Origin of the sequence: Nocardia sp. NPDC051321 (assembly GCF_044455225.1) — a bacterium.
Taxonomy (GTDB): Bacteria; Actinomycetota; Actinomycetes; order Mycobacteriales; family Mycobacteriaceae; genus Nocardia.
Map to the genome: position 1 here is coordinate 111,010 of NZ_JBITEM010000018.1, position 53,979 is coordinate 164,988.

The window sequence follows — 53,979 nt, forward strand, 5'->3', positions numbered from 1 at the left end:
GAGGACTTCCGCGTGCTGTTCGCTCCTAGAACCAAGCAAGTAACTTTGCCTATCCGGATGACCTGTAATATTTTTGGCCATTTCTTTACATGTCAATACATCTGTGGGATGGTTTGTATCATGTCGAACTGGAGCCCCGAGGTCCCGTACAACGAACTTCCGCTCCCGCCCACGGTGGACGAACTCGAGACGAAAGTTGTGCTCAAGGCTGCGATCGGTGCGAACGCGGCACTGGCCCAACTTGACCAAGCTGTTGTGTCGATCCCGAACCCCGCAGTGCTGATCAACACGATCCCCTTGCTGGAAGCACAGGCTAGTTCCGAGATCGAGAATATTGTGACGACTACTGACGCACTGTTCCGGCACCTGGAGGATGACGCGGGTGCGGACCCGGCGACGCGGGAGACATTGCGTTACAGAACTGCCTTGCGGGTCGGATTCCAGACGACTCTCGATCGTGGCCTAACCGCCGCAACAGCCGCAGCGGTGTGCAGCACCATCAAAAATCGGGAGATGAAGGTCCGCGCGATGCCGGGAACGCGGATCGGCAACACGGCTACGGGAAATATCGCATACAGCCCGCCTGAAGGCCAGGATCTGATCATTGAGAAGCTTAGCGAGTGGGAGCGGTTCATCCACGCTGACGACGGGATGGATGCTCTTGTTCGTATGGCGGTGGCGCATTACCAGTTCGAGGCGATCCACCCGTTCAGCGATGGCAATGGACGGACGGGCCGAATCCTCAACGTGCTCATGCTGGTAGAGGCGGGATTGCTGCGTCTGCCTGTGCTGTACCTGTCCCGATACATCATCGACACCAAGCAGGACTACTACCGGCTCCTGCGTAGCGTGACTGCCGAGGGCTCCTGGGAAGAGTGGATTCTGTACGTCCTGACCGGAATCGAGCGGACGTCACGCGCGACTCTGCGGAAGATCGATGCGATGCGCTCGCTGCAGGATGAGTTCAACCAGCGGGCCCGTGAAGCCTCGAAAGGTGGTTCCAACTCAGAGTTGCAGTCGATCCTGTTCGAGCAGCCCTACTGTCGGATCAAAACCGTGGTTGAGCGCTGCAAGGTTTCACGACCGACCGCGACCGCTTGGCTGCAAGACCTTGTCACAGCAGGTCTGCTTCAAGACATGAAGGTCGGCCGCGACCGGCTGTTCATCAACCGCGATTTCCTGGAACTGCTGGTCAGGTCAGAGCCTGCCGACTAGAAAGCATATGTAAAGAATCTTCGCATTTGGGCCAGACGTGTGAAGTTTCGGCCCAATACTTTGTATGACACCTGACTACGCGCGGTGGCCGTTCTGGTGCGGCACAGACCGCGTAGTGGCGAGCTGAACATGGCTGGCGTCGTACTTGAACACGACGGTCCTCGATCGTGCGCTGGCCCATATCCCACCGATCTCCGCACCGACTTCCCGTATGAAGCCGGAGACGTGTTTTGTCCGCGCGACCGACTTCATCAACGACCCGTTCATCGATCCTGGTGCCGCAAAAACGATCCTCGAGTCCAATGCCGCCGCATTGTTCAACCATCTGATCGCTGGCGGTCCGCCGCTGCGGCTCCCTTCCCGGTGTGCGGGATCCAACGATCGATGTGTTGTGATTCGACGTGCGACAAAAGGTGGGCAACGACTGGAGGTAGGGGATGGCGGGCGCGGGCTTCGAGACCACACTGAATCGGCGCGCTGTCCTTGCCTCGGCCTTGGCCGCGACCTTAGTCCTCGCGAATTGTTCCTCGGACAACAAGCGCAGGGGCGGGGCGGGGGATCCTGCTCATGCGGACGTGTTGTTCGTCGGCGCGCATCCGGACGATGAGGCAAGCAACCTGTCCACCTTCGGCCAGTGGCACGAAGATCTGGGTTGGACAACGGGCGTCGTCACCGTCACGCGTGGCGAGGGCGGCGGCAATGCGGTGGGTTTGGCGGAAGGGCCTGAATTGGGTCTGATCCGGGAGACCGAGGAACGCAAAGCAACCGCACTCGCGGGGATCGAGAACATCTACTATCTCGACAAGCCGGACTTCTGGTACACGCTCTCCGCGCCGCTGACCGCGCGGATCTGGGGCGAGGACACCATGGCCAGGCTGGTGCGGCTGGTCCGCATGACCACTCCGCACACGATCGTGGTGATGGATCCTCGGCCGTTCAATCAGCATGGTGGACATCAGCTTTCGGCACGTCTCGGGATCGAGGCGTTTCGGTTGGCGGGCGATCCGAACGCATACCCCGAGCAGATCACCGATGAGGGGCTGGCGCCGTGGCATCCCACCAGGCTCCTTGCGCAGAACTATGGCTTCGACTCGTTGCTCGGACCGGACGCACCCGGGCAACGGCGCACCGATCCGGCCTCCGGGTTGCCGGTCATGGGCGTGTGGTCCGGAGTGCGCTCGCGCCGGCACGATGCGACCTGGGCGCAGGTGGAGCGTGACGCGGCTCGGCTATATCTGACACAGGGTTTCGCCGCGAAACCCGCTGAGGTACCGACGGATACGCAGCAGCTCGACTCCGACTGGTTCACCGTGCTGGCCGAGGACGGCCGGTACGTCGAGGTGCCAGTGCACCGGCAAGCTGGACTGAAACCGTTGTACGCCGAGTTCGCTGACTGGGCCGACCGAATCGGGTTGCCGTGGTTGGCCAACCGTGTCCAGCCGGACTATCCGCCGAACCTGACCACTACGATCCCGGCCATTGCGACCGCGCCGGTCTTGAACGGTTCAGAGGGGCCAGGGGAGTACCCGGGACCTGAACTGCCGCTTGCAGTTTGGCAAGGCGGCGGTAGTTGCGCGGGGACCGCGAAGCTGGCCAGGCACGATGACGACCTGTACGTGTTGGTCAACGTGACCGACGACCGAAAGGGCGCTGAGCTGTCGGCCGATGACATCAAAAGGCATTGGCGCACAGACTCGGTCGAGATCGCGATCGATCCTCGCGGCGACTCCGACGACACCTCAACCACTTTCAAGACCGGCATCCTGCCGTACACCCGAAACGGCCCGGCGGCCGAGCGCGACGCCGACAATCATCAGGGCGCGACGCCACCGGGGATGCAGGTGGCCGCGCTCGTCACCGAGCCGTACCGCGGTTACTCGGTCGAGGTGAAGATCCCGCTCACCGCGCTGCCCGCACCGGTCGATCCCGCCAGGTTCGCGATGAACGTCCTCGTCTATGACTCCGACACCGACGACAAGACCGGCCAGACCCGCCTGGCTTGGTCGCCATTCGGCAGCGCCCAGGCAGACCCCTACGTGTGGGGTACCGCAATCCTCGCCGACTACCAACCCCCGCCGACGGCCGAAATGCCGCCCGCTATACCGCAAACCGCCGCGCACAGCACCGACTCGCCTGCGTCGCTTGCCCAGGCCGAACGTACCGGAGTTCCGATCGCGGGCAACGCTCGTTAGCTCGGCCAGGATACCTGTAGCCGGTACCGTGAAAACACCGGCGAGTGAGGGATTTTGGTACGTCATGAGTGAGCAGCAATCATATGTCGTCGACATCGAGACGATGCCGCGCGGCGGCCCGAATGCCTCATGGCTCGATCGGCGGATGCAGACTGATGTGCTGGAGTACATCGATCGCTACGATGTGTCGGATCGCATCAAACAGGTGGTCATCGGCGAGCTCGACCGGCAGGACTGGCACGAGGACAATGCCCGCACGGCACTGGCATCGGTCGTCGGCATCGACAGCCCGCGAATTCTGGAACTCGGTGCGGGACATGGGAAACTGTCGGCGAAGATCCTCGAATTGCACCCCACCGCTACGGTGACCGTTACCGACCTGGACCCCACCTCGGTCGCCAACATCGAGAAGTCCCTCGGCGGGCAGCAACGCGCGACCACGAAGGTAGTCGACGCCACCGCCATAGACGCACCCGACAACAGCTATGACCTAGTCGTTTTCGCCATGTCGTTTCACCATCTACGCCCTGCACTCGCGGCGCGCGCCATCGCCGAAGCCACCCGTATCAGCACGAAATTCCTGGTGATCGACCTGGCCCGCCTACCAACGCCGGTACTCCCGCTGATCCCCGCGCTTGGCGTCCTCATCGCGGCGCCGGGTGCACTGCGCAAGGGTCCGTTGACCATCCTGCCATTCCTGCACGACGCCATCATCAGCATGCTCCGCGCCTACCGCCCGCAAGCGATCACCGCCCTCGCGGCCGCCGCCGACCCCGCAATAAAGGTCGAATTCCTACCGGGAAGCCCCCCACTTTTGCGCGCCGTCTTTTCCCGTCTGTGAGCGAGCGCGGACAAGGCCCCTGGCCCGAAATATCCCAGTCGCTCAACGGCCGAGGTGGTCGGTCGTGTACTTGACACCGCCGAGCCCGCCGATGATGGCGCATACGACGATCATCGGGACGAGGCTGTCGGGCCCGAAGATGGCGGCGAGGATGCCTCCGATGGGCAGGCCGGCCAGGATGCCGAGCACGACGCCGAGGGGTACCCAGAAGGCGAGTTTGCCGATCGTCCGGGCACTTTGGTTGGGATCGCGGGATTGACTGGACATGGCAGGGTGCTCCTTCATACGTGCTGGTGGCGATAGCTTTTGCCACGCAATATGACCGTACGCAGCGCACCGTTCCAGGTCTGTACGCCGATCGACCGATACTTCGGAACTCTCGGTGAGTCGTAGTGGGATTCTTTGTCGGCCCACGATGTCAGTCGAACAGCGGATTGTCGGCCGGATAGCTGCCGGATACCGTCCTTTTTGACATTTATAAGTCAATCGAAAGGCGGCTCGTGGGTAGGGCAAAATATGCGGTGTCCGCAACAGTAGCGATGGGAATAGGGCTCGCGCTGGCGATACCTGGTCAAGCAAACGCGGCGAACTCTGGTAGTGCGACGTGCGTTGATGGCAGCAATGTCGTCGGCGTATGGGTGGAGGTCCAGGGCGGTAACAGCGGCTGGGCAAACCGGTCGGGGCGAGGTAGTCGGCAGGGTTGGAATTTCAACACTCAGGGCAAAAAATACAAGTTGACGGTCGGGTGTGGAGGCTCACCTCAACGCTGGGCGGAATCGACGTCAACGCCCAGCTTCCAGAACAATTGGCAGTCCGTTAATTGTTGGCCTGGTCCCGCCGAAAAATACGGCGACGGCGGAAAATATGCCCCGATCGGCTTATGTGTGCGGTAAATGGAGCGCGCTCCGGGCACGACCGATGACTCCGAAATTCGCGGTGATTCAGCTGATCGGGGCGTCGGGTTCCGAGACCCAGTCGGTGGGTTGGAGGAAACGGGCGGTATCAGCTTCGGGGGTGTTCGGGGCGGGGGTGGTGTCGAACTGCCAGGTGGCGATAGGTGGTAGGGACATCAGGATCGCTTCGGTATTGCCCTGAGTTTGTAGGCCGAAGCGGGTTCCTCGGTCGTGGACGAGGTTGAATTCGACGTAGCGACCTCTGCGGAGCAACTGCCAATTTCGCTCTCGATCGCCGTAGGGCATGGGGCAGCGGCGCCGCAGGATGGGTAGGTAGGCGGGCAGGATGGTGGAGATGCCGTCGGTCAGCAACGCGAGTAATGGCTCGAATTCGCCGGTGAGGCGGTCCAGGAAGATTCCACCGATGCCGCGCATTTCGCTGCGGTGGGGGATGCGGAAGTATTCGTCGCAGGCGATCTTGCCGGTCGGGTACCAGTGTGGGCCGTGCCGAGCGCACCAGTTCTGCAGGGTTCGGTGGAAGTGGACGGCGTCTTCATCGAATCCGTAGGACGGCGTTAGGTCGCAGACCGCACCGAACCACCATGTGGTGGAGTCGATTTCGAAGTAACGGAAGTTCGCGTGAAAGGACGGCGCGAACGGGTTGGCCGGGTGCAGGACGAGGGATATTCCGGTGGCGGTGAACGGTTTGCCAGCGATATCTGATCCGGTAGCGGCGGTTTCCGGAAGGCCCGTCCCGTTGATCAACGAGACGTTCACTCCGGCCCGTTCGAAGACCTGCCCACCCTCCAAGACGCAGGCCAATCCGCCGCCGAGCGTCGACCGCGCCCAGGGCGCGGCGCGGAATCGTCCTGTCTCGTCGAACTTTTCGAACGCCGACACCAACCGTTGCTGCTCGACCACGAGTCGATCGGCGATGCGTTGCGCACGTGAATTCCCCACCCGGCCTCCTCGGTCTCCCATCCGCTTCGGCTGGTATCCAGCATCGCACGCGATGACCAGGTAGGTGGAAACCCGAATTCTCTTGGCACCGAGAATATCGCCGCCGGGCGGGTCCGGCAGCGGGTGTTAGGTCGGGAAAGTTAAGGTCGGGTGGACTGCACACTCCGAGCCTTGAAGGGGCGGCGCCGATGCTGGCCGATCAGCTTGTCGATAAGTTTCGCTCTGTCGACACGACCGCGCTGTGCGATGCCGACAAGTCGATTCGGGTGATGGACAGCGGGATTCGGGCGCGGTCGGCTGAGGTGCGGGTGGCGGGGCCCGCGTTCACGGTGCGGTGTCGGGGGGACTTCTTCGGTGTGTTGCGGGCGATCGAGTCCGCGGCACCCGGCGAGGTGATCGTCGTAGACGGCGGGGGGAGCGAAATCGCCTTTGCCGGAGAGATGTTCGCCCGCGGCGCGGTTGTCCGGCGGCTCGGCGGGATCATCGTCGACGGTGGGTATCGTGACATCGGGTACGTCCGTGGTTGTGGACTGCCGATCTACAGTCGATTCGTCACTCCCATGGCGGGGACCACATCCCAGCTCGGTGCACTCCAGGTCCCGGTGAGCTGCGGTGGCGTGTCGGTGGCTCCGGGTGACCTGATCCTTGCCGACGAGGAAGGCATGATCGTTGTCGAGCCCGATCGAATCGAAGCGCTGCTCGATGCCGCTGCGGCCGTCAAGGAGGCCGAGGCCGGGGTCGTCGCGAAATTGAATGCCGGCTCTACCCTGAGCGACGCCATCAACGTCGACGCGCACACCGAGGCCCTCCGAAGCGGCGCGCACTCGACTCTGCGGTTCCTGTCCTGATAGTCATAGTCCAGGTCCGATCTCTCGAATCACCTGGATCAGCAGGTCCGCTTCGGGTTCGGTGATGCGCCAGTTCACGAAGGTCGGTCGCAAAGCTGTCATGCCTCGGTAGGTGGTGGTGCCGACGTAGACGCGGCCGTCGTCGAGAATGGCCGCGCCGAGGCGGGCGTTGAGGGCGTCCAGTTCGGATTCGGGCACCCCCGGCGGGCGGTAGCGGAAGCAGGCGACGCACAGCTGCACCGGGGCCAGGAGTTCGAAATCCGCTGCGTCGTCGACGGTTCGGCCGAGGTGGGCGGCCACCTCGAGATGGCGTTCCACCATTTCTCGGTAACCGTCGCGGCCGTAGGCTCGCAGCGTGGCCCAGATCGGGAATGCCCTTGCACGGCGGGAGGATTCGGGGCCGTGCATGTTGTAACTGATCTGGTCGTCGTCGAGTGTCGGCAGGTAGGCCGCGCCCCAGCCGCCGAATGTCTTGCCTAGCAGTGAGTTGTCTTTGATGAACGAAAACCCGCTCTCCTGAGGCACATTCAGCCACTTGTGGCCGTCGGCCGTGATCGAGTCGGCTCGCTCGACGCCGCGGGCAAGATGCGCCGTGCGCGGCGAGAGCGCCGCGAACAGTCCGAACGCGCCGTCGACGTGCAGCCACGCCCGGTAGTGCTCGGCCAGATCGGCGAGATCGTTGATGGGATCGGAGTCGCCGGTATTCACCTCCCCGAGGTTGCCGACGAGCACCGCGGGCGCGCCGTCGAGCTCGACGAGCGCTCGCTCCAGCGCCGCCAGATCGATCCGCCCGGCATCGTCGCGGACGAAGGTGCGCAAGGTATCTCGGCCACAGCCGAGAATCTGCAGCGCCTTGCGCGTGCTGGCGTGCACATATCCACTGGTCAGCACCGGCATCCGCGGCAGCCCCGCCAAGCCGTCGGCGACCACATCCACCCCGTGTTTTTCGGCCCACCAGTAGCGGGCCGCCGCCAGCCCGGTCAGGTTCGCGAAGGTAGCACTCGGGGTGAGCACACCGCCGTATTCCTGCGGCAGGCCGAACAGGTCCTTGAGCCAGCCGAGCACGACCGTCTCGGTGCGCGACGCCAGCGGCGAAGTGACCCACAGCCCCGAGTTCTGGTCCAGCAGTGCGGTTACCCAGTCACCGGCCAGCGCCGCCGGGGTCGCGCCACCGACAACGAGATGGAAGAAACGCGGCCCCGCGGTGTGCACCGCCGCCCGGGTACCGACCGCGAGCAACTCCTCGATCGCCGCCAGCGCGCCGCTGCCGTGCTCGGGCAGTGGGCCGCCGAGGTCGTCGATGAGTGGGTCGTGGGTGGCATCGTGCACGAGTCGCTCCGGCAGGCTATCCAGATACGGTCCCGCCGCCTGGTGTACCAATGCCAGCGCCTGCGCCGCGACGTCCTGTTCGTTCAGCGGATCAGCCATGCCTCACCGAACCGCGCAATGGCCCCTTTTGTAAATAGCCAGTCGGCCAAGGTGATTGACGGCCCGCAGCCGCGGCACGCCGAGACTACACGCGAAATTCAGCCGCCGAACGCGCGACGAAACAGCCGAAATCACCGCGTCAAGATTTGAGTGTCAAAGTAACTTCATAGGAGACTGCAAGTAGCTGGCTACACTGTCGTCCGTGACAGCGGACCTGCCTGAAGCGGACCTGGGTTATCGCCTGCTCGCCGAGCTTCGCACGGTATCCGACCAGCTCGACGCCGCGCTCGTGAGCGTGCTGCGTGAATTGGATCTCACCGTGCCGTCTGCGAACGTGCTCTGGCACCTCACCCCGGCGGCCGCGCTGCCATCGATGTCCGAGCTCGCCCGCCGCACCTGCAGCGACCCGTCGACGGTCACCTTCATCATCGACAAGCTGGAGAAACGCGGCACCGTCGAGCGACTGCCCGGACCGGACGACAAGCGGGTGAAAGTGGTTGCCCTCACCGCTGCGGGCTTTGCCCAGCGCGAGAAGTTGGTCGCCGCGATGACCAAGCATCTGCCGCTGCGCCGACTGTCCGCCAGGGAGCAGCGGCAACTGCACCGGCTGTTGTCGAAGGCCAATTCCAGCGCTTGACCAGTATAGAGAGCTATTAGCTATCAATAGGTTTCGCGCATCGGGGGTGCTGCTCGTCGATCGTTCGCATGAGAATCTTTCTGGCGCTTGGAGTTACGAAACGCCCGCTAATCTGAACCCATGATCACGCTCAAGAAAGAAGACGGCGCCGCGGATCTCGCCGGCGTCACCAAACTGAGTGTCGGTGTGAGCTGGGATCCTTCGGCGGGGACCAGCGGCGGGGCACTCGGCTGGGCACGTCGCAAGAAGGGCGTCGACCTGGACCTGATCGCCATCCTCATGCAGGGCGCCGAGCCGGTCCGCTTCGCCGGACTCGACTCGCTCGACCCGCTGGGCAACGGCTCGGTGCTGCACAGCGGCGACGAGCAGACCGGCGCCGCCGCGGGCGACGACGAGACCGTCTCGGTGACGTTCTCGGACATCCCGGGCGGCATCGACGCCATCGTTTTCGTCGCCGCCGCCTTCAAGAAGGGCAGCTCGTTCGAGAAAGCCAACAACATCAGTTTCAAGGTCTACGACGCGAGCGGCGGCAGCAGCCAGCAGGTCGCCGACATCTGGCCGTCGCTGCTCGGCGCGGACAACGCCAATGCCGTCGCCCGCGCCTTCCGCTCCGGCTCCGCATGGCAGCTGGAAGTGCTGAACCGCAAGGGCAAGATCAAGCAGGGCGACAAGCAGGCGCTGCTCCGCTTCGCGATGGCCTAGCTCAGGTCAGATGGTCGAATTCGCCGTCGACCCAGCTCACTCGATGTGCTCGGTCTTCGCGACGGAGATCGGGTCGCCCGAGGTGAAGACGTCGAGCAGCATGTCTTCGTCGTGATAGCCGGCCAGCGACGTCAAGCCCTGGGTGGTTCGGGCGATGGCGTGGACGTGGTCGCCGGACAGCGGGTATTCGGGGACTTTCCGGCGCCAGTGCACGCAGACCAGGGTACCGTTGGGTTCGAGGTGTTCGACGGCGTGGCCGAATGCGGTGCGCAGGCTGACGGAGTCGAGATAGTAGGCGACTTCGCTGAGCATGATCAGGTCGAAATGTTCGTCGGGCCATCGTTCGCCGAGCGCCCAGCGGCGGAATTCGACTGCGCCGCGTGCTGATTCGGGTAGTCGGTCGATGCGCCGGCCCGCCGAATCAAGGGCCTGCGCCGCGATGTCGGTGCAGACCAGGCGATCGCATCGGTCAGTGAGTTCCGCGGAGAGGGTGCCGATCGAGCAGCCGGGCTCGAAGGCGCTGCGGTAGCGCGGCTTCGGCAGCGCGGCCATCGTCAGTGCGCGCTTGCGTTGCTCGTACCAGCGGGTGGTGAAGCCCCACGGGTCCGGATCGCTGGCGTACATGTTCTCGAAATAGTTTGCGGCCAACCCGGTCTCGCTCATACGAAGAACGTTTCCGTGTTGCCGGTGAACCGGTCCAGCACGTACGGCGGCAGGATCGGCTGGTCGGCGGGATCCGCCGACATCGGCAGGATCTGACTGTGGAATTGCGAGAGGGCGCGTAGCTTGGCGTCGACCGCCGTCCCGGGCAGGCTCAGTGTTCTGGCCCGGCTGGCGGGGACCACCGGATGTTCGGGAGTGGCCCAGTGCCACATCCAGACCGGGAACTCCAGCAGCCGCGTCGCGGTGCCCGCGACTGCCGCGGCGGCGGCCCGGCCGACGGCCTCGTGGTCGGGGTGCCCGTCGCGCCGCCAGGTCGTCGCGCACCACGCGCCCGCGTGGCCACACTCGCCGAGGATGCCGGACAGCGCCTCGGTGACCGCCTCCTCGGCCGCGGCGACCCGGCCGTCACCGATGCCCAGCCGGATGGGCGGTGCGACACCCAATTCCGTAGCGGCACGGCGAGATTCCGCCACCCGCAGCTCGGCGAGTTCGGTCGGCGAACAGGTGGGTGAGCCGGGATGCGACGCTTCGCCGTCGGTCACCGTGACGACGGTGACCGGCAGATCGTGCGAGCGGGCCAGCGCGACGAGGCCGCCGACGGCGAGCACCTCGTCGTCGGGGTGCGGCGCGACGACGATCAAATGCCGCCATCCGGTGAGGGAGAGTTCCGGGCGACGGCTACGCCACCGGCTCCAGGTGCGCTCGGGAGTGCCCCGGGCGGCGACATCGATCAGCGGTTCGGCAACCATGAGAACTCCTTTTCCGCGTAGTCACGGCCGAGATCGGCCAGATCCCGCTCCGCATGACTCTGGCGGAGGTAGACGGTGAGGTCGGCGACGCGTCGCGCGTGCTCGGCGTCCGCGCACAGGGGGCCGGCCCCGAGGGCGCGCCCGACCCGCTCTATGGTCGCCGTCGCCGCGTCCTCGACCACCGCCCGTACCGTCCTGGCGCGGATACGCGCCATGCCGGAACGGTCGGTGGGGTCGGCGTCGATCTGGCCTGCGGCATCGGTCAAACACAGTGCGGCGGCGTGCAATCCGCTCATGACCGCGCCGAGGTGGGCCAGCGCGTGCGCGTCGGTGGCACGATCGTGCAGGGTGCGGGCGACGGCACAGGCGCCGCCGTACCAGCAGGCGGCCACGCCGATGGCACCGTGCCAGAAGCCGGGCCGCGACAGGTACGCACCGGGGCCACCGACGGGCTCGGCCGCAGCGTTCATGAAATCCACTGCGCCGGAGTCGGATTCCTGCATTCCCACGGCGTGCCAGGTGCCCGGCAACGCGCGGACCGACGCCTGGCCGAGATCGACGGCGAACAACCTGCGCTCGTCCCCGGCCCGCGCGGTGACCAGGGCGTGGGTGCAGATCGACGCACCCGAACACCACGGCTTGCGCCCCTCCAGAGTCCAGCCGCCCGCACCGAATCGCGCTCGCAGCACCGGCTTAGGTGGCTCGGCGGCCCATACTCCCCAGATCTGCCCGCGCTGCACGGCAGCACCGTCGAGCTCGGCCAGAATCGCCTCGGCGTCGGCATGCGCCTCCACCATCCGCCCGACCACCACGTTGCCGAACGTGAGGTCTGCGAGCGAGCGCCAGCGTTCGATGGTGCGGCCGGATCCGGGATAGGGCAGCTCGAGCCGACCGGCATCCGCGAGCCGTCGCAGCGCGCTCGCCATCGCGGTCGGCGCGCTATCGAGGACCTCGGTCGGCGGCATCAGGCACTCCTGCTCTCGGCGCGATACGTACTCTCGATTCTCCGCAAATGAGCAGCGAACCCGTGTGGTGCCCGGCCCACGCGGCGCGCCGAGGTGGTGACGAGCACGTCCTCGGCCCACGCGATCGGTGCACCGCTGGCCACCATTCGGGTCACCAGGTCGACGTCCTCGCCGGTCCGTAGGTGCCGGAAGCCGCCGGCCCGCCAATAGGCATCGGCCCGGAAGCCGAGATTCGCGCCGTGCACGTGCTGGTGTGCGCCGTCCGTGCGGTACTGCCGCTCATAGCTGCGCCGGGTCTCGGCCGCGTGGTCCGCCCAGCTGCGCACGTCGACGATTCCGGCAACCACAGCGCTTCCGGCGTGCGCGTAGTCGAGCTGGATGCGCAACCACAGCTCATCGACTTCGGAGTCGGCATCGGTTGTCGCGAACCAGGTCTCGGCCGCACAGGCCGCCCCCGCATGCGCGAAGCCCAGCGCGCGGGCGGCGCCGACATTGCGTTCGTCGACCGCCATCACGTCGACGTTCGCGGTGGGCACGTGCGCGGAATCGTCGGTGCACGCGTCGAGCACGAGTTGGACGCGGACCGGAATATCGACGCGTCCCGCCGCCCGCGCCAACGCCGCGAGGCAGGCGGGCAGCAGGCGCTGCTCGTTGCGTACCGGGACGACAACCAGAATCCGCGTGACGGCAGCGCCGAGGGCCGCACCTTCGGACCGGCCGGCGTGCGGGGTACGGACTCTGTCGCGGGGACGGGAGTCGGTCATGGCATCCGGCTACCCGGCGGCGTCCCGAGCAAACGGTCGGCGCGTCTCGATGTGGTGAAACTCGCCGCCCTGTGTGGACCGCTCGTCCGGGGGTATGACCGGCCAAGCGCGCATTTTCCGGCGTGCCAACGACCAACAGGAGGACATCATGCTGGGTCTCGGGATTATCGGATGGATCATCATCGGCGGTCTGGCCGGATGGATCGCCAGCAAGATCATGAAGACGGACGCCCAGCAGGGCATCCTGTTGAATATTGTCGTAGGTGTCGTCGGCGGCCTGCTCGGCGGATTCTTGCTCAAGCTGTTCGGCGTCGATGTCGAGGGTGGCGGGCTGTGGTTCAGCTTCTTCACCTGCATCGCCGGCGCGGTGATTCTGTTGTTCCTGGTGGGTCTGGTCACCGGTCGACGAGTTTCTCGATGACAGCGGCCGCCCAGCAGCACCGACTATGACGCGGAGGAGTCGACTATGACCACGGTTGCGGAAATGATCGTCACGGCGCTGGCCGACCAAGGCGTCACCCATATCTGGGGTGTCGTCGGCGACGCGCTCAACCCGATCACCGACGCGATCCGTCGCGAGGATCGGATCGAATGGATCGGCGTGCGACACGAAGAGGTGGCTGCCTATGCCGCCGGTGCGCAAGCCCAGCTCACCGGCACCATCGGAGTGTGCGCGGGCACCGTCGGCCCCGGTTCGATCCATCTGCTGGGCGGTCTCTACGACGCCAAGAAATCACACGCGCCGGTACTGGCCATCTGCGGTCAGGTGCCCACCTCCGAGATGGGCAGCGAGTACTTCCAGGAGGTCGACAACGACGCGGTCTTCCGCGACGTCTCCGAGTTCACGGCGACGGTCACCAGCGCCGCGCAAATGCCGCGGCTGCTCGAACAGGCCGTGAACGCGGCAGTGTCCCGCCAAGGCGTGTCCGTGCTGACCATTCCGGGTGACATCGGCGGCCTGAAGCTGGACACCGACGTACGCCCCCGGTTCGTCGCGCGTGACCGCACAATTGTGCCCGGCGTGACGGAGATCGTGCAGGCCGCGGAGACCCTCAACAAGGCGGCCAAGGTCACCTTGCTCGTCGGCATCGGGGCCAGGGAAGCGCGCGAGGAGGTGTTGCGGCTCGCCGAACAGCTCTCTGCGCCAATGGTGCTCACCATCAAGGCGAAGGAAGGTCTCGAGCACGACAACCCGTACGCGGTCGGCCAAACCGGATTGATCGGGAACCCGGCCGCCAATTCCGCGCTCGAGGACTGCGACGTGCTGTTCATGGTTGGCACCGACTTCCCGTACCGCGACTGGTATCCAACCGGCAAGACCGTCATCCAGCTCGACGCGCGGCTCGACCACATCGGCCGCCGCACGCCGGTGGACGTCGCGCTGGTCGGCCACACCGGCCCCTCGCTGCGTGAACTCCTGCTGAAGCTGGACACCAAGGCCTCTGACAAGCACCTGAAGAAGGCGCAATCGGAATACCACCGCTGGTCCGAACTCCAGCAGCGCCTGGCCGAACCCAAGCACGACCGCAAACTGCTCGGCCGCATCCGCAAGCACCTGGACAACCCGGACCAGCTGATCCGCCCGGAGGCGGTGGCCGCGGCGGTGAACACGCACGCCGCCGACGACGCGATCTTCACCTCGGACACCGGCATGTCCACGGTGTGGCTGTCCCGATTCCTCAGCCTGCGCGGCTCCCGGCGGTTGATCGGCTCCTACAACTTCGGGTCGATGGCCAACGCCATGCCGCAGGCTCTAGGCGCGCAGATCCTCGACCGCGAACGCCAGGTCGTCGCGTTCTGTGGCGACGGTGGGCTGATGATGCTGCTCGGCGATCTGCGCACGGCGGTCACCTACGATCTCCCGGTCACGCTGGTGGTGTTCAATAATGGACGCCTCGGCATGGTCAAGCTCGAGCAGGAGGAGGGTGGCCTGCCCGAGTTCGGCACCGTGCTCGACAATCCGGATCTGGCCGCCGTCGCGGCCGCGATGGGCCTGGAATCGCGCCGAGTGACCGACCCGGAAGACCTGGACAAGGCGGTCGCGGACGCTTTCGCGCAACGCAGGCCGGTGCTGCTCGATGTCGTCACCAATCCCGACGAGATCTCGATCCCCCCGAAGCCGACCTTCGACCAGGCGTGGGGCTTCGCCATCGCGAAGGTCAAGGAGTCGCTGGAGAGTCGCGCCTGACCGGTTGTCGCGCGCGGCGACCCGCCCCCGGGCCCCGGCCCACCCGCCACCCGGCCACCACCCCTCATCGAATCGCTGCGCGATGCTTCATTCGTCGGTGGATCCCATGACAAGTGGTCTCGGAATGGTTACTGTCCGAGGACATTCCAAGGTGATCGGGTTGGGACGCGGTGAGATCGTTCGCGTCTCGGTAGTTCCCGGCGACCTGTTCGAAATCGGGAGAACGCGTGAGATTCACAAGAGCTGGTGCGCTGCTCGCGGCAGCACTCATGGCCACAAGCCTGGGGCTGACCGCATGCTCGTCGGGCGATGACAGCGGCGACGCCGACCTCGTCACGACCAATGCCGGTGAGCCACAGAACCCGTTGGTGCCCACCAACACCAACGAGAACATGGGCGGGCGGGTGGTCGACCGGCTGTTCGCGGGCTTGAAGTACTACGACGCCAACGGCGGGGCGCACGACGAGCTGGCGCAGAAGATCGAGACCACCGACCGGCAGAATTACAAGATCACCATCAAGCCGGACTGGAAGTTCTCCGACGGCAGCGCGGTGACGGCGAAGTCGTTCGTCGACGCGTGGAACTACGGCGCCCTCGGCACCAATGCTCAGCTGCAGAGTTACGTGTTCGCCCCGATCGTCGGGTTCGACGAGGTGTCGGCGAAAGACGCGAAGGCAAAGACGATGTCGGGGCTCAAGGTGCTCGATGATCACACCTTCACCGTGGCGCTGACGCAGCCCTCGATCGACTTCGAGACCGAACTCGGCTACACGCCGTTCTACCCGCTGCCCGAGGCCGCGTTCAAGGACATCAAGGCGTTCGGGGAGAACCCAATCGGAAACGGCCCCTACAAGTTCGCGCGCAACGGCGCGTGGGAGCACAACGTCAAGATCGACCTGGTGCCCAACCCGGACTACAAGGGCGGTCGCGCGCCCAAGAACAAGGGCTTGCGCTTCGTGATGTACCAGTCCTTCGACACGGCATACGCCGATCTGCAGGCGGGCAACCTCGACACCCTCGATGTCATTCCCGACAGCGCGATGGGCACCTACAAGAAGGATCTCGGCGATCGCGCGATCAACAAGCCGATCGCGTACAAGGCGGCCGTCGGCATCCAGTCCACCGCTCCCCACTTCGGCGGCGAGGAAGGCGTGCTGCGCCGCAAGGCGCTCTCGATGGCGATCAACCGAGAGCAGATCTGCGAGAACATCTTCCACGGCACCCGGGTGCCCTCGCTCGACTTCACCGCGCGTACGCTGCCCGGGTTCAACCCGAACGTGCCGGGCAACGAGGTGCTGAAGTACAACCCGGAAGAGGCTAAGAAGGTGTGGGCCCAGGCCAACGCCATCGCCCCGTGGTCGGGGCGCTATGAGATCGCCTACAACTCCGACGGCGGCCACCAGGGCTGGGTCGAGGCCACGGCGAACAGCATCAAAAACACCCTCGGTATCGAGGCCGTCGGCACGCCGTACCCGACGTTCAAGAACATCCGTGACTCGATCAACGCCGGCACCATCGGCACCGCGTTCCGCTACGGCTGGCAGGGTGACTACCCGACCATGCTGCAGTTCCTGAGCTCGCAGTACTACAGTTTCTCCGACGGCAACGACGTCAAGTACAAGAATCTGGACTTCGACAAGCTGCTGAACGCCGCGCTTGCGGCGCCCAACCTGGACGAGTCGTACAAGCTCATCAGCCAGGCACAGGCCTTGCTCTTCAAGGACATGGTCGACATCCCGATGTTCGATTACGCCGCCGCGGCGGGCCGTTCGGACAAGGTGAAGAAGGCCGAGCTGGCCTGGAACGGGCTGTTCGCCTTCGAGGGCATCGAGAAGTAACCGATCCCGAAAGGCCCGCTGACGTTGCGCCGGCGGGCCTTTCGTTGCGCTCAGCCCTGTGGGGTTGGTACCACGATCATTTCGGCGATGTTCACTCGCTTCGGCGCCGCGACCGAGTAGGCGACGGCGTCCGCGATGTCTTCGGCGACCAGGATTTCGTACTCGCCGCGCCATCCGACCAGGACGGTCTTCTGATCCTCGTCGCGCATGCCCGCGCCGAGTTCGGTGCCGACGAAACCGGGTTCGATGGTCCGTACCCGAACACCGCGTGACCCGTATTCGGCGCGCAGGTTGCGGGTCAGGTGCGCGACGGCGGCCTTGGTCGCGCAGTAGACGCCGTAGTTGGGGAACGCGAGGTGTCCGCCGACCGAACCGATGTGCACCAGGTCGGCGCGTTCGCCGTTGCTTGCCGCGGCGAGCAGGTCATCGATGAAAGCCTTTCCGGTGTAGAGCAATCCATTGATATTGGTGCCGACCATCTGGTCCCACTCGTAGGTTTGCGCCGACTCGAACGGTGCGCCGAGCATGACGCCCGCATTGGCGACCACGAGGTTGATCGGTCCGAACGCGGCCCGCACCGTGGCTGCCGCGTCGAGCACCGACTGCTGCATCGCCACGTCGGCCGTGACGGCGAGCACCTCGCCGCCGATCTGGGCGGCCAGCTCTTCGAGCCGATCCTTGCGCCGCCCGAGCAGCGCGACCTTCGCGCCGTCCGCCGCGAGCCGCTGGGCGGTGGCGGCGCCGATTCCACTGGACGCTCCGGTGACGACCGCGACGCGGCCGGTGAGGTTGTTTGTCATGACCACAACATTCGCGCTGGTCACGGCCTCGTGCCAGGGTACGGAGTTCCTGGTAGCGGTGGGGCCACCCAGCCTGCGCACCCCTCGCATACGCTCGAGGTATGAACTCCGACAACCGACTGGGCGAGTTTCTCCGCGCCCGGCGCGAGCTGGTGCGCCCGGAGGATTTCGGGATGTCCGGTGGCGGCCAGCGCCGGGTGGCGGGGCTGCGCCGCGAGGAAGTCGCGATGCTTGCCGGGATGAGCGCGGATTATTACGTGCGGCTCGAGCAAGGTCGCGACAAGCATCCCTCCGAGCAGGTGGTTGTCGCGCTGGCGCGGGTGTTCGCGCTCGACGAGGAAGGTGTCGCGCATTTGCGCGAGCTGGCCCGTCCGGTGGTGCGGCGCAGGCGCGCTCCACAGCGTCCCGAACGGGTGAGTCTCGGCCTGCTTGCCCTGATGGAGGCGTGGCCGAACACGCCAGCGCTGGTGCTCGGCAGACATCTGGACGTGCTCGCCGCGAATCCGCTGGCCGTCGCGGTCAACGCGTGTTCGGTGCCAGGCATCAATCAGGTCCGGATGATGTTTCTCGATCCGGAGGCGCGAAATGTCTATCCGGACTGGGCCATCCACGCCGCGGAGACGGTGGCGAGCCTGCGGGCGTCGGCGGGCGATCTCGACGATCCGCGGCTGACCGAACTGGTCGGCGAGCTGTCGCTGAAGAGCGATGACTTCCGCAGGCTGTGGGCGCGCCACGACATCAGGGGAAAGACCGCGGGCAAGAAACGTTTTCGCAATCCGATGGTCGGCGAGCTGGCCTTGGCTTACGAGACGTTCTCCGTGAACGGTGCGCCCGGGCAGTTGCTCGTCGCCTATCACGCGGAACCCGGCTCCGAGTCCGAGCGGGCGCTGGCGTTGCTCGGCAGCATGGTCGCGATCGGCGATCCGATTCTGCGGGAAGCGCACGCGCCGTCGTTCGACTAGACCGTCGGTTCGGTCAGCGATCCGGATGCTGGCGGGGGTCGCGCAGGCCGGACATACTCGATCACAGGCGTAATTGCCGCGCGGGTGGACCTATGCCGCACGGTTTCCGGCGTCGGAGATCGATAACCGGGCTACCCTGCTGTAGCAGGCAGTGACGTCAATTCGATTGTGGCTGGACCTGATTGGGGCAATGGTGACCGGACAAGCATCCCCGGCGACAGAACTACTCGCTGCGGCGCGCGCCTTCGCGCCGGAGGTGGCGAAGCGACGGCAGGAGATCGAGGCGGCCCGGCAGCTTCCTGCCGATATCGTCGAGCGGCTGCGGTCCATGGGCATCTACGCGATGGGATTCAGCGCCGAGCTCGGCGGCCCTGGACTGACCTCATTGCAGCAGATGGAGGTGTTCGAGGCACTGGCCTACGGCGACACCGCCACCGGCTGGTGCGCGATGATCGGGGCGGCGACCGGCGTCTACGCGGGATTCCTCGACAAGCGGGCGCTCGCCGAGCTGATGCCGACGCGGGACCTGATCACCGCCGGACTGATCGCGCCCTCGGGGCGGGCGGTGCGGACCGACGGCGGCTACCGGCTGACCGGGCGCTGGAAACTGGGCAGTGCCATCAACCATGCCGACCTCGTTGTCGCCGGTGCGATGATCTTCGACGGCGACGAACTCGCCATGGCCGACGGCGCGCCGATCGCGAGGATGTTCTGCATGCGCCGCGATCAGGTCCAGGTCTTCGATACCTGGGACAGCACCGGCCTGCGCGGTAGCGGCAGCAACGACTACGCGACCAACGACCTCTTCATCCCCGAGCATCATTGCTTCGACTTCTACGAACCGCGAAGCGGCACCGGCAAACTCGCCGAACCGGAGACCCTGGCCCGGGTGATGCCTGGCATTCCACTCGGCGCGACACGGGCGGCACTGGATTACGTCCGGGATCTCGCGCAGGACAAGGTGATCGCGGGCACCGGGCAGCGGTGGGCGGATAACTATCGGGCGCAATACATTCTGGGTGAGTGCGAGATGGAATACATCGTCGCCCGCGGTGCCGTCGTGGACAGCTTGCGCACGCTATGGGATGCGTTGGACGAGAACCGTTTCGCCGACATTCCGCCGGACATCCGGATTCAGACCCTGCTGACCCGCACCCATTCGTACCGCGCCTGCCGCCGTATCGTCGCCCGCCTGTGCGAGCTGGTCGGCACCGAATCCGTCTACAAGCCGAGCCCGCTCGACGTGTGGTTGCGCGACATGAGCACTATGACAACCCATCTCATGGCGCACGACCAGATGATCCAGACCGCCGGTGCGTTCCTGCTCGGCGGTAAGCCGGAGTTCCCGCTCGTGCTGGGTGTGCGTTAGGGAGATCGGCTGTCGAGGGTTGCTCGCGCACAACGCGGTCTGCTGTCGGCAGACACAGCGGCATCTGGGGGTCCTGCGGGGATAGACCTGAAGCATGATCGAAACATCGCACCTGGACTACCGGGGACAACTAGCCGACAGATTGTTCCGCCATCGGACGATCCAACTGACCGGTGAGGTCGACGACGCGATGGCCGAGCGGGCGTGCAGCGAATTGGTGCTGCTGGCCAGCGAGGACGACAAGCGCGACATCGTCCTCTACATCAATTCGCCGGGCGGCTCGGTGCTCGCCGGGCTCGCCATCTACGACACGATGAAGCTGATCCCGAACGACGTGGCGACCGTGGCCGTCGGGTTCGCCGCGAGCATGGGGCAGGTGTTGCTCGCCTCGGGCACCAAGGGCAAGCGAATCAGCTTGGCGCACAGCAGGATCATGATGCATCAGCCCTCCGCTGGCATCGGCGGCACCGCGATGGACATCGCGATCCAGGCGGAGAACCTGGAGTACATGAAGCTGCAGTCGGAGCAGATCCTGGCCGCGGAGACCGGGCATTCGCTGGAGGAGATCCGCTCCGACAGCGACCGTGACCGCTGGTTCACGCCGGATCAGGCGCGCGAATACGGCATCGTCGACGAGATCGCCGCCAACTTCGCCCAGATCGCGCCATTCACCAACGCGCACCGAGCGGGGTTGTGACCATGTCTCAGTACACGATTCCGCACGTGATCGAGCGCACCCCGAGCGGCGAACGCTCCTTCGACGTCTTCAGCCGGTTGCTCAACGACCGAATCATCTTCCTGGGCACCGAGATCGACGACGGCGTCGCGAATGTGGTGATGGCGCAACTGCTGCATCTGGAGTCGGAGTCGCCGGATCGCGAGATCAGCCTCTACATCAACTCACCTGGCGGCTCGAACACGGCGATGCTGGCCATCTACGACACCATGCAGTTCCTGCGGACACCGGTGGAAACCATCGCGATGGGTCAGGCGGTGTCGGCCGCGGCGGTGCTGTTGTCGGCGGGTACGGCGGGGCGACGGTACGTCCTCAATCATTCCCGCGTGCTGCTGCATCAGCCGTCGGCGCAGGGCCAGGGCACCATCTCGGACCTGGCCTTGCAGGCGGCGGAGGTGATGCGGATCCGCTCGCAGACCGAGGCCATCCTCAGCAAGCACACCGGCCAAAGCGTCGATCAGTTACGCAAGGACACCGCCCGCGATCGGGTGTTCACCGCGCAGGAGGCCGTCGAGTACGGCCTGGCCGACGAGCTGATCTTCACCCGCGACCGCTGAGGTCAGGCCGCGAGCAGTTCGACGCGCGCCTCGGAGACCGGGCGGCCGAGATGCCGCAGCGCGCCCAGTCTCCGAGCGCCGCGAAAAAGCAGTGACTCGATCGACAACCCGAGCGCACCGCAGATCGAATGCAGCATCTCCGAGGACGCTTCCTTGCGTCCCCGCTCGATCTCGGACAGGTACTGCTTGGACATGCCGACCTCGGTCGCGACATCGGCCAGCGTGCGGTCCTGATCCTGGCGCTCGTCGCGCAACACTTCCCCGTAGACGGCACGCAGCAGCGGCGATGCCGCATCGACCGGGTCGCGGCGTGGCTCGGGTGCGACCCTGCTCCGGCGCGGCTCGCTCCGACGGTGCGCATCGAGATCGACTACCACGCCATCCTCTGCTGCTGCCATATCGACGAGTCTGGCACCTCGCGGATCCGATCCGGCCGATGTTCGCCCACGGCAGACAAGCGGACTCGGCCCGGCGGTCAGACGCCGTTGCTGTCGATGTATTCGATGCCGGTGATGATGTCCGGGTCGATCACGATCAGCTGACCGTCCAGCACGGTCTCCGGGTGCAGGTGGGTCTGGTAGTTGGCGAGCTCCTGCTGGTCGGTGACCGTGGCGGCGACGCCGGTGATGATCACGCAGCGGCCGAGGTTGGTCTGGTGATCTATGGTGTCGACCTCGTAGGCGACGACCTGTCTGTGCAGGGTGCGAATCATGGCCGGGTCCGCGGCGATCACGATGCAGCCGTCGACGACCGTGTGCCGGACAGGGCGGATCGCGGGTAAAGCATGCCGCGAGAACGCGATACGGCCGAATCGGACGGTGTGGAGCAGGTCCAGGGAGTCCTCTATCGACAGCTCACGCGTCTCGCTTGCGCGGTATGCGGGCATGACTCCATTGTCCCACCTGTCGCGGATCGTTTCGGGGCATGGACAGGCGATGGCGAAAATTGCACGAGTATCCGTAAAATTAGACATTCCCTGGAGTCCCGAAGGGTGGCTCGAGTGTGGCGTCGAGCCATGTATCGATCGAGGAGGACTACATGCCATATTCCGCGCGGCTCGGCTACACGGGCAACTCCACCCGCGTCCGCCTGTCGCACCACTCAATCGACGTTCCCCTCGAAAAGCCAGGCAGCAGTGCGGAATTCGCCGACGCCAGCGACCGGCTGGTCCGCCACCTGTTCGACGTCGGACTCCAACTCCACCACGTCCTCGACTCCCTCGACCCGGTCGCCCAACCCCAGGTCCGCGACACCATCACCACCCTCGTCGAAGACCTCGACATGTTGATCCGCGACACCGGCCTAGCGATGCTCGCCCTCGCCAGCGAACGCCAGGAAGCAGCCCCCACCGACGGCCAGATCCCCCGCCCTCGCCCTCGTCTCCGTCGCCGCTGACCACGCCGCCCATCGGCTCTAGGTCCGACTCGACATACGTCGTATGTTCTTGACGCAGGCTGCAGCACACGTCAAGTGGATGCGATGTGCGTCAAGTCGTTGCGGTGCCCGGTGGGTGGGATGGGTGGTCGACGGGGGGTGAAGCGTGGCGGAAAACGACTGCCAGCCGGTGTCTTTCGAGTGGACCTTCGAGGCGGCATTGCCCGCGCAGCTCGAGGATCGCACGCATATGCGGCGCGGATACCGGGTGATGTCGGATCTGGTGCGCTATCACCAGATCGGTACTGCCTCAGGATGGGTCAGCATCGATGGGGTGCGGACCACGTTCGAGGACTGGGTGTCGACCAGGGATCACTCGTGGGGTGTGCGGTATGACGTCGGGGTGCCGCTCGGTGATGTGGAGTCGATGGATTTGCCGCCGGAGGTGTCGTTCCGGATGATCTGGGCGCCGATCCTGATGACGCGGGCGGACGGGTCACGGTACGGACTGCACCTGCACTACCAAATCGTGCAGATGGACGGGTTTCTCAGCAAAACGGTGATGGGTGGGGTCGAGCACGCCGACGGCCGGTTCGAGAAGTGGCAGGACTTGGTGCCCGACCTGTCCTTCGACCCGGACAACCGGCGGCTGCGCGGTGGTGAGATCCATGCGAGGACGGCGGACGGTGCCGAACGAGTGCTGAAGGTGGAAGCCCTGTCGGACACCGGGTTTCATCTCGGTGCCGGGCTCTACTTCGGATTCGAAGGGCGACACCACGGTTCGTGGCTCGGACCGGGTCTGCACGTGGACGGCGAGCGGATCGAGGACTGCTCCACCTACGAATCCGCCCGCCGTCTACATCAGATCCGCGACACCGTGGTCCGGGTAACCGACTCCACCGGTGCGACCGGCGTCGGTAACTGCCAGCCGATCATCACCGGTGGCGACGAATCCCTCGGGTTGACCAAGGGGTCGTCGTTCATGTGACTCTCGGACCGCGGCCGACTAGTCGTCATTGTCCTACCCGAACTTCAGGCCGCTCGGCTTCGCGTTGAACTGGACATCATGGCCGGCTGATGAACTTCACGCCGCTCTGCTTCGCGTTGAACTGGACATCGTCGCTGAATGACACTGTCACGGTGCCCATTCCGCCCTTCACGAACTTCTTTGCCTCGTCATCCGGTTCGATGGTGACCGTCAACCGTTGCTCCTCGCCGTTGCAGCCCGGCGCCTCCGTGTTTTTCTTCGTCTCCGGGTCGTACTCGGTAATGACGAGCTTTCCGGTGCCCGTGCCTTCGGCGACGGCTTTGCCGTCCTTATCCATTTCTTCGGCGGAAATGCTGAGCATCTTGTGCTTCGCGTCCGTGGCGCAGGTGTAGAGGACGTCGACCTTCAGGTTGCCGTCGCCATCGACGGCCGCGGCGGCGACGGCGAGGGTCTCACCTTCGGCGGCCGACGCCACACCGCCCATACCGATCTGCATCGCCGCGGCGATCGCCAGCGCGCTGCCGGCCAGGATCTTTGATGTGCGCATAGAAACGCTACCTCCCATTGCTGTTCGGCGACGCCGGTAGCCGAGCCGAGAGCCACCTGCGCGTCATGGATTCTTGGCAGTGCTGCCATCTGAAACTGTGAAGCAGACTCTTGGCGTACTCATGAGACATTGTGTACAGCGTCCATCGCATTATCCGGGGCCCGATCGCGGACCGATATCACGGCTGCGAGGGCAGGCTATGTGCGGCGGCCACATGCCTGACCAGCGGAATCAGATGGATCGCGGAAAGGTTAGCGCATCCGGTGAAGCGCGGCAAAATGCCAGCTCAGGCCAGTTCGCAATGGTACGTCCAATGCTCTGAAATGACTGAAAATTACACCCATCCAGAACTGTCATGGCAACGAATGCCTTATTGGAGCTCGAATTGATTGCCGACTGCTAACTCTGCGTATTAGGTCCCGCGAGCGCGGCACGAATCTCATTGATACTCGGATTCACCAGTTTGTGCCCATTCGCCAGCACAGTCGGCGTGACCTCGTCCCCGCCGGTGATCGCCCGCACCTCCGCCGCCGCCTTCGGATCGCGAATGTCGATCCTGCGGAAGGGGATACGCGCAAGCCGCAGGCGGGCGCCGAGCCGCAGGCAGAAGGGGCAACCCCAACGCCAGTACACGGTGATCGGAGCGGACGGGCTGGAATCGGTCATCGTCAATCCCCAATGCGTTCGTTGTCCACGGGACGCCCCGCGCAGGTCAATCGAGCGTATACCCACGTTTCGCCTGTAGTAGCGCCTAATCGGCCCTCTCGCGCGGTGCGGTCCGGAGATGGACAGTCCGTTCCGGCCTGGGTGAAAATCAATCGACTCGGCTTGTCTTGGTACCTACCGTCAGGGGCGTGATCGATCGCTCTCTGAACCAAGAGCAAGCCGCCGAAATCCTTTGCCCGGTATGGCCGGAAGCAACTGTGACCGACGTGCGGTCGCGAACCGGTGGGCAGTTGAGCTCCGTCTATGAAGTGCGCTGCGCGGAGCCGGCCGTGTCGGTGATCGTCAAGGTTTATGCCGATCAGTGGCGCTGGAAGCAGGCCAAAGAGGTCCACGTGTATCGGTTGTTACGCGCGCACGGGGTCGGTTCGATTCCGGAAATCCTGCGAGTCGAGCCGGACATCGGGCCGCTCGGTCGCGCGTTCACCGTCATGACGATGCTGCCAGGTCAGCCGTTGTCGCACATCATCGGCGATCTCGATGAGGGGCAGGTCGCCCACGTCTACCGGCAGTTGGGCGCGACCCTGGCGAGGATTCATCTCATCGGACAGCCCGCCTACGGCTATCTGGTGACCGAAATACTCGATCCAGAGCCGGACAACACCGCCTACATGACGCGCCAGTTCGCCAAGAAACTCGCCGAGTTCGCGGAGCTCGGCGGTGATTCCGTACTGCACGCCGCCGTCAGCGCCCACGTCGCGAATCGAACCGAGGTGTTTCGTCGCTGCGGAGCACCGGTGTTGTGCCACAACGACTTCCACGAAGGAAATATCCTCGTCCAGCAAAGCGCGGGCAGGTGGACGGTGACCGGTTTCATCGACGTGGAGAATGCCGTCGCCGCGGACCCGCTGCTGGATTTCGCCAAGACCGACTATTACGCGATGCACGGCGACCCGGCAAAGCGAGCTGCGTTTGTCCAGGGCTACGGCTCGCTGCCTGACGACTGGTCCGAGCGATCGGCGCTTTATCGGCTCTATCACGCACTCGAGCTGTGGGACTGGTTCGCCTCCATCGGCGAGACAGCTCCGCTGCCCGGTATCACCGACGATATCCGCGCATTGATCTGAAACATTCGGCTGTTTATGTCACACCGATCCGCCGGGCGAGTGAGGATGCAAGGTATCTCGCCGGTGCGCGGTGCTCCGGTGCCCAGGACTGAGGACCAAATTCATGACGGATCGAACCATCTGGATGCGAATCGGGGTTGTTGCGGGAATGGTCGGGGCCGCGGTGGTCTGTGCCACGCCGGGGGCGGGCGCGACGGCGACGCAGGTACGCATGACGCCGGGGATCAATTTCGGGTCGGCGACCAACTATGGGACGGGTTGTACCTATCAGGCGCAAGCGAAGGTGACCGATGTGGTACAGCCGGTGGTGTTCTATGACAACGGGATTCCGTTCGCCTTGGTGAAACCGTCCGGTGGTGTCGCGCTGGTGGATTGGGTGCCCGCGACGCAAGGGTTGCACACGATCAGTGCTGTGCAGGCGCCCGACGACAGCGTTGTCGCGAGTGTGGATGTTCGGGTCGGTACCGGCGTGCACCTGGGGTACGGGTGCAATGTCTTCGGCGGCTGAGCTGGGTCCGCTACTCCTCGTCGACCAGGTGTCGCAGGTAGCGGTCCGGTTCGGCGAGGAAGTCCCTGGTCAGGCGGACCGGTAGCGCCTGGTCGTAGCCGACCTCGTCGATGGCGCCGTCCTCGGCGATCTCGTAGATCGTCGCGCCTGGCAGCGCGAGCAGGATCGGGGAGTGGGTGGCGATCACGAATTGGCAGCCCTGTGCGGTCAGGTCCGACAACAGCGCGAGCACGGTCATGCAGCCACGGGGCGACAATGCCGCCTCCGGTTCGTCCAGCAGATACAGGCCGTTCGGGAAGAAGCGAAGCCGCATCAGGTCGACGAACGACTCGCCGTGGGAGCGTTCGTGCGGTGACACGCCACCGAAGACCGCCAACTGATCCGGCCCGAGCCGCTCGGTTTGGGTGGCGACGTTGTAGTAGGACTCGGCGCGCAGGAAGAACCGGCTGCGCGGCTTGTTTATGCCCCACTTCACCACCAGATGGTCGCCGAGGACCGACTCGGTCGACCGGGTGGTGAAGCGATAGTTCTGGCTGCCGCCCTCCGGATTCATCCCGACGGCCACCGCCAGCGCCTCGACCAAGGTCGACTTCCCGCTGCCGTTCTCGCCAACGAAAAAGGTCACACCCGGCGCGAGCGCCAGGCCGTCCAACTGGGTGAGACGCGTCACGGCAGGCAGGCAAAACGGATATTCGGCCATGTCGACGTCGTTCGACGCGAGCCGCATCTCGCGGAGAAATCCCGTTGTCCTGACACCCTTGCGCACGCCCCATGGTAAGCGCGAAGACAAGAGTGGTGGGCGGGCCGAACCGGGGCTACCATCTCCACCATTCAGGCGCCCGTGAGGAGGCCACTTTGTCGCAGACTCCGCTCGGGGCCGCAATTGCCGCTTCCGCTAGCGGCGTGCTGTCGTCAGGGGGACGGTCATGATCAAGGTCGAGCTCGACATCCATTCCGACAAGCCCAATCCGAAGTGGCAGTTGGCGCCGGGGGACGAGGCGCAGCTACACGGTCTGATCGCCGCGGCACCGCGGGCGACGGCGGGCGACGTCGAAAACGACGATGTGTACCGGGGTTTCGTCGCGCGGCTATCGGATGAGGAGACCCTGCGCGTGCGGCGCGGCATCATCGAGATCGCGCGCGGCGACCAACGTACCTATCGCACCGACGGTGATCGCGCGGTCGAGCGCTGGTTGCTGGCGACCGGCCGCCCGACGCTCGCATCGACCGACTATCAGACTGTCGTTGCGGCACTGTGGGATTGAGCGTTCAGCCGCACGCCTCCTGACTCACGCACCTGACCTCGCATACGATTTTCGGTGCGCCACATCGAGAGTCGTGCGGCTGCTCGGAGCACGGCGGCGCTGACCCACTCCTTGACGCTTTGAACAGATTGACGCAATATGTTCAACATGAGCAGTGCGGCGCAGAGCGCACCTTGGGGCGAAGCCTCCATCGAGCTGGTTCAAGGCGCGGCGGAATGCGTTCGGCGCTTCGGGGTCAACGGGTTTCGGCTGACCGAGGTCGCCAAGATCGCCGGTGTGTCCCGCGGGACGGTGTACAACGGCTTCGGCGATAAGGAAACCGCGATCAACGCGGGGCTGGCGTATCTGTGCAACGCCTTCATCGAGGGACTGGCGGCGGGGGTGCGGCCGTTGCCGACGCTGCGCGATCAGATCGGCGCGGCGGCGGCGATGATCTACGACCATATCAAGACACCGCAACCCTTTTCGCCCGCGCTGCGCACCGAAAGCATCATCGTCACGCTGCTGGAGCATTACGGCGACACCCTGTGCCACAGCTGGGCCACCTTCTGGGCGACGCTGGTCGCCGAGGCGCAGCACCGCGGCGAAGTCGATCCAGGGCTGCACCCGTTGCATGCCGGTGACTGGATCGTGCGCGTGCTACTCAGTCTGGAGATCTTGCCGTTCGCGGTGGCCGGTTTCGCCAGTGCGGACGACGTGCGGGCCCGCACCAGCGACTTCCTGCTGCACGGTCTCGCGCCCCGGGTCACTTAGAGAGTGGAAACAGATGACAAGTGCACACTTCGAGGTCGCGATCATCGGTGCCGGGCCGGGCGGCATCACCGCGGCGCATCACCTATTACGTTCCGGCATAACCGATTTCGTGATCCTGGACCGTGCGGACGACTTCGGCGGCAGCTGGCGCGACAATGTGTATCCCGGCCTGGCCGTCGACATACCAACCCTCTTCTATCAATTCCCCTTCGCTCGCAAGGCCGATTGGTCGCGGCTGTTCCCGGAGGGCGGCGAGATCCAGCGGTACAACCAGCAGGTCGCCACAGATCTCGGCCTGTACAAGTACTTTCGCGGCAACCACACGGTCGAACGCGAAGTGTGGGACGACGAGAATCAGGTCTGGGTGCTCGACATCGCCGGGGACGCGCCGGTCCGGGCACGGTTCGTGATCAACGCCGTCGGCGGGTACTTCGACACGAAACCTGCCGACACGATCCCTGGCACCGACAAATTCGGGGGGACGGTACTGCGGCCGAACTCGTGGGATACCGGGTACTCCTGTGCCGGTAAGCGAGTGGCGGTGATCGGTACCGGATCGAGTTCGGTGCAGATCGTCACGGCGGTCGTCGACGCGGCCGAGCAGGTGGACGTCTACCAGCGAACGCCATCGTGGATACTGCCCAAACCCGACTTCGCGTTTTCACCACGCCTGCAACGGATACTGGCGCTTCCTGGTGTCGCCGCGACCATAAACGGATCCGTACTGGCGATCATGGAACTTCCGTTACAGCTGATCTGCAACGTACTTCCCTTGCTCCCGCGCACACTGCTCGCCACAGCCATGCTTCAGTACGACAAGATCTGGCGCGGCCTCTACCGAATCCTGTTGCGGCGCAAGGTGAGCAGCGCTGCCGACCGGAAGGCGATGGTGCCGCGATACGGCATCCTCGCCAAGCGTCCCGTGCTGTCGAGCGGCTTCTTCGCCGCGCTCGAGTCGGACTCGGCGTCGCTGGTCGCGAATCCGATCGAGCGGATCACCGCCGACGGCATCCGGACCGCGGACGGCACGGAACGTCGGTACGACCTCATCGTCCTGGCAACGGGCTACGAACTGTTCACCGATCCGGAGACCTATCAGACCGGAAAGACGCTGGGTCCCAACGGCTTCGACTTAGCGGAAGAATATCGCGGCAACGGGCTGCGTAGCTACGGCGGCTCGGCGCACCCCGGTTTGCCCAACCGCTGGTCACTGGTCGCACCGCAGGGGTTCGTCGGCGCGGCTTGGCACACCTTCGTCGACCTCACCGCGCGGCACGCCGTCCGGATCATCACCGAGACCAACCGACGGAAAGCCGCTGTCGCACAGGTCCGTACCGAAGCGTTCGGCCGCTGGGTCCGCAAGATGCGCAGACACGGCAAAGCCATCAGCATCTACACCGTCGACTGCAACCCCGGTCTACGCACCTATTTCGTCAATTCGCAGGGTGACGCGCTGTACTACCGGCCGCAAACCATCAGTGGCGCACTGTGGTTCAGCCGATTCTCGCCCATCGACGACTACGCCTTCACGTCACACAAGGATCCATCGAGAATCGAGGGAACACTATGACCGCACTCGCCGGAAAAGTAGCGCTGGTGACCGGAGCCGCACGCGGGCAAGGGCGTTCGCACGCGGTCCGGCTGGCCAGGGCCGGCGCCGACATCGTCGCCATCGACTTCTGCGCGCAGTCCGCGCGGTTCAGCGGTTATCCGATGGCCGAGCCCGAGGACCTGGCCGAGACCGCCCGCCTGGTCGAGGGCGAGGGACGCAAGATTCTGGCCAGGCAGGTCGACGTGCGCGACCTGGCCGGGCAGCAGGACACGGTGGCCGAGGTCATCGCCGCCTTCGGCCGCCTCGACATCGTGGTCGCCAATGCCGGGGTGTGCAGCTGGGGCCGGCTGTGGGAGATTTCGCCCGAGCAGTTCCAGGAGGCCATCGATGTCAACCTGGTCGGGGTGTGGAACACCGTCAAGGCGACGGTGCCCGCGATGATCGAGGCGGGCAACGGCGGATCGATCATCACCGTCAGTTCGTCCGCGGGTGTCAAGGCACCGCCGGGCTGCGGCCATTACGCCGCAAGCAAATTCGGCGTCGTCGGCCTGACCAAATCGCTGGCCATCGAGCTCGGCGAATACGGCATCCGGGCGAACACGGTGCTGCCGTACGGCACCAACACTCCGCTCGGCAACGACACGTCGATGTACTCGATGTTCGAACAGCACCCCACCTTCGTCTACAGCTTCCAGCCGAATCTGCTGAAGACCGACGGACTGGTGGAACCCGAGGAGATATCCGAGGTCGTGGTCTGGCTGGCCGGGGATGCGTCGGGCGTCATCACCGGCGCCCAGATACCCGTCGACAAGGGCTACCTGGCCAGGTAGCCGGGCATGACAACTGTCATGCCGCAGTCGTGATGGTTGACAGATTCGCTGGCTCGCCGCCATCCGTAGCGTCAATTCTCGTAGCGCACGGACGAATACGCCGACGAGGAGCAACCGATGACCAGCACCGCATCCCACACCGAGAAGGTCGACCAGCCGGTCGAGTCGCCGGTCAAGCAGTACGCCTGGGTGGCGTCGATCGCCCGCGATATCGCCATCCCGGTAGGCGCCTACTTCGTCATGCACCGGCTCGGTTACAGCGACTTCGCCGGACTGCTCGCCGGAACCCTGCTCTCGGCCGCGATGGTGATCGGGCAGGCCATCCGGTCCCGGCGCCTCGAGGTGATGTCGGCAATCATTCTGGGCGGCTTCGTCTTCGGGCTCCTCGCCTCGTTGATCAGTGGTGACCCTCGGCTGATGATCGCCAAGGATTCCGCGGCGACGGTGCTGATCGGTCTCGCGTTTCTGATCAGCGCCATGATCGGCAAGCCGTTGATCTACTTGGTGGCGCGCAAGGCGATCGCCGCGGGCGGCCCGGCCAAGCTGGCCGCTTTCGAAGCGGCCTACCGCACCAATCCCGACAAGCGCAGGGCGTTCACCACGATGTCCGTGCTCTGGGGCGCGGGCCTGGTGGCCGAGGCCACGCTCCGGATCGTGCTTGCCTACCAGCTGCCGATCCACACCATGGCGTGGCTGTCGCCGGTGCTGATGATCGCGGTGGTCGGGCCGCTGATGGTGCTTTCCATCCTGGCTCGCAAGCGCGGTCAACGCGCCTGAGTCGCGGCGGCAACGGCCCGGTCCACCAGGACCGGGCCGTTTCGTATGACATCGGCCACTTGGTCCGCGCAGGTAGTGTCGGTTTCGTCGAGTTTGCTACCTAACGGAATGGAGAAAGCTGTGCAGATCCAGATCAATACCGGAAGCGGCATCCACGGCGGCGAAGACCTGAACCGGTGGGCGGAGGCCGAGATCGCTTCGGTGCTCGACCGTTTCAGCGAACAGCTGACGCGGGTCGAGGCCCACCTGACCGACCAGAACGGCGAGAAGGGCGGGCCGGAAGACAAGCAGTGCGTGCTGGAGGCCCGGCCGACCGGACAGCATCCGGTAGCGGCCACCCATCGCGGCGAGACGCTCGAGGAGGCGGTGCGCGGCGCGGCGGACAGCATGGCGCACCTGCTCGACAGCAAATTCGGTCGCCTGCACCACGCCAAGGGCGGCGAGACGATCAGGCACATGGCGGCGCCGGAGTAGGGATCAGGCCCCGGTGGTAGAGCCTGGCCGGACGATCATCAGCACGGTGACGATGACCCACAGCAGGTTGAAAATGCCTGTGTCCATGCCGAGTCGGCGGATCAGCGTCGGCGTAGCTCCGGGCAGGTCGGCGAGAATCTTGTGCTGGCCGGGCAGGATCATCAGCGCGAGTACGCCGGCGGCGGCCGCGGTCAGGCCGATCGAGGCGATCAGCCAGGTGTTGGTGAGCACGCCGAGGCTGAGCGCGGTGAGCGCGCCGAAGACGGGGATCAGGATGCCGAGATAGGCATAGACCCGGCAGATGCGGTGCAGTGTGGCGAGCACGGCGGATTCGCTACCGGGCGCGGCCAGGGCTCGGCGCGTGGTCGGCGCGAACATGCTCGCCGCGACCGTAACCGGCCCGACGGCGAGGATCACGGCCAGCACATGGACCGACAGCAGAAACTTCGTCACAGCGGCGAGGTTAGCGGTCAATCGGCCGATGGAGAACAGGCAAAACTGCCACGCACCAGTTGATTTTCGCCAACCGTCCCGACGTCGGGATTATTCAGATGACGCAGGTCACAGGCATTGGCTCGAATCGGGTGGTCACCTACTCTAGTGCCATGCATGTCGTGGCTGTGCTCGCGCTGGACAAGGTGATTCCCTCGGACCTCACGACGCCGATCGATGTGTTCGGCGCGGCCAGACTGCCCGACGGCCGAGCCGCCTACCGGGTGCAGGTCTGTGGCGTCACGCCGACGGTGGACGCGGGGGCCTTCACGCTGCGACCGCCGTTCGATCTGACGGCCTTGGCCGCCGCGGACACGATCATCGTGCCCGGCTGCGCCGATCCCACGCTGCCGGTTCCCGGCGAAGTCCTCGACGCGCTGCGGCAGGCGGCGGGCCGGGGCACCCGCATCGCCTCGATCTGTGTCGGCGCGTTCGTGCTCGCCGCCACCGGACTGCTGGACGGACTTCGCGTGACAACGCACTGGGTCGCGGCCACCGAGTTCGCCGCGCGCTATCCCGCGCTCGAGGTCGACCCGGATGTGCTCTATGTCGACAACGGCCAGCTGCTCACCTCGGCGGGCGCGGCCGCGGGAATCGACCTGTGCCTGCACATGATTCGCCGTGACCACGGATCCGCGGTCGCCGCCGACGCGGCCCGCCTGTCCGTCGTTCCGCTGGAACGCGAAGGGGGACAGGCGCAATTCATCGTGCACGACCAGCCGCCAACCCCGCGCGGCTCCGTCCTGGAACCCGTAACGCGTTGGCTGCAGGACAATTTCGCGAAGGATCTGACCCTCGATGAGATCGCCGCGCACGCCGGGATGAGCACCCGCACGCTCAACCGGCGCTTCCGGGAACAGACCGGGACAACGCCGCTGCAGTGGTTGCTGCGGGCCCGGATTCGCCAGGCCCAGTATCTGCTCGAATCCACCGCCCATCCGGTGGACCGGATCGCGGGGCAGGTCGGTTTCGGCTCGCCGACCGCCTTCCGGGATCGTTTCAAGCGGGTGGTCGGCACCAGCCCGCACAGCTATCGTGCGGCGTTCCACGGGACCGGCATGGGGGACTGAACCGCGGCGAAAGTGTGTCACGTCAAACCGGAGACACTTACTCCGTTTGTGGTTAGAATTCATCCGTCGAATTCCCGATCCACCATCAAGGCGAGGGACAGGTTCAGCTATGACCGACTATGACGGAACACCCGAGATCGACCCGTCTTCCATCGATTTCGAAGAGGCCTATCGAAGCCGCACCATCGTCGAGGGCCTCACTATGGACCGGCTGCCGTGGGAGATCGGCAGGCCGCAGCCGCTGCTCGTCGAGTTCGAGCAGGCCGGGCGAATCACCGGCGACGTGCTCGATATCGGTTGCGGCCCCGGGGATACCACGATCTACCTGGCCGGACTCGGCTACCAGGTGACCGGCCTGGATTTCGCGCCGACAGCGATCGAGAAGGCGCGGGCCAAGGCGGCCGAGGGCGGCATCACCGCGTCGTTCGCGGTGGCGGACGCGACCGTGCTCAGCGGGTACGACGGACGCTTCGACACCGTCGTCAGCAGTGCCCTCGCGCACTGTCTGGATCCCGAGCAGCGCAAGGCACACGTTGCCGCGCTGCACCGAGTGATGCGGCCCGGCGCGCGGTTGATCCAATTCTGTTTCTCCCAGGCCGATTACAGCGACACGTACGCTCCGTACTCGATCGGCGAGGAGGAACTTCGTGCCACCTTCCGAGCGCCGGACTGGGACCTCACCGAGTTGCGCCCGGGCAGGCTGACCGCGATCAAGCCGTCACCAGAGTTCAAGGCGGTGATGGATCGCAGCGGTGCGCAGCTCGAGTTCGACGCGGAGGGTTCGATGTTGCTGCCGATCTGGGTAGTGGAGGCTGAACGGGTCTGACCCCGCCGGGCCGATGAGTTTCCGATCGCCGCTCCGTCAGATCAGGCAACACAGGTTCAACTGACCAAGGAGTGGATGATGAGGAAAATCACCGCAGGCATGTTCGTTGCGCTCGACGGCGTCGTGGCGGACCCGCAGGACTGGCACTTCCCGTACTTCAACGAGGAAATGGGTGCGGCGGTGGGCGCGCAGCTCGGGTCCGCCGAGACGCTGCTGTTCGGGCGGGTGACCTACGAAGGCTTCGCGGCGGCCTGGCCGGAGCGGGAAACCGCGGGCGGCGAGGACGCGGGCATGGCCAAGTCGATGGGCGATGCTCGGAAGATCGTCGTCTCGCATCAGGATCTCGACCTGCCCTGGCGCAATTCCGAGGTGCTGAAGGGTGATCTGGTCGAGGCGGTGACCGCGCTGAAGAACGAGCCGGGCGGCGATATCGGCATGAGCGGCTCGGTCTCCATCGTGCGCCAGCTGCTGCGGGCCGGGTTGCTGGACGAGCTGCACCTGCTGGTGCACCCGATCGCGGTCGGCAAGGGCCTGCGGTTGTTCGACGAGAATGACGCGACGCTGCCGCTGCGGCTGCTCTCCTCGGAGACCTTCACCACCGGCGTGCTGCACCTCGTCTACACCAAGGACGAGTCGGCGCCGACCGGCGGCTACGAGGAGGCGAAGGCCGCGCTGCCCAAGGACTAGCGATCGATGAGATGCGGGTCGTCGTGGACGGCCCGCATGGCGGGGGCGTCGAGCAGGTGCGCGAGCTGTTTGACCACTTCGGCGGCCAGCACCGCCTGGCCCGAGGTGGTGAAGTGAATACCGTCCGCGCTCAACAGGTTCGGGCGATCGTTGAGCGGGTGATCCCACATGTCGATGACGGTGGCGTCGAATTCCGCGGCCAGCGCGCGGGTGATGTCGTTGACCCTGCGGACGCGATCACGCCAGTCCGGAAAGACCGGCACCACATAGGCTTTGCCCAGGGTGAAGGCGGTGAGCTTCGCGCCGGTGCTCGCCGCCATGCGGTACATATCGCGCAGGAGCTGTTCGATCTCGCCGAAATCCGGTGTGCGGCGGACGATATCGTTCGCGCCGGACGGCAGGTGCAGTAGGTCGGGGGCGAACTCCAGCATCCGATCCGCTTGCCGCCGTAGCGTTTCCAGCGTGGTCGCCCCGTCTACCGCGGTGTTGAGATACGCGAGATCGGGACGCACGCGGCGCAGGACGTCGGCGACGCGGTCGGCCCAGCCGAGGGTCGCGTAACCCGGGCTCGGGTCGCCGGTGCCCGCGGAGAGGCTGTCGCCGATCACGGCGAATCGTTGCCAGGGGGCGCTGTAGAGCAGTGCCGCGGCCGCCAGGGGTGGCAGGCAGTACGGATCGGTTTCTTCGGTGCTGGGGAATGCCACGGTCATGTAGAAAACAATACGTGCGTACGTATGTTTATATCAAGTGGTTGTCAGTCCTGGTCTTCGGCGGCCATGGCGTGCAGTAGGTCGCGTAGGGCTTGCTGTTGCGTGGCGGTGAGCGAGGTGAGCGGGGATTCGGCACCGAGGAGCTCCACCGCGGTGGCGCGGCGGCGCTTGCCGGTGGGGGTCAGCACGATTTGTTTGGCGCGACGGTCGGTCGGGTGGGGTTCGCGGCGGATCAGGTCCTGCTGTTCGAGCCGGTCGAGGACGAAGGTCGCGTTCGACGGCTCACAGGACATCCGGGAGGCCAGCTCTCGCGCGGTGATCGGCTCGGACAGTTCGCGCAAGGCGATGACCTGTGACGGGGTGAGTTCGAGCTGTTCGGCGACGCGGCGGACGTGCACGTCGAGCCGGTGGGTGAACCGGTGCACCAGCTTGCAGACGTCCCGGTCGAGTTCGGTGTCCACGTTCGTCGGGGGCTGGCGCGTCATTCCGCCGAGTCTAGCGCTACTGGTTCGAACTGTGATAGTTCTAGTTCACATCATTTGAGTTAGAACTATCTGAGGATGCTGTGATGCGGCCTGCTGTCTTTTCGTTGATGTTGGTGGTCTTCAGCCTCACCACCGGGGAGTTCGTGATCGCCGGGATATTGCCGGAAGTCGCTGACGGGCTATCGGTTTCGGTGGCGGCGGCGGGAATGCTGGTGACCGCGTACGCGATCGGCATGATCGTCGGTGGGCCGGTGGTCACCGTGTTGACGGCGCGGGTGGCGCGCAAGCCGCTCGTCGCCGGGCTGGTGTTGTTCTCGGTGCTGGCGAACGCGGGATCGGCGATCGCGCCGAATTACGCTGTGCTGCTGGTGATGCGGGGCGCGGCGGGATTGGTCGTCGCCACGTTCTTCGCGGTGGCGATCGCTACCGCGGTGTCCACGGCCGAGCCGGGTAAGGAAGCCGCCGCTGTCGCGCGGGTGGCGCTGGGGATGAATCTGGGCATCGTGCTCGGGACGCCGATCGGGGCCGTTATCGGTCAAAGTTGGGGTTGGCGTGCGACTTTCGTTGCCGTCGCGTTGTCTGCGGCAGCCGCGCTGCCGTTGGTGCTCCGGTTCATGCCTGGTCAGCCCGGAGCGAGCGGATCGGTGCTCGGTGAGTTGCGCGTCTTCGGTGACCGCGCGGTGTGGTGGGCGATCGCGCTGACGGCGCTCGGCAATATCGGCGTGGTCACCGTTTTCACGTTCATCACGCCACTGCTCACCGATATCAGCGGTTTCGCCGCAAGCACGGTGCCGGTGCTGCTGTTGGTATACGGCGTCGGCGCGGTCGTCGGCAACCAGGCCGGCGGCTGGCTGGCCGACCGGGCGTTGCTGCCTTCGGTGGCGGGTCTGCTTGCGGCCCTGGTCGGTGCGTTATTGCTGTTCTGGCTGGTCGGTAGCGATCAAATCTGTGCTGCGGTACTCACTTTCGTGATCGGCGCACTGGCGTTCGCGATCATTCCGGGGATGCAGACCCGGGTTGTCATGGCGGCCGCCGACGCGCCGACGCTGGCCGTCGCGGTCAACGCGTCCGGGTTCCAATTGGCGGCGGCGTGCGCGGGCTGGCTGGGCGGCGGCGTGACCGGTGACGGATCGGGCCTGCGCTCGATTCCGCTCGTCGGCGCGGTGCTGACCGCAGCGGGCTCGGCGCTGGCAGTCTACCTGCTGTGGCGTGATCGCACCCCGGACGCGGGGTCTGAGAGAGCGCAGGCTGTTGCTGAGAACCGTTAGGAAATAAGGGCTTTGGCGACGATGCCGCCGGTGATCGCCTTGGTCAGGTAGTTGGTGGAATCATGCGGACTCGCGCCGTTGTCCAGTGGTTCCTCGGTGATCGGTGCGACGTCGGCACCGGGGAACGGCGGGAAGAACGGGGCGAGGTCGAGGTGGGCGGCGACGAGGTCGTCGCGATCCACCAGGTTGTGCCAGCTGGTAACGGATTTGGGGACGGTGGACGGTTGCGGGCGGAGCCGTTCGTAGATGACGGTGCGCAGGCCGAGCGGCGAGCCCATGGTCAGCAGGGCCACCTCCTGGTCGACGCGATGCAATGCCTCATAGGCCACCACCGAGCCGAGGGAGTGGGCGACGACGAGCTTGGTCTCGGGGCCGACGAGCGCGAGCACCTGCTGCTGGGCGTACTCCCGGACGGCCTGATCGGTGAAGTAGCGAGTCACCTGAGAAAGGGCCCGCACCACGAACTTCTCGGCGAGCCCGACGCCGAACGGGGCGAACCAGCGCAGCCGGACCAGCGCGTTGAGTGCGGGGCGCAGTGCGGCTTGGACACCCTGCGGCCGGGCGTCCGGCGGCGGCACGGCGGCCAGGCGCTGCGCGGTCGCCCGGTCGCGTTGGTCGCCCGCGTGCTCGGCGGCCGTCGCCAGCCACTGCTCGGCGAGTTGCTCCATCAGCTCGAGCTGCTCGTCGTCGAGATCGCCGACCGCGCCGCCCTGGGCGCCCTTGGCCAGAAATTGATTGCCGTAGAACGCCATTCTGGTCGAGATGTCACCCGGTAAACCGTTGCGCCACAGACGATCAGCGAGATCGTTGTCGCCGTGATTGCGCACCCCGCCCGCGAGCCCCGGCAGCCATTGCGCTTCCAGCGTGTCGGCCGCGGCCTGCTCCTGGGCGATCCCGTGTACGAGGACGATGGTTGCCAACGTCCCACCCCTTTCGTTGGACGGTCGACGCCGTCTCGCGCCATTTTCGCCCACTCGGCGCCGCTTGTCGCGCGAGAATGGTCAGTCGGCCCGCCATTTGATCGAGCAGCCCATGCTCGGCCGATGTGGTTCCGGCACCGGCTTGCCGTCCAGCACGGTTTCGATGGCGGCACGCAATTCGTTGCCGGTCAACGGTTTTCCGTTGCCAGGCGTGGATTCGTCGAAGGCGCCCCGGTAGGCGAGGGTGAGGGCCGCGTCGTAGAGAAAGAAGTCCGGGGTGCACACGGCCTGGAACGCGTGGCCGACTTCCTGTGCCTCGTCGACGAGGTAGGGAAACGTCCAACCCGCGCGAATGGCCTGGTCGCGCAGCCGGATCGGGGCGTCGTCGGGGTAGGCGGCGGCGTCGTTGGCGCAGATCGCCACCGTCGGTATGGGCAGCGAATCGACGACCTCACCCAGCGCCGATTCGAGATGCTTGACGTACGGGCAATGGTTGGACGCGAAGACGACGAGCAGGCCGGGACCGTCCGCGAACTCCGCGCGCGAATGTGTCCGCTGATCTAGATCGGGCAGCGTGAAGTCCGGTGCCGGTGTGCCGAGGGGAACCATGCGGGATGCGAGCGCCATGGAAATGCTTCCGTCGGGATCGAAGACGGTACGAGCCTAACGCCGCTCGATAGTGTTCGCCGGGAATCCGGCAGGCGCGATCGCGCGCTACGTCGTCAAATCGGCGGGGTCGGTATTCGCACCGCACACCACGACGCACACCTTCTCGTCGGGCTCGGGCCGGAATGGCGGCGGGTTGTCGCCGCCGCCGAGTGCGGCAAGCGCTGTGGCGGCACCGTATTCGACGACGAGACGGCGGTCTTCCCAGAGGGTGCGGCGGGCCGCGATGATGTCGGCGTCGTCGACGAGCACCGAGGTGACGTCGTAGTGCTGCGCGGCGTGCAGGGCCAGCTCGGTGGCGCGGCGCGCGCCGAGGGAGTCCGCGGCGATCGAATCGATGTCCACGTCGACCAGCCGACCGGCCTCGATCGACGCGTTGAGGGCACGGCAGCGGGCGGGTTCCACCGCGATGGTCCGGACGCCGTAATGCGCTGCGGCGGTAGCCACTCCGGCGAACAGCCCGCCACCACCGACGGCGACCACCACGGTGTCCAGGTCGGGGATGCGCTGATGGATCTCCTCCATCAGCGTGCCCGCGCCCGCGGCGATCAGCGGGTTGTCATAGGCGTGTGACAGCAAAGCGCCTGTCGTTGCCGCGAATTCGCGACTGGCCGTGAGCGCGTCGGCGTATTGCGTGCCGATCAGCGTGACCTCGGCGCCATAGGAACGCAGCCGGTCCACCTTCACCTTCGGCGCGGTGGCGGGTAGGAACACGGTGGCACGCACACCCTCATTGCGCGCGGCCCAGGCGCAGGCCAGCCCGGCATTGCCACCGGAGGCGATGGTGACGCCCGCGTCCGGCAGCGTGCCGTTCTCTCGATGGGTGAGCAGAAAGTTCAGCGCGCCACGCGCTTTGAAGCTGCCGGTGTGCTGCAGGAACTCCAGCGCGAGCCACCGATTCCGGTCGTCGGCGGGCGCGACGGCGACCGGCCGGACCTGGCCCGCCACTCGCTCGACGGCGGCTTTGATATCGCTGTGGGTCAGTTCCATCGGCTTCCTCAGTGTTCGCGGCGGTGCGGTGCGAACTCCAGGGTAAGCAGTGCGGCGGCCGCGATGATGACCTCGCGCCAGCGGATCAGCACGTACCGCTGATCGGTCAGCGCGTGGAACTTGCGCAGGAACCGATACAGCGATTCCAGCCGGATCAGCGGATCACCAAGGTGCACCGCCACATAGATCAACTTCGCGGTGCGCGACTTCTCCTTGTCGGCGAAGAGCTCCGGAAAGGGTGCGAAGGCCAACGAGATTCGATGGATGTCGTGCTCGCGGGCGTAGTCGACCAGGTCGATGATCATCCGCTCGTCCAGGCCGTTCGGCGCGTCCTTGCGCCGCCACGGCACGTCGAGGGTGAGTTCGCGGCCACGATTGGACACGCCGTAGCGCTGGAAGCCGGACAGCGTGCCGTCTTCGTCCTTGGCCATGACCACCAGCATGTTCGGGTTTCGCCCGTCCAGCAGGTGATCGAGGATCATCGAGAACCCTCGGGTCTGCCTGCCCCTGCCCCACGAGTCGACGATGGCGAGCAGTCCGTCGCGTTGGGCGTCGGTGAGCGCGGACTCGTCCACGATCTCGGTGCTGACGCCGAAATTGCGGGTGCGGCTGACGGCTTGGCGAAGGTTGCGGTAGTGCCTGCCGACCATGGCGAAGTTGTCCACGTCGATCACCACGTCGCGGCCGATCGGGACGGCGTGCAGCCCACGGTGATCCAGCGCGCGGCGTTGCCACATCGCGGCCAGGTCCGGGCTGGCGCCGAGCACCGCGACCCGCCAGCCCTGGTTGATCGCGAATTCGGAGAACTCGGTGAGCAAGGCGGGGAAGGCGGCCCGGTCGCCGATCGGATCGCCCGCCACCACGGCGATGCCGAAGCGGGTGCGGTAGCCGATCCCGGCGGTCGAATTCGCGTTGAAGAAGTAGGTTTTCGAGGAGTGCAGCGCGAACGGGGCCAGCGGGTCCAGCTCGGTCCGGCCGACCAATTCGGCGACGCGATACAGCTGTTCGGGCTGCGGCTTGCTCGACTGCGGCAGCACCATGATGAACCCGCTGGAGGCGAGCAGCACGAAACCGATGCCGGGGTGCTCCGCGCGGTAGGCGAGACTGGCGATCGCCAGCACCAGGACGGCGACCGCGAAGTGCGCCAAGGTGATCGGCCGCCGCAGGTGCAGCCCGCGGGCCACGAATACACCCGCCACCGCGATGCCGACGAACCACGCGTGGTCGGCGCCGTCCTTCGCCGCGGGGTGGGCCGCGTACACCAGGAAGACGCTGACGATCAGCGCGACGCCGATGAAGACCGGACGGGTAGAAGGGGTGGTGGTGAGTGCGGCTTGCCGATACCCGGTCAATGCCGAGTAGCGCTGCGCCGCCGCTGCCGTGCCCCGTTCGTCACTCACGCTTGGACTCCGCCCCGTTGTCGCGTTCCCCCATCCACACCAGCTTTGCCATGTGGTCCTCCCGATGATCGCCTACTCACAACACTATGCGGAACCGGCGGTTCCAGCGGCAACGGCCCCCGAAAACCGGCCGGTTGGTCGCGTCGCGGCACAGTCCGGCCTGGCGGCTGGAGTCGATGCCGACTCCAGCCAAAACATCGGATGATATGGCCTTTATTCCGGGTCTAAGGTGCGATTCAGCAGGGCCAGGAGATCGCGCAGGTGACGCGCGTACGCGTCCTCGCTGTACGCGGGCATGTCCCGCATGGTGAAACCGTGCGCGGCGTCGGGATAGACGACCGAGGTGTAGCGCACGCCCGCCTTGTCCAGGGCCTGCTCGAGGCGGGTGATGTCCTCGGGTGGCATGGACGAGTCGTGATCGGCGTGCGCGATGAACAGTTCCGCGGTGATGTCGCCCGCGGTGTGGTGCGGGCTGTCCGGCCGGTCGTCGGCCGCCAGAAAGCCGCCGTGGAAGCTGGCCGCGGCGGCCACCTGGTCACCGAAGGTGGCGGCGGTGCGCAATGCGAGCCTGCCGCCCATGCAGTAACCCGTCGTCGCGAGCGCGCCGGGTGCCACCAGATCGTTGGCGGACAGCCACGCGAGGTAGCCGTGCGCGTCCTGCATGGCCTTGTCGGGGGTGAGCGCCTCCCGCACCGGGGCGAGCGCCGCGAAGAACGTGCTCATCGCATCTGGCTCGCGGAAATCCGGCAGGGGTATCACCGGGGCGTGGCCGGAACGGTAGAAGAAGTTGGGCGCGAGTACGGCGAACCCGTGCGCGGCAATGGTTTCCACCATCTCGCGCAGCCAGGGTCGCAGGCCGAGCGCGTCCGGAAAGAACAGCAGGCCCGGATGTGCGGCGCCGTCGTCGGGATGGGCGAAGTAGGCGTCGGCGGTGCCGTCGGGCAGTGGAATGTCGACCGTGTGGAACGTGACAGGTGCAGTCATCAGACGAGTCTCCGTGGAGTAATGGCGACAACGAACGAGCCAACATTACCCCGGCAAATTACTGAATAATTCGGCGATTTCGGGCGCGTGTAGTCTCCATTCGACTCCGAAGTTGTCATGCTCTGTCTGTCGGCGGCGGGCACGTGGTCACGATGGGCACCCCCGCAGTTCGATCGCTGATCCGTACCAATCGCCGGGTAAGTGGGCGCGACGAGAGGGTTTGATCTGTGAAATTGATTTGGCTGGTGGGTCCGGCGCTGGTCGCGGTGGTGGTGTCAGGGTGCTCCGACGACAAGTCGGCGAGCAAGGAATCGTCCGCGTCGAGTAATCCGGGAACTTCCAGTTCGACAGGGGCCACCACCACGGCGGGTGACGACAGCGAAACCGGTGGCGGCGTGCGGATCGCGCTCGGCGAGACCAAAAAAGTCGCCGTTCCGGCCGACGCCGTGATGGATATCCGGATGCCCGCGGAGTGGGGGCCTGCCGCAAATGAGCTGCGCTGCACGGTGGTCGACAGTTCCGGCCGGAACGAAGATCTCCGGTCCTCGGATGCGAAAAAGACCGAATCGGTGAATGGCAAGGATTGGATGACGGTGTGGACATTTTCCGCCGCCCCGGTCGGCGATGTCACGGTCGGCTGCACCGACCCCGACTCTAAAATCGCCGCCGCGCACCCCGACGCGTTCGTCCGGGTCGTGCCGCGCGGCGTGTTCCCGAGCCCAGCTCCGCGCTGAGCCTGCGTCAGCTCCGCTGCGAGGCGGGCGCCCAGTTCGGATCGTTGGCCCGGGCGAACTCGCGTCGCGGGTCCACCGCGTAGACGATTTCGACCGAGCCGCCCGGCAACGCGCGGGAACTCTCGAAGGTCAGCCCGATATTCGGATCCAGCGAATCGGTCAGCCGCATGCCCCCGCCGAGCAAGAACGGCAGCACCACCAATTCGAGCTTGTCCAGCGCGCCGAGCGCGCGAAAGGTCTCGATGGTCCGCGGCCCGCCGATGAGGTGGACGTCGCCGCCGCGGTTGGCCGCGCGCAGCTGCTCGAGCAAGCGCACCGGATCGCTGTCGACGGTGACATGGTCGGGGGTGCCAGCCGGACGATGCGAACCGAGCACGAACACTTGCAGATCCGGCCACGGCCACCGGTCGTTGGTCAGCGCAGGCTCGAAGGTGGTGCGGCCCATCAGCGCCGCCTCGCAGCTGCCGAGGAACTCCGCGATGCCGTGACTGCCCGGCGCGTGGACGGGATCAACCACCTGCGGCGGCCAGCCGTTCGGGGTGGTGATGTATCCGTCGGCACTCGTGCACAGACGAGCCAGGATCCGCATGGTGCTTCCTTCCCTCGGCGAGATCGGTCCTACGTAAGACGATGGTGCACGCCGAAACTCATCGCTGCTCGATGTCGGGGGGTGGCGGTAGCGTCGGAGGTGTGGACGACGCCTGGGATGGTCTGGGGTATCGGGAGCGGCCGTCCAGGTTCGGGCAGGCCGTTGTGTGGACGCGGACGATAACGGGGGCGGACGCCGGCTCGCCGGTGCTGCCGGACGGATGTATTGATCTGTTGTGGGTTGGTGGGCGGCTGGTGATCGCCGGGCCGGATACCCGGGCCTATCGGCCTGCGGCGATGGTCGGGACGCGGTATGCCGGTATTCGGTTCTTTCCCGGGACGGCGCCCGCGTTGCTCGGTGTGCCCGCGGCGGAATTACGGGATCAGCGGATCGAGCTGGCCGACGTGTGGGCGTCGGGAACGGTGCGGCGACTGACTGAGCAGCTCGCGGCGGCCGACGATCCGGTGCTGGCGCTGGAGCGCATCGCGCTGCGGCGGGCTGGGGAGGTGGAGCCACCCGATCCGGTGTTGCGCCGGGTGGTGGCGGCGTTGGACGCGGGCTGGTCGGTGGCCGCGACCGCCGAGGCGGCCGGGCTGAATGCGCGACTGCTGCATCGGCGTGCACTGGCGGCCTTCGGCTATGGACCCAAAACCCTGGCGCGGGTGTTGCGCATGCAACGCGCGCTGGCGGCGGCGCGCAGTGGAGTGTCGTTCGCCGACACCGCGGCGGCGACCGGGTTCGCGGACCAGGCGCACTTGGCGCGGGAGGTGCGTGATCTCACCGGAATGCCGTTGGGGCAGGTGCTGACTCGGTCAGCTGCCGCGGTGCCGGACGAAATCGACCTGCTGCCGGCGGTGAGCTGATCAGTCGACGGTCGGCAGTGCGGCGTAGAGGTCGACGCCGTTGCCGTCCGGGTCTTGGACGACGGCATAGCGCTGACCCCAGAAGGCGTCCCATGGCTTCAGCTCGCCGTGGTAACCCGCGTCGATGAGATCGGTGTAGACGGCGTCGACCTCGGCGGGGTCGGCGCAGCGAAAGGCGAGTCCGATGCGGCCCGTGCCGGTCGGGGGTTGCCAGCCGGTGTGGAAGGACTTGACGGTGGCCTCGGTGTCGAGTGCCAGCCGGAAACCGTTGGGCAGGGTGGCTTCGGCGTGCGGCTCGTGCTCGGAGCCCGCGGGGAAGTCGAGGCCGAGGCGGCGGTAGAAGGCGACCGAGGCGCTCATATCGGTGACGACGATGCCGGCGAGGTCGAGTTGTGGAGTCATGTCAGCACCGTAGCCAGCCACGCCACGGCCGGTCTTGAACGAATCGGACAGCTCTCAGCGGGCCAGGGCTGGGACGAGTTCGGCGATGAGGTTCTCGACCAGGATCTGGATGCGGTCCCGGATGGTGCGGACCACGTCGATGGTTTGCTCGGACGGATCGGGCAGCGGCCAGTCGCGGTAGCTGATGCCGGGGAAGAACGGACAGGCGTCGCCGCAGCCCATGGTCACCACCACATCGGAGATACCAACCGCGTCCATCGTCAACGCTTTGGGAGTCTGACCAGAGATGTCGATGCCGACCTCGGCCATGGCGGCGACGGCGATCGGGTTGAGCGCGGCGGCAGGCGCGCTGCCCGCGGTCCTGACCTCGATCCGGTCGCCGGCGAGCGCGTTGAGGAACCCGGCGGCCATCTGCGATCTGCCCGCGTTGTGCACGCAGATGAACAGCACGCTGGGCTTGTGCGGCATAGAAGCGCCTTTCGGTGAGCGGATCTGAAGCAGGGATTGTCTGTGCTGCCAGATAAGGGTTATCCGGCGTGTTGGGGCCGAAACGCTGTCGAAGCGTATGGGATACGTATACCAGCGTGGCGAAGATCGTTACTGCGGACAGGTCCTCGTCCGCATTGACACCTGGTGTCATTCGGTTGCGGTGGGGGTGCTGGATATCGAAAGTCATTGCTGCGCAGCGGTTGCCAGGAAGGGCGTCGACTACCGTGGTGCGATTCCTGACGGGATCGACAGGACACCCTTTTCGAACTGGTCGGTTTCATAAGTGTGGGGTGACGGCATCGGCACGGGTGCTGTGCGCATGTTGAGAGTTGTTGATGCACAATGAGTTACGTCAGAAGCAGTCAGCATGCGACTGGACGGTATTGAAAACTATTGCTGCACAATAAAAACGGCGCTGTGGCCGGTTGTGGCCACAGCGCCGTCATCTGAAGTGCTCAGATCGGACGGAAGTCGATCATCTTGCGCAGCCGCGCGCGATCACGCTCGAGACGGCGTGCCTCATAGGCGATCGGGAAGTACCGAACCCGTTCCGGCAGCAGCGGAACCGCACGCGCGAGCACCCAACCGAGCGCCCGCAGCTTGCGCTCATCGGACTCGCTCCAGGTCAGGCCGAGCTTTTCCCGGGCGACCTCGGGTGTCGTGCCCACCGTCACGAAGTACTGCATCCGTCCGACCGGCGCGACGGCCCGGCGCCAGAGGGGCGCGAACACGCGCGGCAACTGCTTCGGCGGCGCGACGGACCGGATGACCCGCAGGTAGTCGCGTGCGGTACCGGTGGCCTCCAGCTGATTCGCCACCATGTCGGCGAAGAACGCCTCGAACTCGGGATAGCTCGCCGGAATCTCCTTCGGCGCCACCGAGAAGTTGTGCATCAACTGGACCATTTCCTGGTAGACCGCCTCCTTCTCGGTGGGGGAGAGCGGGTTGCGGGCGAAGTACTTCGCGTTCTCGGCGAAGGCGAACGTTCCGGTGTGCAGCACCCAGGCCCACGGCCCGGAAGCCAGCGCCTTGTGCCGGACGCCGTGCGCGTCGGTGGTGTTGAGCGAGGCATGCATGGTGCGCAGTCGATCGGCCTCGGCGAGGGCTTCCTCGCCGCCGTAGATCCACATCATCACCGACGCGATGCTGCGCACGGCGCGGCCCATCGGGTCGGTGCGGAAGGTGGAATGCTCGTCGACCACCGCGGAGATGCTCGGCTCCATGGTCTGCAGGAGGAAGGCCGAACCGGCGGTCAGCGAGAAGGTGATCAGTCCGGTCTCATCCCACAGGCGGGTGCCCGGCTCGAACGGGCGGCGCCGCGCGGGCGTGTGCGCGCTGGTGGATTCGAGGGCGGCGGACGCGGTCATCGTGATCTCCTTTGATCAACACCCGTAAAGCGATGAGAGGATTAGCGTAACATTCTCTCATCGCCTTGGGTAGGCCGAATCGGGCACGGTGGTTCCGCATTGCCGCGCGCCCTAGGCTTTGGTGCTATGACGAGCGAGTGGCGCTGCCGCGACGGCCGCATCGGGGTGCTCACCGGGGCGGGTATCTCCACCGACTCCGGCATTCCGGACTTCCGCGGCCCGCGCGGGGTATGGACGAAAGGCCCGATCGCCGAACTGCTTTCAACCTACGACAACTACCTCGCCGATCCCGAACTGCGCCAACGCGCGTGGCTGGCGCGGCGCGACAACCCGGCCTGGGCGGCGCGACCCAACGCCGCGCACCTCGCGCTCGCCGAGCTGGCGCAGGCCGGTCGCGCGGTCACGATCATTACGCAGAACATCGATCGGCTGCATCAGCGGGCCGGTTTCCCGGCGGATCGGGTGATCGAGATCCACGGCAACATGTTCGAGGTGGTCTGTGTCGAATGTGATTACCAGACAACGATGGCCGCGGTGCTCGACCGTGTCGCGGCAGGCGAGGCGGACCCGCCGTGCCCGCAGTGTGGCGGGGTGCTGAAGTCGGCGACCATTATGTTCGGTCAGCAGATGGATCGGCGCACCATGATGAAGGCCGCGCTCGCCGCGCAAACCAGTGCCGTCTTCCTGGCGATCGGCAGTTCGCTGCAGGTCGAGCCCGCGGCCTCGATGTGTGCCATCGCCGTCGAGAACGGCGCGGACCTGGTCATCGTGAACAACGAAGCGACACCGTACGACTCGATGGCCACGGAGATCGTCCGCGAACCCATCGGCACCGCGGTGCCACGCCTGGTCGCCGAGATCCTCGCCGCCCGCGCGTAACCGCCCCAACGCGCGGTTCTCGATTTCCGGCACCGAGAATCGCATGCGAATCTTGGTGCGGGACATCAAGAAGCGTGCGTGTGTTCAGTCGACCGGCCCGAGAACCCGGTTCAGGTAGGCGTTGCTGAAACGACCCTTCGGATCGAACCGGCGCCGCACCTCGGCGAAGCGGTCCCAGTCGGGGTAGCGCTCGCGCAAGGTGTCCGCGGTCTGGAAGTGGCGTTTGCCCCAGTGCGGGCGGCCGTTGTACTTGTCGAACACGGCCTCGCAGGCGCGGAAGTACGGCTCGTACGCCATGCCCCGGTACTGGTGCACGGCGATGTAGCAGGTGTCGCGGCCGGTGGCGGGGGACAGGAACGCGTCGTCGGGGGCGACCCAGCGAACCTCGATCGGCATCGCCGTATGGAATTTCGTGGAGAGGTCCTTGATTTCGCGGATCGCCGTCGCGGAATGCTCGCGTGGGATCGCGTATTCCATCTCGGTGAAGCGGAGCAGGCGCGGGGACGCGAAGACCCGGTAGGAGCGGTCGACCTGGCGGCGGTAACTGCCCGCGTAGGCGGCGCCGCGCTGGATGAACGGCACCAGCCGCGGCTGCCAGCGGCCGAGCTTGCACAGCGCGTCGAAGGTGTAGTTCGACATCAGGATGTCGGTGAACCAGTCGACGGCCTTGCCGCGCGGCTGCTCGGGCAACTCGACGGGATTGTTGCGCTTGGTCATCGCCAGGGGGCTGTGCCCGAACATGTAGAACTCGAAGTGCTGGTTGTCGTCGATGTAGGAATCCAGGTCGGCGAGGATGTCGTCCACGGCGAGCGGGCGCTCGATGCCCTCGAGCACGAACGAGGGCACCAACTGCAGCGTCACGGCGGTGATCACGCCGAGCGCGCCGACGCTGACCCTGGCCGCCCGCCAGCCCTCCGGATCGGTCTGCGCGTTCAACTCGACCCGGCTGCCGTCGGCGAGCAGCAATTCGATGGAATGCAGTGCGGCCGAAAGATTTTGCAGAGTGGATCCGGTGCCGTGGGTGGCCGTGGCGGTGGCGCCCGCCACCGTCTGCACGTCGATGTCGCCCAGGTTGGGGAAAGCGAGGCCGTGCTCGTGCAACGCGTTGCTCGCGGCGTTGAGGGTGATGCCCGCCTCGACTCGAACGCGTCCGGTATCGGTGTCGACGTCGAGGACGCGGTTGAGGTTCGCCAGGTTCAGCAATACGCCGTCGGTCAGGACGGTGTCGGTGAAGGAATGTCCCGCGCCCGCGACGCGCACGATCTGTCCGGCATCGCCGGCCCGGCCGAGGATCTCGGCGACCTCATCGGCGGTGCGGGGGGAGGCGATGGTGGCCGGCGCGCACTGCTGATCGCCAGCCCAGTTCACCCACGAGTTGGTCATGTGACCAACTGTAGGGGATCGGCGTGTGATATGGCCGACCAATAACGCAGTTGTTACCTTCTACGTCCCTGGCACGCGCCTTTTGCCTGCTCGACCTCGGTGTCGTTGAGCGGCGGCACCAGCAACTGCTGCGGCGGGGTGCCCTCGGCCCGCACGCCGTTGAGCACGATTGCCATGTAGCGCTGCCAGACGTCGGGATTGACCGGCCTGGCGAACTCGGCGATGCCGTCGACCATGTGGATCAGCGCGAAGAAGTCGGAGGGCTCGATGCCGGGGGCGAGCACGCCTGCCTCGCGGGCCCGATCGACGATGCCGGTGACGGTCGGCTTGATCCGGTCGCGGACGACCACGAAGCGGTCGATGTCGTCTTCCAGTTCGAGCATCACCTCGCTGAAGCCACGATTCTTCGCCATGTGCCTGCAGGCGTACTCGAAGAACTCGACGAGGCCGAACCAGGGATCCGCGTGCCGGAAGGCGGCGTCGGCCGCCTCGGCGAATTCGCTGATGCTCTGCTCGAAGACCTCGGTGATCAGTTCCTTCTTGTTGGCGAACCGGCGGTAGACGGTGCCGACGCCGACGCCCGCGCGTTCGGCGACGTCATCGAGGGTGATCTCGAGTCCGTGGTCGGCGAAGAGTTCGCGAGCAGCGGCGATGATCCGCTGTTGGTTTCGGGCGGCATCGGCACGCAGGCGCCGGGGTGGAGAGAGGGCCGTGGCGTGATTCACACCCACATCCTATCAAGTATCGGGATTAAGCGGAGGCGTTCTCTCCGTTATGGTGGTAGCTTCTTACAGTAACCGGAGGCGTCGACTCCGCATCAATACTTGAGACAAAGGGGACACATGACTACCACGTTCGACCGTGGGGCACCCGCCCCCGCTGAAACGGATCAGGGCCGTCGCGGCTCGCACGCCCTGCGTTGGTGGGTGCTCGCCGTCCTCGGCGTCGCACAGCTCATGGTCGTGCTCGACGCGACCGTCGTGAACATCGCCCTGCCCGCCGCCCAGCGCGACCTCGGCTTCAGCGATGGCGATCGACAGTGGGTGGTCACCGGTTACGCGCTCGCATTCGGCAGCTTGCTGCTGCTCGGCGGCAGGCTCAGTGACCTCTTCGGCCGCCGCAATACCTTCATCATCGGCCTGATCGGCTTCGCGGGCGCCTCCGCGGTCGGCGGCGCGGCCACCAGCTTCGAGATGCTGGTCGCGGCCCGCGTCGGCCAGGGTGTGTTCGGCGCGCTGCTGGCTCCGGCCGCCTTGTCGCTGCTTACCGTGACATTCACCGAACCGGGTGAACGGGCCAAGGCATTCGGCATCTTCGGTGCCGTCGCGGGTGCCGGCGGTGCGATCGGCCTGCTGCTCGGCGGCATGCTCACCGAGTGGGCGAACTGGCGCTGGGTGATGTTCGTCAACCTGGCCTTCGCCGCCGTCGCGCTGATCGGCGCGGTGCTGCTGCTGGCCAAGCATGTGACCACGAACCGGCCCAAGCTCGACATCCCCGGCACCATCGTGGTGACCGCGGCGCTGTTCGGCATTGTTTACGGCTTCTCGCACGCCGAGTCGACCAGCTGGACCAACCCGGTCACGCTCAGCTTCCTCATCGGCGGCGCGGTGCTGATCGCGGTGTTCGCCTGGCTGGAGACCAAGGTCAAGCACCCGCTGCTGCCGCTGCGCATCGTGCTGGACCGCACCCGTGGTGGATCGTTCCTGACCGTGTTCGTGATGGGCATCGGGATGTTCGCGATCTTCCTGTTCCTCACTTACTACATGCAGCTGAGCATGGGCTACTCGCCGATCAAGACCGGCCTGGCGTTCCTGCCGATGGTGGCGGCCATGGTCGTCTCGTCCACCACCGTGCCCTCGTTCGTGCTGCCGAAGCTCGGCCCGAAGGTCGTCATGTCGGGCGGCTTCCTGATCGCCGCGGCCGGTATGGCCTGGCTGACCCAGATCGGCCTGGAGACGGGGTACTCCTCGCACATCCTGCCCGCGCTGATCCTGCTCGGCCTCGGCCTCGGTGGTGCGATGTCGACCGCGTTCCAGGGCGCGACCTCCGGGGTGCACCACGAGGACGCCGGTGTGGCCTCGGCGATGATCAACACCAGCCAGCAGGTCGGTGGCTCGATCGGCACGGCGCTGCTCAGCACCATCGCCGCCTCGGCCGCCACCGACTACCTGTCGACCCGCACGCCGGATCCGCTGACCGTCGCGCAGTCCGCGGTGGAGAGCTACACCACCAGCTTCTGGTGGGCGACCGCGATCTTCGTCGCCGGTGCCTTGATCACCGCGGTGCTGATGCCGAACACCGTGCCGGTGCCGTCCGAAGGTGAGCCGGTGCTCGCGCACTGAATTGTTGGCCGCGTGGCCGCGGCGTGTTCGTGGCCCCCGGATGTCTCGTGTCCGAGCTGTCGAGACTCGCGCCTGCGGCGCATGCGCTTCGACAGCTCGGACACGAGACGGGCCACGAACGGCGCTCGCAGAACTCGCGCTGTGGTGGTCGCTAGGGTTTCGAATGTGACGTTCTGCTCGAACCACACAGCGCCCGCGTTCAACGATGAACGCGGGCGCTGTGCTGTGCGTTGGACTCAGCAGTTACTAGGTGCAGGGGCACCGGCGAAGCGGTCGCCGAGGTAGTTGAACGCGTTGATCGCGCCGGGCGCGATCGCGGTGCCGTGGTCGGCGCCGGGGATCAGGTCGAACTGGACTCGGACGCCCTGGCTGCAGTAGCGGCCGAGGACATCACGGACCAGCTGCGGGGACACCTGGTCGTTGGCGCCGTGCCATTCGTAGATCGGGATGCGCGGGACGCCGGGATAGATCTCGATGCTGTTCTCGTGCAGGATCCGGACCACCGTCGGATCGGCGTCCATCGCACCGTAGAAGACATCGCTGAAGCTCTTGTTCGCGCCAGCGTTGATGATGTCGGTGGTGCAGGCGTTGGCGATCTGGTCGCGCAGTGCGAAACCGGCCGGGTTCAGGATCCGGTCCATCTGCAGCTCGGCCGGGTACTCCCGCTCCAGTCCGATGGCGGCGGCGAAGCCGAGGCCGAACAGCGGGCTGCGCTGCAACCCGACGTCCTGGGCCAGCTTGCCGATGTTCATCGGGACACCGCCCTGTGCCGCGCCGACGATCGGCAATTCCGGTGCGTATTCCGGCGCGAGCGCGGCGGCGAAACCGGTGGCCATGCCGCCACCGGAGTAGCCCGCCATGCCGATCGGGCTACCGCCGAGATCGGCTGGGCCGAAACGCTTTACGGCGCGGATGCCGTCGAGGGTCAGCCTGCCGCCGAGGCGCGCGGCACCGTAGGCGCTGGTCGGTCCGAGATGATCGGGAACCGCGACCGCCCAGCCCCTGGCCAGCAGCATATTCAGCGCGGGCGCCTCCTGCATGGTGCCGTCGAAGAGGCTGTGCGAGGGTGCGCACCGCATGCCGAGCGAGTTGACGAACGGCTGATACGACACGACCGGACGGTTCATCCCGCCGCCCGGCGGCAGCAGCAGCGTGGTGACCGCGCCGATCGGCGCGTCGGCCGAATTGGTCGACCGATACAGCAACTGCCAGGCCGTCGCGCCAGGGAAACCGTTCGCGGGTACCGGCCTGCTGCGCATCACGTCGCCCGGCTGGAAGTTCGCGACATCCGGTGGCGCGCTGTAGAAACCGTCGGCGTCGGGCACCGGATAGATCGGCGCGGCCACCGCGGGAGCCAGGTGTCCGAGGCCGGCCGAGGCCGTCGCGAGTGCCACGATCGAGAGTCGACGCAGAGTCCGGCCGACGGCTAGCTGCCGTCTGCCTGAGGTTTGCTGATGCACCGGTCGGCAAGGTTCCGCCGTCTCCGGGTGCGCATTCGGTTGTGCCCGTTGTGCCGCCATCGTTGCTCCGACCTGAGTAAGTGGGGGATGGAGGCAACTTCGGCCAAACCTTCAGGCCATTCGTACGCGGAACTCGGCCAGATGTCAATGAACAACGCTGTTCGTAGTGTCTTCCTTAGTGGGTCCGCCTGAACGGACCGACCGGTCCAACCGATAACATTGCGCAGGTGGCGTTCGGCGCGGAAGGTTGGCAGGTGGAGGATGGCCCGTCGATCGAACCGTCGGCGCTCGTTGCGATCTCGCGCGGCGGCGGAATCGGCGTGCGGTCCGCGACGGCCGCGGCGTGCGGCGCGGGCGGGTCCCCTGGTCGACGCTCGCGGTAAATGTCATGGGATGCTTTGCTATCGGGATTCTGATGGTTCCGAGCATCGGGATGTGGGTAGCCCAGAGACTGCTGCGGCCCGTTCCCGGTATCGGAGTGCTCGACGGCTTCACCACTTTTTCTACCTGCCTCGGCGAGGTTCGTAGACTGCTCGAATCGGGCGCCGCGGTCCACGCGCTCGGCTTTTTCGCGGGAGCGGTGGTGGCGTCGCAGGGGGGATAACGGAAATCGCTCGGCGGTCAACAGCAACGGCACGACGGAAGGGGGCCAGGCAGTGGGAGAAGCAGGACGGTGGCAACCCGCGGCGCGACTGACGGTGCTGCTCGACGAGGACGACAAATGGCGGCACACGCCCCTTTACCAGGAGATCATCCGGCGCGCCCGCGACACCGGCCTGGCCGGGGCCAGCGTGTGGCGCGGCATCGA

At 65.9% G+C, this 53,979-nt stretch carries 61 protein-coding genes (1 of these 61 only partly in view); 33 read left to right on the forward strand and 28 right to left on the reverse strand.

Features of this window, described 5'->3' with window-relative positions:
• The first annotated feature begins 120 nt into the window (after nt 1–120).
• From ACIA8C_RS36400 to ACIA8C_RS36410, 3 genes are all read left to right on the forward strand, one after another.
• Nucleotides 121–1,215 (forward strand): Fic family protein, encoded by a 1,095-nt coding sequence (locus ACIA8C_RS36400; RefSeq protein ID WP_397142792.1) that lies wholly within the window; start codon nt 121–123, stop codon nt 1,213–1,215.
• A gap of 437 nt (nt 1,216–1,652) precedes the next feature.
• Complete coding sequence (locus ACIA8C_RS36405; protein ID WP_397142794.1) at nt 1,653–3,407, forward strand: sugar-binding protein; 1,755 nt, start codon at nt 1,653–1,655, stop codon at nt 3,405–3,407.
• A gap of 64 nt (nt 3,408–3,471) precedes the next feature.
• Entirely contained in the window at nt 3,472–4,248 is a 777-nt protein-coding gene (locus tag ACIA8C_RS36410; protein WP_397142796.1) for a class I SAM-dependent methyltransferase, read from the forward strand.
• A gap of 42 nt (nt 4,249–4,290) precedes the next feature.
• Here ACIA8C_RS36410 and ACIA8C_RS36415 read toward each other — a convergent pair whose 3' ends face one another.
• Complete coding sequence (locus ACIA8C_RS36415; protein WP_397142798.1) at nt 4,291–4,515, reverse strand: hypothetical protein; 225 nt, start codon at nt 4,513–4,515, stop codon at nt 4,291–4,293.
• 674 nt (nt 4,516–5,189) lie between these two features.
• Nucleotides 5,190–6,101, reverse strand: a complete 912-nt coding sequence (gene hemF, locus ACIA8C_RS36420; protein ID WP_397142800.1) for an oxygen-dependent coproporphyrinogen oxidase — start codon at nt 6,099–6,101, stop codon at nt 5,190–5,192.
• A gap of 188 nt (nt 6,102–6,289) precedes the next feature.
• Between hemF and ACIA8C_RS36425 the strand changes: the two genes are divergently transcribed.
• Nucleotides 6,290–6,949 carry an RraA family protein gene (locus ACIA8C_RS36425; protein ID WP_397142802.1) on the forward strand — a complete coding sequence of 220 codons (660 nt, stop codon included), beginning with the start codon at nt 6,290–6,292 and terminating at the stop codon, nt 6,947–6,949.
• A 3-nt stretch (nt 6,950–6,952) separates the two neighbouring features.
• Here the strand turns inward: ACIA8C_RS36425 and ACIA8C_RS36430 are convergent, their stop codons facing one another.
• Nucleotides 6,953–8,377, reverse strand: coding sequence for a pyridoxal phosphate-dependent decarboxylase family protein (locus ACIA8C_RS36430; RefSeq protein ID WP_397142804.1), 1,425 nt, complete (start codon nt 8,375–8,377; stop codon nt 6,953–6,955).
• A gap of 202 nt (nt 8,378–8,579) precedes the next feature.
• Between ACIA8C_RS36430 and ACIA8C_RS36435 the strand changes: the two genes are divergently transcribed.
• Nucleotides 8,580–9,014, forward strand: coding sequence for a MarR family winged helix-turn-helix transcriptional regulator (locus ACIA8C_RS36435; protein WP_397142806.1), 435 nt, complete (start codon nt 8,580–8,582; stop codon nt 9,012–9,014).
• 120 nt (nt 9,015–9,134) lie between these two features.
• Nucleotides 9,135–9,716, forward strand: a complete 582-nt coding sequence (locus ACIA8C_RS36440) for a TerD family protein (protein ID WP_397142808.1) — start codon at nt 9,135–9,137, stop codon at nt 9,714–9,716.
• 36 nt (nt 9,717–9,752) lie between these two features.
• Here ACIA8C_RS36440 and ACIA8C_RS36445 read toward each other — a convergent pair whose 3' ends face one another.
• Genes ACIA8C_RS36445 through ACIA8C_RS36460 form a run of 4 tightly spaced genes read right to left on the reverse strand, consistent with a single transcriptional unit; the run spans nt 9,753 to nt 12,857 of the window.
• A complete protein-coding gene (locus tag ACIA8C_RS36445; protein ID WP_397142810.1) occupies nt 9,753–10,379 on the reverse strand; it encodes an SAM-dependent methyltransferase in 627 nt (208 codons plus the stop codon).
• On the reverse strand, nt 10,376–11,128 hold the full coding sequence (locus ACIA8C_RS36450) for a PIG-L deacetylase family protein (RefSeq protein ID WP_397142812.1): 753 nt from the start codon (nt 11,126–11,128) through the stop codon (nt 10,376–10,378). The genes ACIA8C_RS36445 and ACIA8C_RS36450 overlap by 4 nt, the downstream gene beginning before the upstream one ends.
• A complete protein-coding gene (locus ACIA8C_RS36455) occupies nt 11,110–12,093 on the reverse strand; it encodes an acyl-CoA dehydrogenase (RefSeq protein WP_397142814.1) in 984 nt (327 codons plus the stop codon). The genes ACIA8C_RS36450 and ACIA8C_RS36455 overlap by 19 nt, the downstream gene beginning before the upstream one ends.
• Nucleotides 12,093–12,857, reverse strand: coding sequence for a glycosyltransferase (locus tag ACIA8C_RS36460; RefSeq protein WP_397142816.1), 765 nt, complete (start codon nt 12,855–12,857; stop codon nt 12,093–12,095). Before ACIA8C_RS36460 ends, ACIA8C_RS36455 begins: the two co-directional genes overlap by 1 nt.
• A gap of 148 nt (nt 12,858–13,005) precedes the next feature.
• Here ACIA8C_RS36460 and ACIA8C_RS36465 point away from each other — a divergent pair, with 148 nt between their 5' ends.
• The 3 genes from ACIA8C_RS36465 (at nt 13,006) to ACIA8C_RS36475 (ending at nt 16,883) form a co-directional block, all read left to right on the forward strand.
• Nucleotides 13,006–13,278: a GlsB/YeaQ/YmgE family stress response membrane protein gene (locus ACIA8C_RS36465; RefSeq protein WP_357380473.1), complete on the forward strand. Its 273-nt coding sequence runs from the start codon at nt 13,006–13,008 to the stop codon at nt 13,276–13,278.
• Between the two features lie 45 nt (nt 13,279–13,323).
• Nucleotides 13,324–15,045: a thiamine pyrophosphate-dependent enzyme gene (locus tag ACIA8C_RS36470; RefSeq protein WP_397142818.1), complete on the forward strand. Its 1,722-nt coding sequence runs from the start codon at nt 13,324–13,326 to the stop codon at nt 15,043–15,045.
• Nucleotides 15,046–15,314: 269 nt separating this feature from the next.
• A complete protein-coding gene (locus tag ACIA8C_RS36475) occupies nt 15,315–16,883 on the forward strand; it encodes an ABC transporter substrate-binding protein (RefSeq protein WP_397142943.1) in 1,569 nt (522 codons plus the stop codon).
• Between the two features lie 50 nt (nt 16,884–16,933).
• Here ACIA8C_RS36475 and ACIA8C_RS36480 read toward each other — a convergent pair whose 3' ends face one another.
• Nucleotides 16,934–17,683, reverse strand: a complete 750-nt coding sequence (locus ACIA8C_RS36480; protein ID WP_397142820.1) for an SDR family oxidoreductase — start codon at nt 17,681–17,683, stop codon at nt 16,934–16,936.
• A gap of 101 nt (nt 17,684–17,784) precedes the next feature.
• Between ACIA8C_RS36480 and ACIA8C_RS36485 the strand changes: the two genes are divergently transcribed.
• From ACIA8C_RS36485 to ACIA8C_RS36500, 4 genes are all read left to right on the forward strand, one after another.
• Nucleotides 17,785–18,645 carry a helix-turn-helix transcriptional regulator gene (locus ACIA8C_RS36485; protein ID WP_397142822.1) on the forward strand — a complete coding sequence of 287 codons (861 nt, stop codon included), beginning with the start codon at nt 17,785–17,787 and terminating at the stop codon, nt 18,643–18,645.
• Between the two features lie 193 nt (nt 18,646–18,838).
• Nucleotides 18,839–20,014: an acyl-CoA dehydrogenase family protein gene (locus ACIA8C_RS36490; protein WP_397142824.1), complete on the forward strand. Its 1,176-nt coding sequence runs from the start codon at nt 18,839–18,841 to the stop codon at nt 20,012–20,014.
• A gap of 94 nt (nt 20,015–20,108) precedes the next feature.
• On the forward strand, nt 20,109–20,711 hold the full coding sequence (locus ACIA8C_RS36495) for a ClpP family protease (RefSeq protein ID WP_397142826.1): 603 nt from the start codon (nt 20,109–20,111) through the stop codon (nt 20,709–20,711).
• A gap of 2 nt (nt 20,712–20,713) precedes the next feature.
• Nucleotides 20,714–21,307 (forward strand): ClpP family protease, encoded by a 594-nt coding sequence (locus ACIA8C_RS36500; protein WP_397142828.1) that lies wholly within the window; start codon nt 20,714–20,716, stop codon nt 21,305–21,307.
• A gap of 2 nt (nt 21,308–21,309) precedes the next feature.
• Here ACIA8C_RS36500 and ACIA8C_RS36505 read toward each other — a convergent pair whose 3' ends face one another.
• Complete coding sequence (locus ACIA8C_RS36505) at nt 21,310–21,705, reverse strand: helix-turn-helix domain-containing protein (RefSeq protein ID WP_397142830.1); 396 nt, start codon at nt 21,703–21,705, stop codon at nt 21,310–21,312.
• 77 nt (nt 21,706–21,782) lie between these two features.
• The gene (locus ACIA8C_RS36510; protein ID WP_397142832.1) at nt 21,783–22,193 is read right to left on the reverse strand and encodes a pyridoxamine 5'-phosphate oxidase family protein; all 411 of its coding nucleotides are present in this window, start codon (nt 22,191–22,193) and stop codon (nt 21,783–21,785) included.
• Between the two features lie 152 nt (nt 22,194–22,345).
• Between ACIA8C_RS36510 and ACIA8C_RS36515 the strand changes: the two genes are divergently transcribed.
• On the forward strand, nt 22,346–22,702 hold the full coding sequence (locus ACIA8C_RS36515; RefSeq protein WP_397142834.1) for a hypothetical protein: 357 nt from the start codon (nt 22,346–22,348) through the stop codon (nt 22,700–22,702).
• Nucleotides 22,703–22,847: 145 nt separating this feature from the next.
• Nucleotides 22,848–23,669 (forward strand): hypothetical protein, encoded by an 822-nt coding sequence (locus tag ACIA8C_RS36520; RefSeq protein ID WP_397142836.1) that lies wholly within the window; start codon nt 22,848–22,850, stop codon nt 23,667–23,669.
• A gap of 76 nt (nt 23,670–23,745) precedes the next feature.
• Here the strand turns inward: ACIA8C_RS36520 and ACIA8C_RS36525 are convergent, their stop codons facing one another.
• A complete protein-coding gene (locus tag ACIA8C_RS36525; RefSeq protein WP_397142838.1) occupies nt 23,746–24,216 on the reverse strand; it encodes a hypothetical protein in 471 nt (156 codons plus the stop codon).
• Nucleotides 24,217–24,615: 399 nt separating this feature from the next.
• On the reverse strand, nt 24,616–24,882 hold the full coding sequence (locus ACIA8C_RS36530) for a glutaredoxin family protein (RefSeq protein WP_397142840.1): 267 nt from the start codon (nt 24,880–24,882) through the stop codon (nt 24,616–24,618).
• A 188-nt stretch (nt 24,883–25,070) separates the two neighbouring features.
• Between ACIA8C_RS36530 and ACIA8C_RS36535 the strand changes: the two genes are divergently transcribed.
• The gene (locus ACIA8C_RS36535; RefSeq protein ID WP_397142842.1) at nt 25,071–26,006 is read left to right on the forward strand and encodes a phosphotransferase family protein; all 936 of its coding nucleotides are present in this window, start codon (nt 25,071–25,073) and stop codon (nt 26,004–26,006) included.
• Nucleotides 26,007–26,109: 103 nt separating this feature from the next.
• Entirely contained in the window at nt 26,110–26,514 is a 405-nt protein-coding gene (locus ACIA8C_RS36540; protein WP_397142844.1) for a hypothetical protein, read from the forward strand.
• Nucleotides 26,515–26,524: 10 nt separating this feature from the next.
• On the opposite strand, the gene ACIA8C_RS36545 is transcribed toward ACIA8C_RS36540, so the two are convergent.
• Entirely contained in the window at nt 26,525–27,280 is a 756-nt protein-coding gene (locus ACIA8C_RS36545; RefSeq protein WP_397142846.1) for an AAA family ATPase, read from the reverse strand.
• Between the two features lie 160 nt (nt 27,281–27,440).
• Between ACIA8C_RS36545 and ACIA8C_RS36550 the strand changes: the two genes are divergently transcribed.
• The 6 genes from ACIA8C_RS36550 (at nt 27,441) to ACIA8C_RS36575 (ending at nt 32,165) form a co-directional block, all read left to right on the forward strand.
• Nucleotides 27,441–27,779 carry a hypothetical protein gene (locus tag ACIA8C_RS36550; RefSeq protein WP_397142848.1) on the forward strand — a complete coding sequence of 113 codons (339 nt, stop codon included), beginning with the start codon at nt 27,441–27,443 and terminating at the stop codon, nt 27,777–27,779.
• A gap of 147 nt (nt 27,780–27,926) precedes the next feature.
• On the forward strand, nt 27,927–28,532 hold the full coding sequence (locus ACIA8C_RS36555; RefSeq protein WP_397142850.1) for a TetR/AcrR family transcriptional regulator: 606 nt from the start codon (nt 27,927–27,929) through the stop codon (nt 28,530–28,532).
• A gap of 13 nt (nt 28,533–28,545) precedes the next feature.
• The gene (locus tag ACIA8C_RS36560) at nt 28,546–30,102 is read left to right on the forward strand and encodes a flavin-containing monooxygenase (RefSeq protein WP_397142852.1); all 1,557 of its coding nucleotides are present in this window, start codon (nt 28,546–28,548) and stop codon (nt 30,100–30,102) included.
• Nucleotides 30,099–30,914 carry a mycofactocin-coupled SDR family oxidoreductase gene (locus tag ACIA8C_RS36565; RefSeq protein ID WP_397142854.1) on the forward strand — a complete coding sequence of 272 codons (816 nt, stop codon included), beginning with the start codon at nt 30,099–30,101 and terminating at the stop codon, nt 30,912–30,914. The genes ACIA8C_RS36560 and ACIA8C_RS36565 overlap by 4 nt, the downstream gene beginning before the upstream one ends.
• A 117-nt stretch (nt 30,915–31,031) precedes the next feature.
• Nucleotides 31,032–31,691, forward strand: coding sequence for a VC0807 family protein (locus ACIA8C_RS36570; RefSeq protein WP_397142856.1), 660 nt, complete (start codon nt 31,032–31,034; stop codon nt 31,689–31,691).
• 120 nt (nt 31,692–31,811) lie between these two features.
• Complete coding sequence (locus tag ACIA8C_RS36575; RefSeq protein WP_397142858.1) at nt 31,812–32,165, forward strand: HPF/RaiA family ribosome-associated protein; 354 nt, start codon at nt 31,812–31,814, stop codon at nt 32,163–32,165.
• A gap of 3 nt (nt 32,166–32,168) precedes the next feature.
• Here ACIA8C_RS36575 and ACIA8C_RS36580 read toward each other — a convergent pair whose 3' ends face one another.
• Complete coding sequence (locus tag ACIA8C_RS36580; protein ID WP_397142860.1) at nt 32,169–32,618, reverse strand: hypothetical protein; 450 nt, start codon at nt 32,616–32,618, stop codon at nt 32,169–32,171.
• A gap of 152 nt (nt 32,619–32,770) precedes the next feature.
• On the opposite strand from ACIA8C_RS36580, the gene ACIA8C_RS36585 reads away from it, so the two are divergent.
• The 3 genes from ACIA8C_RS36585 (at nt 32,771) to ACIA8C_RS36595 (ending at nt 35,240) form a co-directional block, all read left to right on the forward strand.
• Nucleotides 32,771–33,727, forward strand: a complete 957-nt coding sequence (locus ACIA8C_RS36585; RefSeq protein WP_397142862.1) for a GlxA family transcriptional regulator — start codon at nt 32,771–32,773, stop codon at nt 33,725–33,727.
• Between the two features lie 109 nt (nt 33,728–33,836).
• Nucleotides 33,837–34,553: a class I SAM-dependent methyltransferase gene (locus tag ACIA8C_RS36590; protein WP_397142864.1), complete on the forward strand. Its 717-nt coding sequence runs from the start codon at nt 33,837–33,839 to the stop codon at nt 34,551–34,553.
• Nucleotides 34,554–34,631: 78 nt separating this feature from the next.
• On the forward strand, nt 34,632–35,240 hold the full coding sequence (locus tag ACIA8C_RS36595) for a dihydrofolate reductase family protein (protein WP_397142866.1): 609 nt from the start codon (nt 34,632–34,634) through the stop codon (nt 35,238–35,240).
• Here ACIA8C_RS36595 and ACIA8C_RS36600 read toward each other — a convergent pair.
• Nucleotides 35,237–35,950 (reverse strand): SGNH/GDSL hydrolase family protein, encoded by a 714-nt coding sequence (locus ACIA8C_RS36600; protein ID WP_397142868.1) that lies wholly within the window; start codon nt 35,948–35,950, stop codon nt 35,237–35,239. The genes ACIA8C_RS36595 and ACIA8C_RS36600 overlap by 4 nt on opposite strands.
• A 44-nt stretch (nt 35,951–35,994) precedes the next feature.
• The gene (locus ACIA8C_RS36605; protein WP_397142870.1) at nt 35,995–36,435 is read right to left on the reverse strand and encodes a MarR family winged helix-turn-helix transcriptional regulator; all 441 of its coding nucleotides are present in this window, start codon (nt 36,433–36,435) and stop codon (nt 35,995–35,997) included.
• Nucleotides 36,436–36,518: 83 nt separating this feature from the next.
• Between ACIA8C_RS36605 and ACIA8C_RS36610 the strand changes: the two genes are divergently transcribed.
• A complete protein-coding gene (locus ACIA8C_RS36610; protein ID WP_397142872.1) occupies nt 36,519–37,703 on the forward strand; it encodes an MFS transporter in 1,185 nt (394 codons plus the stop codon).
• Here ACIA8C_RS36610 and ACIA8C_RS36615 read toward each other — a convergent pair.
• From ACIA8C_RS36615 to ACIA8C_RS36635, 5 genes are all read right to left on the reverse strand, one after another.
• Nucleotides 37,700–38,623 carry a hypothetical protein gene (locus ACIA8C_RS36615; RefSeq protein ID WP_397142874.1) on the reverse strand — a complete coding sequence of 308 codons (924 nt, stop codon included), beginning with the start codon at nt 38,621–38,623 and terminating at the stop codon, nt 37,700–37,702. The two genes, ACIA8C_RS36610 and ACIA8C_RS36615, sit on opposite strands and share 4 nt — an antisense overlap.
• Nucleotides 38,624–38,704: 81 nt before the next feature.
• Entirely contained in the window at nt 38,705–39,250 is a 546-nt protein-coding gene (locus tag ACIA8C_RS36620; protein WP_397142876.1) for a thioredoxin family protein, read from the reverse strand.
• An 87-nt stretch (nt 39,251–39,337) separates the two neighbouring features.
• A complete protein-coding gene (locus ACIA8C_RS36625; protein ID WP_397142878.1) occupies nt 39,338–40,279 on the reverse strand; it encodes a threonine/serine dehydratase in 942 nt (313 codons plus the stop codon).
• A gap of 8 nt (nt 40,280–40,287) precedes the next feature.
• Nucleotides 40,288–41,679, reverse strand: coding sequence for a bifunctional lysylphosphatidylglycerol flippase/synthetase MprF (locus ACIA8C_RS36630; protein ID WP_397142880.1), 1,392 nt, complete (start codon nt 41,677–41,679; stop codon nt 40,288–40,290).
• Between the two features lie 213 nt (nt 41,680–41,892).
• Nucleotides 41,893–42,663: a dienelactone hydrolase family protein gene (locus ACIA8C_RS36635; RefSeq protein WP_397142882.1), complete on the reverse strand. Its 771-nt coding sequence runs from the start codon at nt 42,661–42,663 to the stop codon at nt 41,893–41,895.
• 227 nt (nt 42,664–42,890) lie between these two features.
• On the opposite strand from ACIA8C_RS36635, the gene ACIA8C_RS36640 reads away from it, so the two are divergent.
• Complete coding sequence (locus ACIA8C_RS36640) at nt 42,891–43,397, forward strand: hypothetical protein (RefSeq protein WP_397142884.1); 507 nt, start codon at nt 42,891–42,893, stop codon at nt 43,395–43,397.
• Between the two features lie 7 nt (nt 43,398–43,404).
• Here the strand turns inward: ACIA8C_RS36640 and ACIA8C_RS36645 are convergent, their stop codons facing one another.
• Nucleotides 43,405–43,986: a dihydrofolate reductase family protein gene (locus ACIA8C_RS36645; protein ID WP_397142886.1), complete on the reverse strand. Its 582-nt coding sequence runs from the start codon at nt 43,984–43,986 to the stop codon at nt 43,405–43,407.
• A 101-nt stretch (nt 43,987–44,087) separates the two neighbouring features.
• On the opposite strand from ACIA8C_RS36645, the gene ACIA8C_RS36650 reads away from it, so the two are divergent.
• A complete protein-coding gene (locus ACIA8C_RS36650) occupies nt 44,088–44,849 on the forward strand; it encodes a helix-turn-helix domain-containing protein (protein WP_397142888.1) in 762 nt (253 codons plus the stop codon).
• On the opposite strand, the gene ACIA8C_RS36655 is transcribed toward ACIA8C_RS36650, so the two are convergent.
• The 3 genes from ACIA8C_RS36655 to ACIA8C_RS36665 all read right to left on the reverse strand — a co-directional run bounded on the left by ACIA8C_RS36655 (nt 44,850) and on the right by ACIA8C_RS36665 (nt 47,107).
• Nucleotides 44,850–45,251 (reverse strand): VOC family protein, encoded by a 402-nt coding sequence (locus ACIA8C_RS36655; RefSeq protein ID WP_397142890.1) that lies wholly within the window; start codon nt 45,249–45,251, stop codon nt 44,850–44,852.
• Nucleotides 45,252–45,305: 54 nt separating this feature from the next.
• Entirely contained in the window at nt 45,306–45,719 is a 414-nt protein-coding gene (locus ACIA8C_RS36660; protein ID WP_397142892.1) for an arsenate reductase ArsC, read from the reverse strand.
• A gap of 476 nt (nt 45,720–46,195) precedes the next feature.
• Entirely contained in the window at nt 46,196–47,107 is a 912-nt protein-coding gene (locus tag ACIA8C_RS36665) for an oxygenase MpaB family protein (protein ID WP_397142894.1), read from the reverse strand.
• Nucleotides 47,108–47,233: 126 nt separating this feature from the next.
• Between ACIA8C_RS36665 and ACIA8C_RS36670 the strand changes: the two genes are divergently transcribed.
• Entirely contained in the window at nt 47,234–47,986 is a 753-nt protein-coding gene (locus tag ACIA8C_RS36670; RefSeq protein WP_397142896.1) for an SIR2 family NAD-dependent protein deacylase, read from the forward strand.
• Between the two features lie 84 nt (nt 47,987–48,070).
• On the opposite strand, the gene ACIA8C_RS36675 is transcribed toward ACIA8C_RS36670, so the two are convergent.
• Nucleotides 48,071–49,369 (reverse strand): D-arabinono-1,4-lactone oxidase, encoded by a 1,299-nt coding sequence (locus ACIA8C_RS36675; protein ID WP_397142898.1) that lies wholly within the window; start codon nt 49,367–49,369, stop codon nt 48,071–48,073.
• 53 nt (nt 49,370–49,422) lie between these two features.
• Nucleotides 49,423–50,094 (reverse strand): TetR/AcrR family transcriptional regulator, encoded by a 672-nt coding sequence (locus tag ACIA8C_RS36680; protein WP_397142900.1) that lies wholly within the window; start codon nt 50,092–50,094, stop codon nt 49,423–49,425.
• A gap of 117 nt (nt 50,095–50,211) precedes the next feature.
• Between ACIA8C_RS36680 and ACIA8C_RS36685 the strand changes: the two genes are divergently transcribed.
• Nucleotides 50,212–51,711 (forward strand): MFS transporter, encoded by a 1,500-nt coding sequence (locus ACIA8C_RS36685; protein ID WP_397142902.1) that lies wholly within the window; start codon nt 50,212–50,214, stop codon nt 51,709–51,711.
• A gap of 236 nt (nt 51,712–51,947) precedes the next feature.
• Here ACIA8C_RS36685 and ACIA8C_RS36690 read toward each other — a convergent pair whose 3' ends face one another.
• Complete coding sequence (locus ACIA8C_RS36690) at nt 51,948–53,123, reverse strand: lipase family protein (protein WP_397142945.1); 1,176 nt, start codon at nt 53,121–53,123, stop codon at nt 51,948–51,950.
• 436 nt (nt 53,124–53,559) lie between these two features.
• On the opposite strand from ACIA8C_RS36690, the gene ACIA8C_RS36695 reads away from it, so the two are divergent.
• Nucleotides 53,560–53,775 carry a CrcB family protein gene (locus tag ACIA8C_RS36695; RefSeq protein ID WP_397142903.1) on the forward strand — a complete coding sequence of 72 codons (216 nt, stop codon included), beginning with the start codon at nt 53,560–53,562 and terminating at the stop codon, nt 53,773–53,775.
• Between the two features lie 52 nt (nt 53,776–53,827).
• Nucleotides 53,828–53,979, forward strand: partial view of a DUF190 domain-containing protein gene (locus tag ACIA8C_RS36700; protein ID WP_397142905.1) — the start only. Its footprint extends 190 nt past the window's final position; the window shows 152 of its 342 coding nt (coding positions 1–152); it begins with the start codon at nt 53,828–53,830; its stop codon lies off the right edge, out of view.

Excerpts from the sequence above, each read along its gene's own strand:
- ACIA8C_RS36400 (WP_397142792.1), top strand. The coding sequence starts at position 121 with ATGTCGAACTGGAGCCCCGAGGTCCCGTACAACGAACTTCCGCTCCCG.
- ACIA8C_RS36405 (WP_397142794.1), top strand. The coding sequence starts at position 1,653 with ATGGCGGGCGCGGGCTTCGAGACCACACTGAATCGGCGCGCTGTCCTT.
- ACIA8C_RS36410 (WP_397142796.1), top strand. The coding sequence starts at position 3,472 with ATGAGTGAGCAGCAATCATATGTCGTCGACATCGAGACGATGCCGCGC.
- ACIA8C_RS36415 (WP_397142798.1), bottom strand. The coding sequence starts at position 4,515 with ATGTCCAGTCAATCCCGCGATCCCAACCAAAGTGCCCGGACGATCGGC.
- ACIA8C_RS36425 (WP_397142802.1), top strand. The coding sequence starts at position 6,290 with ATGCTGGCCGATCAGCTTGTCGATAAGTTTCGCTCTGTCGACACGACC.
- ACIA8C_RS36430 (WP_397142804.1), bottom strand. The coding sequence starts at position 8,377 with ATGGCTGATCCGCTGAACGAACAGGACGTCGCGGCGCAGGCGCTGGCA.
- ACIA8C_RS36440 (WP_397142808.1), top strand. The coding sequence starts at position 9,135 with ATGATCACGCTCAAGAAAGAAGACGGCGCCGCGGATCTCGCCGGCGTC.
- ACIA8C_RS36445 (WP_397142810.1), bottom strand. The coding sequence starts at position 10,379 with ATGAGCGAGACCGGGTTGGCCGCAAACTATTTCGAGAACATGTACGCC.
- ACIA8C_RS36450 (WP_397142812.1), bottom strand. The coding sequence starts at position 11,128 with ATGGTTGCCGAACCGCTGATCGATGTCGCCGCCCGGGGCACTCCCGAG.
- ACIA8C_RS36455 (WP_397142814.1), bottom strand. The coding sequence starts at position 12,093 with ATGCCGCCGACCGAGGTCCTCGATAGCGCGCCGACCGCGATGGCGAGC.
- ACIA8C_RS36460 (WP_397142816.1), bottom strand. The coding sequence starts at position 12,857 with ATGACCGACTCCCGTCCCCGCGACAGAGTCCGTACCCCGCACGCCGGC.
- ACIA8C_RS36465 (WP_357380473.1), top strand. The coding sequence starts at position 13,006 with ATGCTGGGTCTCGGGATTATCGGATGGATCATCATCGGCGGTCTGGCC.
- ACIA8C_RS36470 (WP_397142818.1), top strand. The coding sequence starts at position 13,324 with ATGACCACGGTTGCGGAAATGATCGTCACGGCGCTGGCCGACCAAGGC.
- ACIA8C_RS36475 (WP_397142943.1), top strand. The coding sequence starts at position 15,315 with ATGGCCACAAGCCTGGGGCTGACCGCATGCTCGTCGGGCGATGACAGC.
- ACIA8C_RS36480 (WP_397142820.1), bottom strand. The coding sequence starts at position 17,683 with ATGACAAACAACCTCACCGGCCGCGTCGCGGTCGTCACCGGAGCGTCC.
- ACIA8C_RS36485 (WP_397142822.1), top strand. The coding sequence starts at position 17,785 with ATGAACTCCGACAACCGACTGGGCGAGTTTCTCCGCGCCCGGCGCGAG.
- ACIA8C_RS36495 (WP_397142826.1), top strand. The coding sequence starts at position 20,109 with ATGATCGAAACATCGCACCTGGACTACCGGGGACAACTAGCCGACAGA.
- ACIA8C_RS36500 (WP_397142828.1), top strand. The coding sequence starts at position 20,714 with ATGTCTCAGTACACGATTCCGCACGTGATCGAGCGCACCCCGAGCGGC.
- ACIA8C_RS36505 (WP_397142830.1), bottom strand. The coding sequence starts at position 21,705 with ATGGCAGCAGCAGAGGATGGCGTGGTAGTCGATCTCGATGCGCACCGT.
- ACIA8C_RS36510 (WP_397142832.1), bottom strand. The coding sequence starts at position 22,193 with ATGCCCGCATACCGCGCAAGCGAGACGCGTGAGCTGTCGATAGAGGAC.
- ACIA8C_RS36515 (WP_397142834.1), top strand. The coding sequence starts at position 22,346 with ATGCCATATTCCGCGCGGCTCGGCTACACGGGCAACTCCACCCGCGTC.
- ACIA8C_RS36525 (WP_397142838.1), bottom strand. The coding sequence starts at position 24,216 with ATGCGCACATCAAAGATCCTGGCCGGCAGCGCGCTGGCGATCGCCGCG.
- ACIA8C_RS36530 (WP_397142840.1), bottom strand. The coding sequence starts at position 24,882 with ATGACCGATTCCAGCCCGTCCGCTCCGATCACCGTGTACTGGCGTTGG.
- ACIA8C_RS36540 (WP_397142844.1), top strand. The coding sequence starts at position 26,110 with ATGACGGATCGAACCATCTGGATGCGAATCGGGGTTGTTGCGGGAATG.
- ACIA8C_RS36550 (WP_397142848.1), top strand. The coding sequence starts at position 27,441 with ATGATCAAGGTCGAGCTCGACATCCATTCCGACAAGCCCAATCCGAAG.
- ACIA8C_RS36555 (WP_397142850.1), top strand. The coding sequence starts at position 27,927 with ATGAGCAGTGCGGCGCAGAGCGCACCTTGGGGCGAAGCCTCCATCGAG.
- ACIA8C_RS36560 (WP_397142852.1), top strand. The coding sequence starts at position 28,546 with ATGACAAGTGCACACTTCGAGGTCGCGATCATCGGTGCCGGGCCGGGC.
- ACIA8C_RS36565 (WP_397142854.1), top strand. The coding sequence starts at position 30,099 with ATGACCGCACTCGCCGGAAAAGTAGCGCTGGTGACCGGAGCCGCACGC.
- ACIA8C_RS36570 (WP_397142856.1), top strand. The coding sequence starts at position 31,032 with ATGACCAGCACCGCATCCCACACCGAGAAGGTCGACCAGCCGGTCGAG.
- ACIA8C_RS36585 (WP_397142862.1), top strand. The coding sequence starts at position 32,771 with ATGCATGTCGTGGCTGTGCTCGCGCTGGACAAGGTGATTCCCTCGGAC.
- ACIA8C_RS36590 (WP_397142864.1), top strand. The coding sequence starts at position 33,837 with ATGACCGACTATGACGGAACACCCGAGATCGACCCGTCTTCCATCGAT.
- ACIA8C_RS36595 (WP_397142866.1), top strand. The coding sequence starts at position 34,632 with ATGAGGAAAATCACCGCAGGCATGTTCGTTGCGCTCGACGGCGTCGTG.
- ACIA8C_RS36600 (WP_397142868.1), bottom strand. The coding sequence starts at position 35,950 with ATGACCGTGGCATTCCCCAGCACCGAAGAAACCGATCCGTACTGCCTG.
- ACIA8C_RS36605 (WP_397142870.1), bottom strand. The coding sequence starts at position 36,435 with ATGACGCGCCAGCCCCCGACGAACGTGGACACCGAACTCGACCGGGAC.
- ACIA8C_RS36610 (WP_397142872.1), top strand. The coding sequence starts at position 36,519 with ATGCGGCCTGCTGTCTTTTCGTTGATGTTGGTGGTCTTCAGCCTCACC.
- ACIA8C_RS36620 (WP_397142876.1), bottom strand. The coding sequence starts at position 39,250 with ATGGCGCTCGCATCCCGCATGGTTCCCCTCGGCACACCGGCACCGGAC.
- ACIA8C_RS36625 (WP_397142878.1), bottom strand. The coding sequence starts at position 40,279 with ATGGAACTGACCCACAGCGATATCAAAGCCGCCGTCGAGCGAGTGGCG.
- ACIA8C_RS36635 (WP_397142882.1), bottom strand. The coding sequence starts at position 42,663 with ATGACTGCACCTGTCACGTTCCACACGGTCGACATTCCACTGCCCGAC.
- ACIA8C_RS36645 (WP_397142886.1), bottom strand. The coding sequence starts at position 43,986 with ATGCGGATCCTGGCTCGTCTGTGCACGAGTGCCGACGGATACATCACC.
- ACIA8C_RS36655 (WP_397142890.1), bottom strand. The coding sequence starts at position 45,251 with ATGACTCCACAACTCGACCTCGCCGGCATCGTCGTCACCGATATGAGC.
- ACIA8C_RS36660 (WP_397142892.1), bottom strand. The coding sequence starts at position 45,719 with ATGCCGCACAAGCCCAGCGTGCTGTTCATCTGCGTGCACAACGCGGGC.
- ACIA8C_RS36665 (WP_397142894.1), bottom strand. The coding sequence starts at position 47,107 with ATGACCGCGTCCGCCGCCCTCGAATCCACCAGCGCGCACACGCCCGCG.
- ACIA8C_RS36670 (WP_397142896.1), top strand. The coding sequence starts at position 47,234 with ATGACGAGCGAGTGGCGCTGCCGCGACGGCCGCATCGGGGTGCTCACC.
- ACIA8C_RS36675 (WP_397142898.1), bottom strand. The coding sequence starts at position 49,369 with ATGACCAACTCGTGGGTGAACTGGGCTGGCGATCAGCAGTGCGCGCCG.
- ACIA8C_RS36685 (WP_397142902.1), top strand. The coding sequence starts at position 50,212 with ATGACTACCACGTTCGACCGTGGGGCACCCGCCCCCGCTGAAACGGAT.
- ACIA8C_RS36695 (WP_397142903.1), top strand. The coding sequence starts at position 53,560 with ATGGGATGCTTTGCTATCGGGATTCTGATGGTTCCGAGCATCGGGATG.